The sequence below is a fragment of the Rhodococcus sp. 5G237 genome (assembly GCF_053764735.1).
Map to the genome: position 1 here is coordinate 572,116 of NZ_JBSNCD010000001.1, position 56,031 is coordinate 628,146.

At 68.7% G+C, this 56,031-nt stretch carries 54 protein-coding genes and 1 pseudogene (1 of these 55 only partly in view); 33 read left to right on the forward strand and 22 right to left on the reverse strand.

Going from position 1 to position 56,031, the window contains the following annotated elements; all coding sequences use genetic code 11:
• Window positions 1–17 precede the first annotated feature (17 nt).
• From ACWPOC_RS02695 to ACWPOC_RS02705, 3 genes are all read left to right on the forward strand, one after another.
• Complete coding sequence (locus ACWPOC_RS02695; RefSeq protein WP_120281032.1) at window positions 18–1,112, forward strand: acyltransferase family protein; 1,095 nt, start codon at window positions 18–20, stop codon at window positions 1,110–1,112.
• Between the two features lie 9 nt (window positions 1,113–1,121).
• Entirely contained in the window at window positions 1,122–1,790 is a 669-nt protein-coding gene (gene msrA, locus ACWPOC_RS02700) for a peptide-methionine (S)-S-oxide reductase MsrA (protein ID WP_006553397.1), read from the forward strand.
• Window positions 1,791–1,946: 156 nt separating this feature from the next.
• Window positions 1,947–2,537 carry an Rv1733c family protein gene (locus ACWPOC_RS02705; RefSeq protein WP_225623686.1) on the forward strand — a complete coding sequence of 197 codons (591 nt, stop codon included), beginning with the start codon at window positions 1,947–1,949 and terminating at the stop codon, window positions 2,535–2,537.
• Between the two features lie 15 nt (window positions 2,538–2,552).
• On the opposite strand, the gene ACWPOC_RS02710 is transcribed toward ACWPOC_RS02705, so the two are convergent.
• On the reverse strand, window positions 2,553–3,488 hold the full coding sequence (locus ACWPOC_RS02710; protein ID WP_455407957.1) for an LLM class F420-dependent oxidoreductase: 936 nt from the start codon (window positions 3,486–3,488) through the stop codon (window positions 2,553–2,555).
• Between the two features lie 258 nt (window positions 3,489–3,746).
• Between ACWPOC_RS02710 and ACWPOC_RS02715 the strand changes: the two genes are divergently transcribed.
• The 4 genes from ACWPOC_RS02715 to ACWPOC_RS02730 all read left to right on the forward strand — a co-directional run bounded on the left by ACWPOC_RS02715 (window position 3,747) and on the right by ACWPOC_RS02730 (window position 6,881).
• Complete coding sequence (locus ACWPOC_RS02715) at window positions 3,747–4,073, forward strand: rhodanese-like domain-containing protein (protein ID WP_059382076.1); 327 nt, start codon at window positions 3,747–3,749, stop codon at window positions 4,071–4,073.
• Window positions 4,073–5,131 (forward strand): DUF4328 domain-containing protein, encoded by a 1,059-nt coding sequence (locus ACWPOC_RS02720; protein ID WP_455407958.1) that lies wholly within the window; start codon window positions 4,073–4,075, stop codon window positions 5,129–5,131. The genes ACWPOC_RS02715 and ACWPOC_RS02720 overlap by 1 nt, the downstream gene beginning before the upstream one ends.
• The gene (locus tag ACWPOC_RS02725; RefSeq protein ID WP_016694581.1) at window positions 5,128–5,901 is read left to right on the forward strand and encodes a glycerophosphodiester phosphodiesterase; all 774 of its coding nucleotides are present in this window, start codon (window positions 5,128–5,130) and stop codon (window positions 5,899–5,901) included. The genes ACWPOC_RS02720 and ACWPOC_RS02725 overlap by 4 nt, the downstream gene beginning before the upstream one ends.
• 62 nt (window positions 5,902–5,963) lie before the next feature.
• Window positions 5,964–6,881, forward strand: coding sequence for a DUF5926 family protein (locus tag ACWPOC_RS02730; RefSeq protein ID WP_159417034.1), 918 nt, complete (start codon window positions 5,964–5,966; stop codon window positions 6,879–6,881).
• A gap of 84 nt (window positions 6,882–6,965) precedes the next feature.
• On the opposite strand, the gene ACWPOC_RS02735 is transcribed toward ACWPOC_RS02730, so the two are convergent.
• The 3 genes from ACWPOC_RS02735 to ACWPOC_RS02745 form a co-directional block, all read right to left on the reverse strand.
• Complete coding sequence (locus ACWPOC_RS02735) at window positions 6,966–7,511, reverse strand: ferritin (RefSeq protein ID WP_230789963.1); 546 nt, start codon at window positions 7,509–7,511, stop codon at window positions 6,966–6,968.
• Between the two features lie 140 nt (window positions 7,512–7,651).
• Entirely contained in the window at window positions 7,652–8,872 is a 1,221-nt protein-coding gene (locus tag ACWPOC_RS02740) for an LCP family protein (protein ID WP_455407959.1), read from the reverse strand.
• Between the two features lie 223 nt (window positions 8,873–9,095).
• Window positions 9,096–9,902 (reverse strand): CPBP family intramembrane glutamic endopeptidase, encoded by an 807-nt coding sequence (locus ACWPOC_RS02745; RefSeq protein WP_159417033.1) that lies wholly within the window; start codon window positions 9,900–9,902, stop codon window positions 9,096–9,098.
• Window positions 9,903–10,098: 196 nt separating this feature from the next.
• On the opposite strand from ACWPOC_RS02745, the gene ACWPOC_RS02750 reads away from it, so the two are divergent.
• A complete protein-coding gene (locus ACWPOC_RS02750; protein ID WP_033097859.1) occupies window positions 10,099–11,400 on the forward strand; it encodes an MFS transporter in 1,302 nt (433 codons plus the stop codon).
• Between the two features lie 61 nt (window positions 11,401–11,461).
• Here the strand turns inward: ACWPOC_RS02750 and ACWPOC_RS02755 are convergent, their stop codons facing one another.
• On the reverse strand, window positions 11,462–12,229 hold the full coding sequence (locus ACWPOC_RS02755; protein ID WP_159417031.1) for a DUF2470 domain-containing protein: 768 nt from the start codon (window positions 12,227–12,229) through the stop codon (window positions 11,462–11,464).
• Between the two features lie 108 nt (window positions 12,230–12,337).
• Here ACWPOC_RS02755 and ACWPOC_RS02760 point away from each other — a divergent pair, with 108 nt between their 5' ends.
• From ACWPOC_RS02760 to ACWPOC_RS02775, 4 genes are all read left to right on the forward strand, one after another.
• Window positions 12,338–13,000, forward strand: coding sequence for a hypothetical protein (locus ACWPOC_RS02760; protein WP_455408013.1), 663 nt, complete (start codon window positions 12,338–12,340; stop codon window positions 12,998–13,000).
• Between the two features lie 74 nt (window positions 13,001–13,074).
• On the forward strand, window positions 13,075–14,001 hold the full coding sequence (gene pheA, locus ACWPOC_RS02765; protein WP_159417030.1) for a prephenate dehydratase: 927 nt from the start codon (window positions 13,075–13,077) through the stop codon (window positions 13,999–14,001).
• 2 nt (window positions 14,002–14,003) lie between these two features.
• Window positions 14,004–14,666, forward strand: a complete 663-nt coding sequence (locus ACWPOC_RS02770; protein WP_455407960.1) for a histidine phosphatase family protein — start codon at window positions 14,004–14,006, stop codon at window positions 14,664–14,666.
• Window positions 14,667–14,758: 92 nt separating this feature from the next.
• Complete coding sequence (locus ACWPOC_RS02775) at window positions 14,759–15,394, forward strand: TetR/AcrR family transcriptional regulator (RefSeq protein WP_006553412.1); 636 nt, start codon at window positions 14,759–14,761, stop codon at window positions 15,392–15,394.
• Window positions 15,395–15,434: 40 nt separating this feature from the next.
• On the opposite strand, the gene ACWPOC_RS02780 is transcribed toward ACWPOC_RS02775, so the two are convergent.
• Complete coding sequence (locus ACWPOC_RS02780) at window positions 15,435–16,010, reverse strand: dihydrofolate reductase family protein (protein ID WP_455407961.1); 576 nt, start codon at window positions 16,008–16,010, stop codon at window positions 15,435–15,437.
• Between the two features lie 70 nt (window positions 16,011–16,080).
• Here ACWPOC_RS02780 and ACWPOC_RS02785 point away from each other — a divergent pair, with 70 nt between their 5' ends.
• The gene (locus ACWPOC_RS02785; RefSeq protein ID WP_455407962.1) at window positions 16,081–16,656 is read left to right on the forward strand and encodes a TetR/AcrR family transcriptional regulator; all 576 of its coding nucleotides are present in this window, start codon (window positions 16,081–16,083) and stop codon (window positions 16,654–16,656) included.
• 61 nt (window positions 16,657–16,717) lie between these two features.
• Here ACWPOC_RS02785 and ACWPOC_RS02790 read toward each other — a convergent pair whose 3' ends face one another.
• The gene (locus tag ACWPOC_RS02790) at window positions 16,718–17,497 is read right to left on the reverse strand and encodes an enoyl-CoA hydratase (protein WP_455407963.1); all 780 of its coding nucleotides are present in this window, start codon (window positions 17,495–17,497) and stop codon (window positions 16,718–16,720) included.
• Between the two features lie 10 nt (window positions 17,498–17,507).
• Window positions 17,508–18,485, reverse strand: a complete 978-nt coding sequence (locus tag ACWPOC_RS02795; RefSeq protein ID WP_455407964.1) for an NADPH:quinone oxidoreductase family protein — start codon at window positions 18,483–18,485, stop codon at window positions 17,508–17,510.
• A 172-nt stretch (window positions 18,486–18,657) separates the two neighbouring features.
• Between ACWPOC_RS02795 and ACWPOC_RS02800 the strand changes: the two genes are divergently transcribed.
• From ACWPOC_RS02800 to ACWPOC_RS02840, 9 genes are all read left to right on the forward strand, one after another.
• Window positions 18,658–19,851: a thiolase family protein gene (locus tag ACWPOC_RS02800; RefSeq protein ID WP_455407965.1), complete on the forward strand. Its 1,194-nt coding sequence runs from the start codon at window positions 18,658–18,660 to the stop codon at window positions 19,849–19,851.
• A gap of 54 nt (window positions 19,852–19,905) precedes the next feature.
• Window positions 19,906–20,667: a 3-hydroxyacyl-CoA dehydrogenase gene (locus ACWPOC_RS02805; RefSeq protein ID WP_016691832.1), complete on the forward strand. Its 762-nt coding sequence runs from the start codon at window positions 19,906–19,908 to the stop codon at window positions 20,665–20,667.
• Window positions 20,668–20,698: 31 nt separating this feature from the next.
• Entirely contained in the window at window positions 20,699–21,349 is a 651-nt protein-coding gene (locus tag ACWPOC_RS02810) for a TetR/AcrR family transcriptional regulator (RefSeq protein WP_159417023.1), read from the forward strand.
• A 38-nt stretch (window positions 21,350–21,387) separates the two neighbouring features.
• On the forward strand, window positions 21,388–22,371 hold the full coding sequence (locus ACWPOC_RS02815) for an NAD(P)H-dependent flavin oxidoreductase (protein WP_455407966.1): 984 nt from the start codon (window positions 21,388–21,390) through the stop codon (window positions 22,369–22,371).
• A 17-nt stretch (window positions 22,372–22,388) separates the two neighbouring features.
• A complete protein-coding gene (locus tag ACWPOC_RS02820) occupies window positions 22,389–23,546 on the forward strand; it encodes an acyl-CoA dehydrogenase family protein (RefSeq protein WP_120281050.1) in 1,158 nt (385 codons plus the stop codon).
• Between the two features lie 23 nt (window positions 23,547–23,569).
• A complete protein-coding gene (locus ACWPOC_RS02825; RefSeq protein ID WP_120281051.1) occupies window positions 23,570–24,328 on the forward strand; it encodes an SDR family NAD(P)-dependent oxidoreductase in 759 nt (252 codons plus the stop codon).
• A gap of 19 nt (window positions 24,329–24,347) precedes the next feature.
• Complete coding sequence (locus ACWPOC_RS02830; protein ID WP_254072916.1) at window positions 24,348–24,776, forward strand: NUDIX hydrolase; 429 nt, start codon at window positions 24,348–24,350, stop codon at window positions 24,774–24,776.
• An 87-nt stretch (window positions 24,777–24,863) separates the two neighbouring features.
• Window positions 24,864–25,151 carry a putative quinol monooxygenase gene (locus ACWPOC_RS02835; RefSeq protein ID WP_059382096.1) on the forward strand — a complete coding sequence of 96 codons (288 nt, stop codon included), beginning with the start codon at window positions 24,864–24,866 and terminating at the stop codon, window positions 25,149–25,151.
• 122 nt (window positions 25,152–25,273) lie between these two features.
• On the forward strand, window positions 25,274–25,435 hold the full coding sequence (locus ACWPOC_RS02840) for a hypothetical protein (RefSeq protein ID WP_016933301.1): 162 nt from the start codon (window positions 25,274–25,276) through the stop codon (window positions 25,433–25,435).
• A 27-nt stretch (window positions 25,436–25,462) separates the two neighbouring features.
• Here the strand turns inward: ACWPOC_RS02840 and ACWPOC_RS02845 are convergent, their stop codons facing one another.
• Entirely contained in the window at window positions 25,463–25,801 is a 339-nt protein-coding gene (locus ACWPOC_RS02845; protein ID WP_033097890.1) for a metallopeptidase family protein, read from the reverse strand.
• A gap of 13 nt (window positions 25,802–25,814) precedes the next feature.
• The gene (locus ACWPOC_RS02850) at window positions 25,815–26,873 is read right to left on the reverse strand and encodes a septum formation family protein (RefSeq protein WP_106201619.1); all 1,059 of its coding nucleotides are present in this window, start codon (window positions 26,871–26,873) and stop codon (window positions 25,815–25,817) included.
• Window positions 26,874–26,909: 36 nt separating this feature from the next.
• Between ACWPOC_RS02850 and ACWPOC_RS02855 the strand changes: the two genes are divergently transcribed.
• The 3 genes from ACWPOC_RS02855 to wecB all read left to right on the forward strand — a co-directional run bounded on the left by ACWPOC_RS02855 (window position 26,910) and on the right by wecB (window position 29,883).
• Window positions 26,910–27,302 carry an ankyrin repeat domain-containing protein gene (locus ACWPOC_RS02855; RefSeq protein WP_060652296.1) on the forward strand — a complete coding sequence of 131 codons (393 nt, stop codon included), beginning with the start codon at window positions 26,910–26,912 and terminating at the stop codon, window positions 27,300–27,302.
• A gap of 11 nt (window positions 27,303–27,313) precedes the next feature.
• On the forward strand, window positions 27,314–28,576 hold the full coding sequence (gene serS, locus ACWPOC_RS02860) for a serine--tRNA ligase (RefSeq protein ID WP_120281052.1): 1,263 nt from the start codon (window positions 27,314–27,316) through the stop codon (window positions 28,574–28,576).
• Between the two features lie 149 nt (window positions 28,577–28,725).
• Window positions 28,726–29,883 carry a non-hydrolyzing UDP-N-acetylglucosamine 2-epimerase gene (gene wecB, locus ACWPOC_RS02865; RefSeq protein WP_120281053.1) on the forward strand — a complete coding sequence of 386 codons (1,158 nt, stop codon included), beginning with the start codon at window positions 28,726–28,728 and terminating at the stop codon, window positions 29,881–29,883.
• Between the two features lie 95 nt (window positions 29,884–29,978).
• Here the strand turns inward: wecB and wecC are convergent, their stop codons facing one another.
• From wecC to ACWPOC_RS02880, 3 genes are read right to left on the reverse strand one after another with little or no spacing between them, the layout of a single operon-like run.
• A complete protein-coding gene (gene wecC, locus ACWPOC_RS02870) occupies window positions 29,979–31,235 on the reverse strand; it encodes a UDP-N-acetyl-D-mannosamine dehydrogenase (protein WP_120281054.1) in 1,257 nt (418 codons plus the stop codon).
• Window positions 31,228–32,043 (reverse strand): WecB/TagA/CpsF family glycosyltransferase, encoded by an 816-nt coding sequence (locus ACWPOC_RS02875; protein ID WP_120281055.1) that lies wholly within the window; start codon window positions 32,041–32,043, stop codon window positions 31,228–31,230. The genes wecC and ACWPOC_RS02875 overlap by 8 nt, the downstream gene beginning before the upstream one ends.
• Complete coding sequence (locus tag ACWPOC_RS02880) at window positions 32,040–33,260, reverse strand: hypothetical protein (protein ID WP_159417005.1); 1,221 nt, start codon at window positions 33,258–33,260, stop codon at window positions 32,040–32,042. Before ACWPOC_RS02880 ends, ACWPOC_RS02875 begins: the two co-directional genes overlap by 4 nt.
• A 319-nt stretch (window positions 33,261–33,579) precedes the next feature.
• On the opposite strand from ACWPOC_RS02880, the gene ACWPOC_RS02885 reads away from it, so the two are divergent.
• Window positions 33,580–34,224 (forward strand): PIG-L family deacetylase, encoded by a 645-nt coding sequence (locus tag ACWPOC_RS02885; protein ID WP_120283843.1) that lies wholly within the window; start codon window positions 33,580–33,582, stop codon window positions 34,222–34,224.
• Between the two features lie 4 nt (window positions 34,225–34,228).
• Here ACWPOC_RS02885 and ACWPOC_RS02890 read toward each other — a convergent pair whose 3' ends face one another.
• The 3 genes from ACWPOC_RS02890 to ACWPOC_RS02900 are packed head-to-tail and all read right to left on the reverse strand — an operon-like array spanning window position 34,229 to window position 38,048.
• Window positions 34,229–34,828: a dTDP-4-dehydrorhamnose 3,5-epimerase gene (locus ACWPOC_RS02890; protein ID WP_120281057.1), complete on the reverse strand. Its 600-nt coding sequence runs from the start codon at window positions 34,826–34,828 to the stop codon at window positions 34,229–34,231.
• Window positions 34,829–34,866: 38 nt separating this feature from the next.
• Window positions 34,867–35,871 (reverse strand): glycosyltransferase family A protein, encoded by a 1,005-nt coding sequence (locus ACWPOC_RS02895; protein WP_120281058.1) that lies wholly within the window; start codon window positions 35,869–35,871, stop codon window positions 34,867–34,869.
• Window positions 35,872–35,912: 41 nt separating this feature from the next.
• Window positions 35,913–38,048 carry a heparinase II/III domain-containing protein gene (locus tag ACWPOC_RS02900; protein WP_455407967.1) on the reverse strand — a complete coding sequence of 712 codons (2,136 nt, stop codon included), beginning with the start codon at window positions 38,046–38,048 and terminating at the stop codon, window positions 35,913–35,915.
• A 167-nt stretch (window positions 38,049–38,215) separates the two neighbouring features.
• Here ACWPOC_RS02900 and ACWPOC_RS02905 point away from each other — a divergent pair, with 167 nt between their 5' ends.
• Together ACWPOC_RS02905 and ACWPOC_RS02910 are read left to right on the forward strand one after the other, a co-directional pair.
• Window positions 38,216–39,595, forward strand: coding sequence for a phenylacetate--CoA ligase family protein (locus ACWPOC_RS02905; RefSeq protein ID WP_455407968.1), 1,380 nt, complete (start codon window positions 38,216–38,218; stop codon window positions 39,593–39,595).
• Window positions 39,596–39,687: 92 nt separating this feature from the next.
• A complete protein-coding gene (locus ACWPOC_RS02910) occupies window positions 39,688–41,010 on the forward strand; it encodes a putative glycoside hydrolase (protein ID WP_455407969.1) in 1,323 nt (440 codons plus the stop codon).
• On the opposite strand, the gene ACWPOC_RS02915 is transcribed toward ACWPOC_RS02910, so the two are convergent.
• Genes ACWPOC_RS02915 through ACWPOC_RS02930 form a run of 4 tightly spaced genes read right to left on the reverse strand, consistent with a single transcriptional unit; the run spans window position 40,988 to window position 47,449 of the window.
• On the reverse strand, window positions 40,988–43,375 hold the full coding sequence (locus ACWPOC_RS02915; RefSeq protein ID WP_455407970.1) for a glycosyltransferase: 2,388 nt from the start codon (window positions 43,373–43,375) through the stop codon (window positions 40,988–40,990). The genes ACWPOC_RS02910 and ACWPOC_RS02915 overlap by 23 nt on opposite strands.
• The gene (locus ACWPOC_RS02920; RefSeq protein ID WP_455407971.1) at window positions 43,354–44,439 is read right to left on the reverse strand and encodes a glycosyltransferase family 4 protein; all 1,086 of its coding nucleotides are present in this window, start codon (window positions 44,437–44,439) and stop codon (window positions 43,354–43,356) included. Before ACWPOC_RS02920 ends, ACWPOC_RS02915 begins: the two co-directional genes overlap by 22 nt.
• Window positions 44,436–45,941 carry an O-antigen ligase family protein gene (locus ACWPOC_RS02925; RefSeq protein WP_455407972.1) on the reverse strand — a complete coding sequence of 502 codons (1,506 nt, stop codon included), beginning with the start codon at window positions 45,939–45,941 and terminating at the stop codon, window positions 44,436–44,438. Before ACWPOC_RS02925 ends, ACWPOC_RS02920 begins: the two co-directional genes overlap by 4 nt.
• A complete protein-coding gene (locus ACWPOC_RS02930; protein WP_455407973.1) occupies window positions 45,938–47,449 on the reverse strand; it encodes a hypothetical protein in 1,512 nt (503 codons plus the stop codon). The genes ACWPOC_RS02925 and ACWPOC_RS02930 overlap by 4 nt, the downstream gene beginning before the upstream one ends.
• A 208-nt stretch (window positions 47,450–47,657) precedes the next feature.
• On the opposite strand from ACWPOC_RS02930, the gene ACWPOC_RS02935 reads away from it, so the two are divergent.
• From ACWPOC_RS02935 to ACWPOC_RS02950, 4 genes are read left to right on the forward strand one after another with little or no spacing between them, the layout of a single operon-like run.
• Entirely contained in the window at window positions 47,658–49,049 is a 1,392-nt protein-coding gene (locus ACWPOC_RS02935) for a polysaccharide pyruvyl transferase family protein (protein WP_455407974.1), read from the forward strand.
• 47 nt (window positions 49,050–49,096) lie between these two features.
• A complete protein-coding gene (locus tag ACWPOC_RS02940; protein ID WP_120281063.1) occupies window positions 49,097–50,665 on the forward strand; it encodes an oligosaccharide flippase family protein in 1,569 nt (522 codons plus the stop codon).
• Window positions 50,652–51,932 (forward strand): GNAT family N-acetyltransferase, encoded by a 1,281-nt coding sequence (locus ACWPOC_RS02945; protein ID WP_183070626.1) that lies wholly within the window; start codon window positions 50,652–50,654, stop codon window positions 51,930–51,932. Before ACWPOC_RS02940 ends, ACWPOC_RS02945 begins: the two co-directional genes overlap by 14 nt.
• A gap of 2 nt (window positions 51,933–51,934) precedes the next feature.
• Window positions 51,935–53,281, forward strand: coding sequence for a glutamate-1-semialdehyde 2,1-aminomutase (locus tag ACWPOC_RS02950; protein ID WP_159416998.1), 1,347 nt, complete (start codon window positions 51,935–51,937; stop codon window positions 53,279–53,281).
• A 19-nt stretch (window positions 53,282–53,300) separates the two neighbouring features.
• Here the strand turns inward: ACWPOC_RS02950 and ACWPOC_RS02955 are convergent, their stop codons facing one another.
• A complete protein-coding gene (locus ACWPOC_RS02955) occupies window positions 53,301–53,801 on the reverse strand; it encodes a PaaI family thioesterase (protein ID WP_006553428.1) in 501 nt (166 codons plus the stop codon).
• A gap of 92 nt (window positions 53,802–53,893) precedes the next feature.
• On the opposite strand from ACWPOC_RS02955, the gene ACWPOC_RS02960 reads away from it, so the two are divergent.
• Complete coding sequence (locus ACWPOC_RS02960) at window positions 53,894–55,093, forward strand: MFS transporter (protein ID WP_455407975.1); 1,200 nt, start codon at window positions 53,894–53,896, stop codon at window positions 55,091–55,093.
• A gap of 29 nt (window positions 55,094–55,122) precedes the next feature.
• Here ACWPOC_RS02960 and ACWPOC_RS02965 read toward each other — a convergent pair.
• Window positions 55,123–56,031, reverse strand: a pseudogene (locus tag ACWPOC_RS02965) (enterochelin esterase domain-containing protein) (its annotated part continues 171 nt past the right edge of the window); the annotation flags it as partial.

Here is a 56,031-nt window from a genome sequence, read left to right on the forward strand (position 1 = left end):
GGGCCGATGCACCGCGTGTGGATCTGCCGGGCGTCGATGTCGTCCGGTTCGTCGCGGTCGCGGCCGTGCTCTACTCCCACATCGCCTTCTACCTGATCGACGACCTCGGGACGGGCTGGTGGGGCATCGACCTCACCTACGAGGTGCTCGTCAAGGGCGCCGGTCTCAACCAGCACCTGTCGTCCGTCGGGGTGACGGCGTTCATGATGCTCACGGGCATGCTCGTCACCCGGTCCGCGATCCGCCAGGACCGACGGAAGTTCCTCATCGCCCGGGCCGCGCGGCTCCTGCCGGCCTTCTGGGTGGCGATCCTCGCCGCGGTCGTGCTCGTGTGGCTCGGCATCAACGGCACCTTCAGCGGCCACACCACGGTGTCGGTCTCCGAGGCGTTCCTGTCCTTCTTCCTCGGTGCGTTCTTCCTGAAACCGCAGGTGATCGTGCTCGGCGTGGTGTGGACGCTCGCCGCACAGATCTCGTTCTACCTGTGGTGCGTGGCGGGACGGTCGCTGCTGCGGACGGCGCCGGTGGCGGTGCCGATGCTCGGCGCCGTGCTGTGCATGCTGGTGCTCCTCTACAACCTGTACGTGCCCGAGCCGTACACGGTGCCGTTCCTGTCGAAGATCGCGTCGACGCTGCCGACCCTGTTCCTCGGGCAGATCGTGTACTTCGGCTGGGCCGGCCTGATCTCGCTGCGCGCCCTGCTGGCGGCGATGTTCGCGCAGATCGCGGTGATCGTGATGGCCACGGACATCAACGTCTACTGGTCGGGCAGCCGCTATCTGTGGACGGTGACGGTGGTCTTCGCGGCGGTCGTGCTGGTCGCGCGGTACGACGGGCGCCTCGCGCGCTCGACCGTCGTCTCCTGGGTCGCGACCCGCAGCTACTGCATCTACCTGACCCACACCCTCGTGATGTACCGGATCTACGAGAACACCGTGGGCCTCGTCGGCACGACCGCGGCGATCGTGTTGCTGCTGATCGGCTGCGGTCTCGTCGCCGAGGTGCTGTACCGCAGCGTCGAGGTACCGGCTGCGCACTGGATCAAGAGCCGCTGGCTCGCGCCGAAGCAGGTCGCTTCCGACGAACGGACTGCCGCTCCGACCCGCGCGTAGCATCGGGTCATGTCCTGGTTCGACGAGATCCTCGCCCGTGCAGGTTCGAAGTCGCAGATGGTGACGCGCGAGGACGCGCTCCCCGGTCGCGCCGAACCGCTGCCCGTCCCCGAGACCCACTACGTCAACGGCAACCGCATCGTTCCCCCCTTCCCCGAGGGCCTGCAGGCCGCAGTCGTCGGCATGGGTTGCTTCTGGGGCGCCGAGAAGGAGTTCTGGCAGCTCGACGGCGTCTACTCGACCGCGGTCGGCTATTCCGGCGGCTACACGCCCAACCCCACCTACGAGGAGGTGTGTTCCGGCCGGACCGGGCATACCGAGGTGGTGCTCGTCGTCTTCGATCCCAAGGTGATCGGCTACGAACACATCCTGCAGCAGTTCTGGGAGAACCACGACCCCACCCAGGGCATGCGGCAGGGCAACGATCACGGCACCCAGTACCGCTCGGCGATCTACACCCACGACGAGACACAGATCGAGGTCGCCGAGGCCACGGCCGAAGCGTTCGGCAAGCGACTGGCCGACGCCGGATACGGGCAGATCACCACGGAGATCGCCCCGCTCACGCAGTTCTACTATGCGGAGGACTATCACCAGCAGTACCTCGCGAAGAACCCCAACGGCTACTGCCCCGTCCACGCCACAGGCGTGAGTTGCCCGGTGGGCCTCGGCGCCTGAGAGAGCGTCGGGCCTCAGGGGCCGACGGTGTCGCGCACCACATCTCCGCTCGCAGCGCGAGTGTGAGATGCGTTGGCGTTCCTTGAACTTCCCCGAAAGCGGACGCATCCTGGAAAAAGGGATCATTCCAGAGGGGGAAAGGGACGGCTTGCCGACATGACGACCAGAGCGGGGTATCTGCGGCGCACACGGCGAAGTCTGCGCAGGCGGGACCCGCTCGTGCGTCGCACCGACAAGCTCGAGGCGCGCTGCTTCACCCTCATGATCGCCGTGATGGCGCTCCTGATCCCCGTCGCGGTGTGGGTGTCCGCCACCATGTGGAGCTCCCAGCTCGAACTCTCCGAGAAGCAGAACGCCGAACGCGTCAGCGTCACGGCCGTCCTCGACGCCGACGCCCTGAGCGACTCCGCCGGATGGGGCGAGACCGTGAAGATCTCCTCGGCCCCCGCGACCTGGGGTTGGGGCGACGAGACGCGTCACGCTCTCGTCCAGGTCGACAGTCTCGCGACCGCGGGCAGCGAGGTGCCGGTCTGGGTCGACGCGAGCACCGGCGAATACACGCAGGCCCCGCTGACCAGTTCCGCCGCGAAGTTCACCGCCGTGCTGTCCGGGGTGTCGCTGTGGACGTTCTCGTCCGCCGCCGCGACCGGCCTGTTCGCCCTCGCGCACTGGCGTCTCGAGGTGCGGCGCAGCCGCGAGTGGAGCCGGGACATCGAAGCGTTCCTCGGCTCCACCAGCAGCCACTGACCCACTGGAGGCGCGTCAGAGATCCGCGACGGCGGGCATGACCTCGTTCGCCACCAGTTCGAGGTGCTCGAGATCGGCGAGATCGAGGACCTGCAGGTAGATGCGCTGCGTCCCGGCCTCGGCGAAGGTGCGGATCTTCTCGATCAACTCCTGCGGGGTACCCGCGAGTCCGTTCTCCCGCAGTTCGTCGACCTCACGGCCGATCCGTGCCGCGCGACGCGCGATCTCGTCCTCGTCCCGGCCGCAGCACAGCACGAGTGCGTTCGAGTAGGTCAGTTCCTCGGGGTCGCGTCCGGCATCCCGGCAGGCCGAGCGCACACGCTCGAACAGGACCTTCGTCTCGTCGAGCGACTTGAACGGCACGTTGAACTCGTCGGCGTAGCGCGCCGCCAGTGCCGGCGTGCGCTTCTTGCCCGCGCCGCCCATGACGATCGGCGGGTGGGGACGCTGGTACGGCTTCGGCAGCGCCGGGGAGTTCTCGATCCGCACGTGCTCGCCCTCGTACGAGAACGTCTCGCCCTCAGGGGTGTCCCACAGGCCGGTGATGACCGCGAGGGACTCCTCGAAGCGGTCGAACCGCTCCTTCAGCGTGGGGAAGGGGATGCCGTAGGCGAGGTGCTCCTCCTCGAACCAGCCGGCTCCGAAGCCGAAGTCGACGCGTCCGCCACTCATGGTGTCGACCTGCGCGACGGAGATCGCGAGCGGGCCGGGGTACCGGAAGGTCGCCGAGGTGACGAGCGTGCCGAGGCGGATCGTCGACGTGTCGCGGGCGAGACCGGCCAGGGTGATCCATGCGTCCGTCGGTCCGGGCAGGCCCTCGGCGTTCATGGCCAGATAGTGGTCGGAGCGGAAGAACGCGCCGTAGCCGAGTCGTTCCGCGGTCTGCGCGACGGCGAGGAGGTCGTCGTAGGTGGCGCCCTGCTGGGGTTCGGTGAAGATGCGTAATTCCATGACTCGATCATTTCAGCGCCGGAACCCGCACGGGGTATCGGCGGGCGCCTGTCCACTGTGAGATGTCTCGAGTGTGATTCCCCATGCGTGGATAGACCTGTTGATGAACCTGTGGAAACTGTGGATAACTCCAGCGGATGGGGTTGATGGGGAGTGTTGTGGAGGACCCACCGGCCCCACCTGCGCAACAAGATCGGTACGACCACACCCACATCCGTTCATGCCGCGTGCCACTATTGAGACGTGAGCTTTTCCGACGTGCCCACCGTGTCGGTCGACCTGGTACCCGAACTCGGCGACGAGGTCGTCCTCCTCGACGTCCGCGAGGACGACGAATGGGAACTCGGACACGCCCCCGGCGCGCTGCACATTCCGCTCGCCGACGTGCCCGCCCGCATCGAGGAACTCGACCCCGACGCCGAGATCTACGTGATCTGCAGGCAGGGCGGCCGCTCTCTCGGAGCGGTCGAGTACCTGGCCCGCATCGGGTACGACACCTTCCAGGTCGCCGGCGGCATGGTGGCGTGGCAGAAGCACGGACTCCCGCTCGTCTCCGAGCGCGACGAACCGGCAAAGATCTATTGATGTCGGCCTATCAGATCTGTGTGCGCTGTGAGAATCGCTGGCCGGTGACCTATCAGCCGCGGCAGTGGTGCCCGGCCTGCCGCGGTGTGCTGCTCTCACCCGTCGCCCCCGACGGGTCGGTTCCTCCGTCGCGCCGCAACTTCCGCTGGGTCGCGCGGCCGGCGGGTGGCCCTCCGACGACCGAACCGGCGTCGCCTCCGCGTGGGCGTCCGTCGGCCGAGACCCCGTCCTATCGCGAGATGCCCCGCTGGGGACTGCTCGATCCTCTCCCGGACGAGGACGTCGAACCGGATCGCGCCGAGACCGCCGCCGACCTCGCACCGACGCTGCTCGTCGGCACCGCCGTCGTCTTCGGTCTCGCGGCGGTCGCCGAGGCCGTCCGGTACGGAGTGTTGCTGTACAACCGCACCCGTCTCGTCGACCCGCTCGTGCTCGCGGTGTCGGATGCCGCGGTGTGGGCGACCCAGGTGGTCGGGCCGGTCGTGGCGCTGGCCGCGGCGGTCGCATCCGGGTTGCGGTTGATCGACCTGCGCCGGCGCATCTACGCCGAGCGTGGTCTCGTCGAGTCGCGGTCGTCGCTGTCCATCCTCGCCGGGCTGGTCGTTCCGGGCCTCAACCTCGCGATGCCCGGTGTCTTCCTCACCGAGATCGCCGACCGCGACCCGCGGTTGCTCCGCGCGATCCGCACCTGGTGGGTGCTGTGGGTGGTCAACGGCGTGCTCATGGTGGCGCTGCTCGCGTGGCGCCAGCGCGACACCCTGCAGGCCCGCGCCGACGGTGTCCTGCTCACCGCCGTCCTCGCGGCGCTCGGGGCGGTCGTCGCGCTGTCGACCCTGCACGTCCTGCGTCTGTTCGACGACGCCGATCTGTGGGGACGGCCGCTGCGTCGTCGCCGCTTCACTCATGCGACCGGTCCGGCCTCGTCGCCGATCGCGCCCATCGTCCCCGCCGCCGTGCGCGAACGGGAAGAGGCCCGCGAGGACCAGGACGACGCTCCGGAGGAGCCGGCCGGCGAACGAGCGGACGACGAGGAGCGCGCCGAGGCGGTGGCGCCGTGACCCGCAGCGCGCATCCCCGGGTCGTCGCGCATCGCGGTGCGTCCGCCGCGCTCCCGGAACACACGATCGGTGCCTACGAACTCGCGTTGAAGGAAGGCGCCGACGGCGTCGAATGCGACGTGCGGCTCACCCGCGACGGTCACCTCGTGTGCGTGCACGACCGCACGATCGACCGGACGTCGAACGGCACCGGTGTCGTCAGCGAGATGACCCTCGACGAGCTCGCGCAGTACGACTACGGACGTCCCGGCGAGCCCGCCGACCTGCTCACGCTGCGGCAACTGCTCGAACTCGTCATGGACTTCACGAGCGTCCCGGTGAAGGTCTTCGTCGAGACCAAACATCCCGTCCGCTACGGCGGTCTCGTGGAGAGCAAACTGCTCGCCGAACTGGCCCGCTTCGGTCTCGCGACCCCGGCCTCCGCCGATTTCTCCCGGGTGGTGGTGATGTCGTTCGCGGCGGGGGCCGTCTGGCGCATCCGCCGGGCCGCGCCGCTGCTGCCCACCGTGCTGCTGGGGGAGACCTCGCGCTACCTGCGCGGCAGTGCCGCGACCACCGTCGGCGCGACCGCTGTCGGCCCGTCGATCGCGACGCTGCGCGAGCACCGCGATCTCGTCGACCGGGCCGCGCTGTCGGGCCGGGCCACCTACTGCTGGACCGTCGACGACCCCGCCGACGTCGAGCTGTGCCGTGAGCTGGGCGTCGAGTGGGTCGCCACCAACCATCCCGGGCGCACCAAGCTGCAGCTCGACGCCGCCTTCGATCGGTGAGCACCCCCACCTCGTCCCGCGACCTCGACATCGCGACACGGGTCGCCGTGTAGTTTGACGCCGTGGCCAAGAAGAGCAAGAGAAACAGCGGACCCAAGCCCGGCAGCAACCGCGCCGCGAAGCTCGAGCAGCGCCGGCTCGAGCGGGAAGCAGCGGCCGCCGCGACGTCCCGGCCCTTCGAAGGACTCGCCTTCGAATGCGATCTCGTGGCACTGCGCGAGTTCGTGCCGTCGGCCCTCGCGGAGCTGCCCGCGGCCGAGGACGGCCGTCGCGTCGTGGGTGCGACCATCCTTCCCGGTGGGGTCGCGGCCCTGGTCCGCGAGGAGAACGGTGCGCCGGTCGCGTACGTCGGCCTGCAGCTCGCCGCCGGCTTCGGACCGGACCCGGCGGGTGAACTGGCCGCGGCCCTGCACTGGGCGCACACGGCCGAGCCGGGCTCGTCGCTGCAGGTCGCGAGCGTCGACGACGACACCCCGCCGCTGGCCGAGCTGATCGACCCGGCAGCCGTGCCGGCGATCACCGTCCACAACGACTTCGACTGGTGGATCCCGGCGGGTGTCGAACCGAGCGCCGAGATCGCGCACACCGTCAAGCACGCGAACGAAGCCGTGCTGCCGTCGGCGCGTCTCGAGGGCGACGGTCTCCGCGGCGCGTGGTGGGTCGATCCGGGCGAGAAGGCGCACTTGCGCTGGGTGCGCCCCGAGGACGAGGACGCGCTGATGGCGGCGTTGTCGCGCGTGCACGCGGCGGGCGGTCTGCACCTCGGTGAGGGATCGCGGTTTGCCGGTTCGTTCCGCACCCACGGCCTGCTGGTGCCGGTCTTCGACCTCGACCGCGAGAAGCACCCCGACGAGTGGGTCGCCCCGACGATCGAGTTCGGGCAGCGTCTCGACGAGGCCCTGGCCGTGGACGAGCCGCTCACCGCCGCCGAGCGCCGGTCGCGCGACGGCCTGCGCAGCCGGCAGGTCACCCTGCGCTGACCTGCTCACGACAGCACGAAGGCCACCTCCTGCGGGAGGTGGCCTTCGTCGTTCCGGGTGGGCTGTCCCCGGATGGAGGAACGATCAGATGGCGCCGCCGGCGGCGAGCGGGGCGTTGCCGCGCGGCTCGCGCACCTTCGAGTTGAGCTCGCGGGCCACGAAGTCCTCGAGGTTGAAGAGGTTGGATCCGGCACGGTCGGCCACGGTCAACAGGGTCGTCATCGTCGCGACCTCCTCGACCTGCTCCTGCAGGAACCACTGCATGAACTGCTCGCCGAGGTAGTCGCCCTCGTCGCGCGCGGTGCGGGCGAGCTCGACGATCTGGTCGGTGACCTTCTTCTCCTGGGCGAGGGCCAGCGCGATCGGCTCGCGAGCATCCTCGAACATCGACTGCACCGCGTCGACGCCGGTGAGGTCGACGGCCATGTCGCGGTCCAGGAAGTACTGGACGATCATCATGGCGTGGTTGCGCTCCTCGACGGCCTGCGCGTAGAAGTGCTTCGCCAGCTGCGGGAGATCGGTGTTGTCGTAGAAGACCGCGATGGCGATGTACTGATGCGACGCCGTGAACTCGTAACGGATCTGGTCGTGCAGCAGCGTGTGGAACTTGGTCTTGGTCATGTCGCCCATCGTCGTCATGATCACGACGTTAGTGCAGGTCAACGCGTTTTTCATCCAAGTGTTGGCTACCCTTCCACAAGGCAGCATCGGCTACCCTACGGAAAATTCGGACAGCCTTCCCCAAGATCGACGACGATTCGCGGCGTCCGTCAGGGGGCCGGAGCGAGCAGTTCCGGCGGGATCGGGTCGCCCTCCGAGATGGCTCCGAAGAACGGCACGGCGCGCTCACGATCCCACAGCAGGACGTTGCCGATGCCGTAGACGTCGTCGAATCCGCCCACCGGAACCGTCGTGGTGACCGTCTCGCCGCGCATCGCCCACGCGAGTCGCGCGAGGTTCCACAGATGGTCGCCGTCGTCGACCCGCAGCGACCCGGCCGCACCCGACATCAGCGACCACGCCCGGAACGGGTTCAGGAAGGTGCCGGGGCTCGTGGCCTTGCTCAGCAGCGCCGACAGGAACAGGCGCTGGTTGTTCATCCGGTTCAGGTCGGCGAGCGGGGTGGCGCGCGTACGCACGAAGCCCAGGGCCTGCGCCCCGTCGAGCTCCTGGCATCCCGGTTCGAGCCTGAGCCCGGCGAGCGGGTCGTCGATCGGATAGGGCACGCAGATGTCGACCCCGCCGACCGCGTCGACGATCGACGCGAACCCGCCGAAGCCGATCTCGGCGTAGTGGTCGATGTGCACGCCCGTGGCGCCCTCGACCGTCTGCACGAGCAGCTGCGGCCCACCCAGCGCGAACGACGCGTTGAGCTTGTCCTGGCCGAAGCCCGGGACGCTCACGTAGGAGTCGCGGGGCAGGGAGACCATCGTCGTGGCGCCGCCACCGGGCGGGATGTGGACGAGGAGCACCGTGTCGGTGCGGTCGGCGCCGACCTCCCCGCCGGTCGCGAGTTCCTGTTCCTGCTCGGGGGTGAGTCCCACCCGGCTGTCGGAACCGACGAGCAGCCAGTTCGTGCCGGGGGTGTCGCCGACACGGCCGTCGTAGTCGGCGAGTGCATCGACGCGCGCGAGTTTGCCGTCGAGGTAGACCATGCTCGCGCCCATCGCGACGACGAGCACGACCAGGACGATCGCGAGTCGCCGCAGAATGCGCCGGGCACCCAACGGGCGGCGCGGTGCGGGTCGGGAGGGCGGTGCCGCAGGGCGTCGCGGGGGTGCGGGCGGTGGGGTGTTCCCGCGCGGAGGACGCCGGTTCGGGGCGGGTTCGGCGAACCGTTCGGGTCGCTGCGTCGGCGCCCAGTCGCGTCGTTGCTGCTGCGGAGGCGGTTGCTGCCGGTCCTGCCGCGGAGCCTGCGCGGGTCGGTAGTTCGGCGCGGGCGCTTGCGACCACGCCTGCGGTGACTGCGGCCGTCCGTCGCGCCTCAGCACCTGGGTGCCCTCGGGGGACGGTGGGGGACCGCCGCGGCGCCGCGGAGGCGGTCCGGCGGGTCGCTGTGGGGGTACTCCTGCCTGCTGGTTCGGCGGTACCCCGCGCTGCTGGTTCGGCAGTACTGCCCGCCGGGGAGGAGGGCCCTGCGGGGGAGGTCCCTGCGGAGGCCGCGGCCGGTTCCGAGGGTCGCGAGGGTCGCCGTTCACCCGGACAACTCTACGTTCAGGGCAGCCAGGACACGTGGCCCCTCAGTGCTTGGTAGCCGACGAAGGCGACGGTGTCGATGAGTGCGTGGGCGATCACGAGCGGCCACAACCGGCCGGTGCGCTGCCAGTAGCGTCCGAAGACCAGGCCCATGACGACGTTGCCGAACCCGCCGCCGATGCCCTGGTAGAGGTGGTAGCTGCCGCGCAGCAGGGCGGAGGCGAGCAACGACGAATTCTCCGACCAGCCGAGCTGCCGCAGGCGAGTGAGGAGATAGGCGACGACCAGGATCTCCTCCGCGCCGGAGTTGGCGATCGCCCACAGCACCTCGGTGGGCAGTCGCCACCAATAGTCCTCGAGCAGGCTCGGCGCGACCGTCAGATTCAGGCCGGCGGCGCGCGCCACCAGGTACAACGCCAGGCCGGGGAGCCCGATCAGCGCGGCCAGCCCCACACCGGGCAGCAGGTCCCGGCGCAGACGGGGCCGGGCGAGACCCGCGAGTCGCGGTCCGACGCCGCTGCGCCAGAGCAGGTACAGACCGAGGGCGCCCCAGGCGAGCAGACGCACGATGCCGAGGAGCTGACGGGCGAGATCGATGAACCCCTGCGACGAGCGCGGCGTGTTGAGGGCGACGGTCTGATCCGACAGTGGTTCCGGTGCCAGCGCCGCCTCGGCCAGCGACAGGATCGACGAGATCCCGCTCAGGCCGAAGGTGACGAGCAGGACGATGGTGATCTCGATCCACAGCGCGCGGCGCTCGGTGGGGTCGAGGGGCGGCTCGGGGTTGCGGGAGGCGGGCCGCAGCCAGTCGCGGAGGGTCGTCACCGGAGCGATTGTGCCGGACCCCGCGTGGCCGGTCCTTTCGCTGCGGGGAGGCGATCCCACCGGCTCGCGGTGATGTGTCCAATTTGACAGCAGTCCTTGTGACCCATCACACTTCACAACGCCCGACCGATCGATCGCTCGGGTGCGGATAGGGGCCCTGTGGGCCGAGGGGAATCTGCGACCCGGAAGTAGGGACATGAACATCGAAACACCTGAGAAGAATTCTGTTGCAACAACTTCGGTGACTCTCGCATCGAAGAAGAAGTCTCTTCTCGCCAGCTCCGTGGGCAACATCCTCGAGTGGTACGAGTGGAGCGCCTACGCGGTGTTCGCTCCGTTCATCGCCGCAGCGATGTTCAACAGCGACAATCCGGTCTCGGCACTGCTGTCCACACTCGCGGTCTTCGCCGTCGGATTCCTGATGCGACCGCTCGGTGGCATCGTGTTCGGCCGCATCGCCGACAAACGCGGCCGCAAGTTCGTGCTCGTCACGACCATGCTCATGATGGCCGGTGGCAGCCTCGTCATCGGGCTCATGCCCACCTACTCGTCGATCGGCGTGTGGGCGTCGGTGCTCCTGCTGCTCGCCCGTGTGGTGCAGGGCTTCGCGCACGGTGGCGAGTCGGCGACCGCCTACTCGTACGTCAGCGAGATCGCGCCGCCGCATCGCCGCGGCATGTGGGGCAGCGTCGCCTTCGTCGCGATCTTCGGCGGTTCCGTGCTCGCGTACACGATCGGCGGAGCGGTCACCTCGACACTCTCCGAGAGCGCCGTGGGTGAGTGGGGATGGCGCGTGCCGTTCCTCCTCGGCTTCTTCCTGGCGTTGTTCGCCCTCTACCTGCGACGCAGCATGGAGGAGAGCGAGGTCTTCGACCAGCAGGAGACCCGGGTCGACGAACCGCGCATCCCGCGCAAGGTGGTCGTGCGGGCGATCCTGCTGATGATCGGCATGACCTCGGGTGTCACGGCGGCGCACTACACGTGGACCTCGTACGTCTCGACGTACGCGATCACGCAGAAGGGCATGGACGCCGACACCGCCTACTGGATGCTCGTCATCGCTCAGGTCATCGCGCTGGTGTCGCTGCCCTTCTGGGGTCTGCTCTCCGACCGGATCGGCCGGCGCCCGATGCTCGGCGGCTTCGCGGTCCTCATGTTCGCGCTGCAGATCCCGCTGACGTCGATGATCACGTCGGCCGGGTGGACGCTGCTCGTGTCGACCACCCTCGCCCTGCTCATCGTGTCGATCCCGGGCGCGATCCTGTCGTGCACCCTCTCGGAGAGCTTCCCGACCCGCCTGCGTACTCAGGCCATCGGCTTCGCGTACTCCTTCTCGGTGGCGGTCTTCGGTGGCACCGCGCCCTACCTGAACCAGCTGCTCACCGGCTGGGACATCGGCTGGGTCTTCGGGGTCTACATCATGGTGCTGTGCGTAGCGACCGGCATCGCCGCCCTGATCATGAAGGAAACGAAGGGTATCGACCTGCAGAAGGTCTGATCGATACAGCTCTGCAGAAGGTCCGACCCTTCCAGTTCCGAATCCTGCCGCCGCGTACCGCTCAGGTGCGCGGCGGCAGTCCGTTGCGGAAGGGGCAGCCGACGAGCAGGCGCAGCGCGCGGCTCAGGGCGGCGGGATCGTCGACCGGTTCGTGGAAGGGGATCCGCACGTCGTGGTCGTCGCCTTCGGACTCGACGCGCAGGCGCAGTCCGTAACGGTCGAGACCGAGGGGGCGGATCCGTCCGCCGCGGTGCGCGGGCGGGATGCGTCGCGCGATCTGCCGCACGATGTCGGCGTGGTCCTCTTCGAGGTGCTGGAGCCACCCGGTCTCGAGAGCGGCGAACGGGTCGGGGGCGGCGTCGAGGACCTCGGTGACGTCGACGGCCTCGGCCCCGGTGGTGTCGGCGGCGACGACGGAGTCGAGCGTCAGGCACAGCAGTTCGGAGCGGTGTCCGACGTCGAGGAGTTCGGGGTGCGGAAGGATCTCCGCGATCTCGGCGGCGAGCCGGCGCGGATGCTCCACGGGACGCAGGGTGCCGCTGAGCCAGATGAGCGAACGGACCGGATTGCGCAGGGCGATCGGGGAGTGGTCGGTGAGCTCGAGCATGGCGGGGATGCCTGCGCTGCCGGCCTGCCAGGCGAGTGCGACGGGGAGGCTGTCCTCGGCGACGACCACCGCGACCTGCCCGTCGTCGAGGAGGTGATGAACCGAGGTGGGGAGCGGGTCGCAGCCGTCGATCGCGAGCTGCGTCGTGTCGGCGCGGATGAGGGCGGTGCGTACGCGTTCGGCCGTGGTCGGCGCGGGGATGACGGATGTGGTGGTCTGCATGCCAACCCTCCTTGTCGATGTAGGTGAGGCAAACCTAAGTCATTGTGATCGCGGTCGCAAGTGGTCCGTCGGTAGCCTGGATCGGTGCCGATCCCACTTCCCCTCGGAATGCCGCCGTCCCGCGACGAGCCCCGCGGACTGCTCGACGCGCTGCTCACGCACCGGCACGACAGCCTCACCGACGCCCTCGACACGGCCGGCCGCATGCTCGCCCCACCGGTCGTCCCGGCCGCTGCCGTCACCGGATCACCGACCCGCGAGCTCGTCGTCGAACTCGACGCCTCGGCCGAACTGCCCTCGCCCGCCGGGTGGCGTCCGGTCCGGTACCAGGTCGACTGCGCGGCCGAGGAACTCGAGGACGTTCTCGCGATCACCGCGCCGGCGCCCCTGGTCGTCTATCCGCACGTGCCCGACGCCGTGCTCGCCGACGCCGCCCGCGCTCTCACCGAGGCCGGCCACATCCCCGGCCTGACCGCAGGTCGCGGGGCCGACGCCGTCGCCGACTTCCTCTCCGTCCTCGCCCACGCCGACACCGGCTACGCCGCCCGTGCGACCGGCACCGACGAGGTCGTCGCCCTGCTCGCCGCCACCGTCGCGGCGCTGAGCGGTTTCGACGTCCGCGAAGCCCTCGCGACTCCCGACGTGGCGCGGCTCCGGCGGCTCGTGCCGGAGGCCGCCGCGGCCGTGCGGAAGATCCTGCTGGTCGTCGAGGTCGACGACACCGACGCCGTCGTCCGGGAGCTCGAAGCGCTCGACCTCACCACCGGCTGACACGGAGCCACCGCTCGGGTGTGGTTCACGCAGAGTCCGCCTTCCGGTCACGACCGATGCGTAACCTCGTACACGTGCCACGTATCGCCTATTTCGGACCGTCGGGAACGTTCACCGAGATGGCCCTCGACCGCTTCGAGAGCCTCGGTGCACTCGACGTGCTCGGCGACGAGTCCGCCGACGTCGAGCGCGTCTCGGCCGCCAGCCCGCCCGCTGCCCTGCAGCTCCTGCGCGACGGGAAGGTCGACGGTGCCGTCGTCCCCATCGAGAGCTCGGTCGAGGGTTCGGTGCCACCCACCATGGATGCCCTCGCTCTCGGGCCGCGCCTGCAGATCGTGTCCGAGGTCGAGCTCGACATCGCGTTCACGGTGGTCACCCGTGAAGGGATCACCCGCGATCGGGTCCGCACGATCGGCGCCTATCCAGTAGCCGCAGCGCAGGTGCGTCGCTGGATCGAGGACCACCTGCCCGACGCCGAGGTCGTGACCGCGGCCTCGAACGCGGGAGCCGCCGAGGACGTCGCGTCCGGCAAGGTCGACGCAGCGGTGTCCACCGCGCTCGCCGGACAGCGGCTCGGCCTGTCCGTGCTCGCCGACAAGGTCGCCGATTTCGAGGGCGCCCGCACCCGCTTCGTGCTCATCACGCCGCCGCGTCCGGTGCCGAAACGCACCGGTGTCGACCGCACCTCGGTCGTGCTGCAGCTCCCCAACGAGCCCGGCTCGCTGGTGCGCGCTATCACCGAGTTCTCCACGCGCGGAATCGATCTGTCGCGCATCGAGTCCCGGCCGACACGCAGGGAATACGGCACCTACTTCTTCCACTTGGACTGTGTGGGTCACATCGACGACGCGCTGGTCGCCGAGGCGCTGCAGGGACTGCACCGCTTCGCGCAGGTGCGCTTCCTCGGATCGTGGCCCGCTGTGTCCGAACACGGTGTCCCCCCCGTGTCGGACGACGAGGATGCGCGGTGGCTCGACCGACTGCGGCGCGGAGAGGACTGAGGGTGAGCGGCAGATTGATCCTGGCCCGGCACGGCCAGACGGTGGCGAACGTCGCCCGGAGGCTCGACACGAAACTCCCGGGTGCGGAGCTCACCGAGCTCGGCGTCGAACAGGCCCGCACGCTCGGGAAGAATCTCGTCGAGCGCGGGCCGTCGCTGCTCGTCGCGTCGCAGGCACTCCGTGCTCGGCAGACGGCCGAGCACGCGGCACCGGCGGTGTCGCTCGAGACGGTCGTCCACGAGGGCGTGCACGAGGTGCAGGTCGGCGAGCTCGAGGACCGCAGCGACGAGGAGTCGCACAAGCTGTTCATGAAGGTCTACGAGGAGTGGCACAACGGCGACCTGCGGGCGCGGGTCCCGGGCGGTGAGTCGGCGCTCGACGTGCTCGACCGGTATCTGCCCGTCCTCGAGTCGCTGCGCAGCGACTATCTCGACGCCGGTTCGGGCGACGTCGTGGTCGTCAGTCACGGCGCCGCCATTCGACTCGTCGCCGCCTATCTGGGGAAGGTGCCGTCCGGCTTCGCCATCACCAACCACCTGGCCAACACCGAGACGGTCGAACTGGTGCCGGTGGCCGGCGGTGGCTGGGAGTGCGCGCGCTGGGGAACCTTCTTCGCGCCCTTCCACGACACCGCGCGCGGTGGTGCCGACGACCCGATGGGGTGATACCGCCCACCTTCCGATCCTTCGAGCGCAAAACATACGGGTATCCTCGGGGCGTCCGTATGAAGTAGCGATCGGTAGGTAGGTGCGGTTTCATGGGTGCTTCGAGCGACGGGGCCGACACCCTCACCAACGGTGAGGCGATCCCGGACTGGCGCATCCTCGAACCGATGCAGCTCAGTCCCATCCTCACCGCTGCCCTCGACGCCTTCTACGAGACCGGCTTCCACGGCACCTCGGTGCGGGAGATCGCGCGCCGCGTCGGCGTCACCGTCCCGGCGCTCTACTACCACCACGAGAACAAGGAAGGGCTGCTCATCGCCCTTCTCGAGCTCTCGACCAGCGACGTGCTCTCCCGAGCCCACGCCGCCGCCGAGGACGCCGACGGCGACCCGGTGCGCAGGCTGTCCAACGTCATCGAGGCGATCGTGCTGCGCATGACCCTGCGGGCCCGCCTCGCCGCGCTCGAAGGCGAGGCCCGCTACCTGAGCCCCGAGAACCGCCAGCGGTACCGCGCGGTGCGCAAGGGCGTCGAGCAGCTGGTGCGTCAGATCGTCGAGGAGGGTGTCGCCGCGGGCGTGTTCGACGTGGACGATCCCGCCGAGACCACGCGTGCCCTGCTCGGCATGTGCCAGTCGATCCCGCGCTGGTACCACGCGGAGGGCACGCTCAGCCCCGAGGCCGTCGCGCAGAAGTACGTCGGTATCGCCCTCAAGACCGTCGGGGTCTGACGGCCGGATCCGGTGTCGATCGAAGTTCGGCGGTCGAAGTTCAGCGTCGGTCGAACCAGGTGACCTGCGTGCCGTTACTGAACTCCTCGCGCGCGGTGACGTCGAATCGCGTGGGGGCGAAGTTGCCCGACAGTGCCGGGATACCGTCGCCCGCGATCACCGGATAGCTCTTGAAGATCAGCCGGTCGATCTCGTCGACCAGTTGCCCTGCGATGTTGCCGCCACCGCAGAGCCAGATGTCGAGCCCCTCTTCCGCCTTCAGCTTGCGGACCAGCTCGACCGGGTCGGTGTCGACGATCCGAACCTGCGGATCGTCTACCGGCGCGAGAGTGCGGGACACGACGTACTGCTGCATGTGGCTGTACGGGCTCGTGAGTCCCAGCGAGAGACCGGGTTCGTAGGCGCCGCGCCCCATGATCACCGTGTCCCATTCCTTGTTCGGCGTGTCGACCGGCATGCCGACCTGTTCGCGGAGCGCGGTGGGAACGGCTTCGGGATATCTCGCGCTCATCGCCGCAGCCATGTCGTCGCAGATCGGATAGAAGTCGTACTCCCCGTTCGGGCCGGCGATGTAGCCGTCGAGGGTCACTGCCACGTAGTAGACGAGCTTTCGCATCTCCGACCACCATTCGTAGTACTATGATTGAAGTGGTTTGAACGTAGTACTACACATGGAGTGGTGTCAAGTGGTTCGCACGAATCCGGAACGGCGACAGGCCTTGTTGGATGCCTCGATCGAGGTGCTGGCGCGCGACGGCGCGCGCGGGCTCACCTTCCGCGCGGTGGACAAGGAGGCCGGGGTCCCGACGGGGACGGCGTCGAACTACTTCGCCAACCGCGACGACCTGCTCGTGCAGGTGGGTCACCGCTACTACGAGCGGCTCCTGCCCGCCGACGAGGTCATGGCGCAGTCGCAGGCGCCACAGACCCGCGAATCCATGATCGAGCTGATGACGGAGGTCGTCGACCGGCTCGTCCGGTTCCGCGCCGGCTATCTCGCGCTCCTCGAACTACGCCTCGAAGCCACCCGGCGGCCCGAACTGCAGGCCCTGCTCACCGAGCGGGTGCGCGCCGACCTGGATTTCAACATCGCCAACTACCGGCACTCCGGCCTGCCGGGCGGTGAGGACGCCGTCGTGCTGCTCTATCTCGCGTTGAACTGGCTGGTGCTCGACCGGCTCACCCTCCCCGGGATCGTCGACGAGGACCGTGTCGCCGAACTGGTGCGGGCGGCCATCGAACGCGTGATCCCCGACTCCTGAAACGACTTCGGTGGATCCGCCCCCGCTCAGCGGGGCCGGATCCACCGAAATGGTCGACGGCTCAGCGACGGAAGTTCGCGGTGCGCTTCTCCTGGAAGGCCGTCACACCCTCGGTGAAGTCGGCGCTGCCGAGCAGGACGAGCTGCCCTTCGCGCTCGCGGGCGAAGGCATGGTCGAGTTCGGTGAGCGTCGCATCGTTGATCGCATTCTTCGTCGATGCGAAGGCGGTCGACGGACCGTCGGCGAGTCGCTGCACGAGAGTCTCGACCGCACCGTCGAATTCGTCGTCCGCGTAGACGTCCGCGATGAGCCCGGAGGCCATTGCTTCACCGGCCGGAAGTCGCTCGGCGAGCAGGGCCATCTTCAGCGCCCGTGCACGACCGATCGACGCGGCGACGAGCGCGGACGCCCCGCCGTCCGGCATCAGACCGACCCGGGTGAAAGCCAGCAGGAAGTATCCCGACTCCTTCGCGACGGTGAGATCGCATGCCAGAGCGAGGGATACGCCGACACCCGCGGCCGCGCCGTTGACCGCTCCGACGACCGGCCGGGGGAACGCCCGGATCGCGGCAACCGCGCGGTTGGCGGCGTCGATCGTGTCGGCGGAGGGCGGAGCGCTCAGGTCACGACCGGAAAGGTCGGCGCCGGAACAGAACGCGCGACCCACGCCGGTCAGCACCGCGACCCGGACGGAGGCATCGTCGGCGTACTTCTCGAAGGCATCGGCGATCGCGTCGAGCGTCTCGGTCTTCACGGCGTTCATCCGCGAGGGGCGGTTGAGGGTGACGCGCAGGACGCCGTCGTCGACGGTCGTGTCGACACCGGGCAGGTCGTCGGTCATGGCTGTTCTCCTAGGGTCGGGACGTCAGGTCGAGCGCGACCTTGCCGGTCGCGGAACGGTTCTCGAGCGAACGCAGTGCTGCCGGAGCCTCGTCGAGGGGATGGAGGGTGGGCTCGGGGACGACGAGCGTCCCGTCGCGCAGCAGCGGTTCGAGTGCGGCCCACTGCCGCGCCGGGTAGCCGGGGTCGGTGCGGAGGTACTCACCCCACCCCGCGCCGACGACCGAGATGTTCTTCAGCAGAAGGCGATTGACCTTCACGGTGGGGATGCTGCCGCCGGTGAATCCGAGAACGACGGCACGTCCACCCGGCGCGAGACTGCGCAGGCTGTCGGTGAAGCGGTCGCCGCCCACGGGGTCGAGCACGATGTCCACCCCGCGCCCCCCGGTCAGTTCGAGGACGCGATCCTTGAAGCCGTCGGCGAGGACGGTGTGGGTCGCGCGGTTGGCCTTGGCCACCGCGGCCTTCTCCTCGGTGCTCACCACCGCGATCGTCTCGAGGCCGAGTGCCGCCGCGACCTGCAGTGACGCCACCCCGAGACCGCCCGCCGCACCGTGGACGAGGACGGTCTCACCCGCCCGGTACCGGGCGCGCTCGTCGAGCGCGAAGTGTGCAGTGAAGTAGTTCATGAGCATCCCGGCGCCCGCGGTCAGGGACACGCTGTCGGGCAGTGGGAAGACCAGTTCGCGCGGCAGTGCGACGGTCTGCTGCCACGATCCGTCGATGGACAGCACGGCGACGCGCTGTCCGGCGGTGAGGCCGCTGCCCTCGGGTGCACTGCGGACGATGCCTGCCCCTTCGGCGCCGAGCACGCACGGCAGCGGCCGGACCATCTGGTAGCCGCCGGTCGTCTGCAGCAGGTCGGGAAAGGACACGCCGGCGGCGTGCAGGTCGACGAGGACGAGCGCATCGCCCGCCTCGGGTTCGGGAATGTCGGTCACGCGGACGGCGTCGGGGCCGGCGTGTTCGGTCAATTGCGCTGCGCGCACGGGCGTCTCCTCGACTCGGGTCGTGATCCATCACTATCAGAGTCGCTTAGCGTGCGCTAGCTCTCAGAGACCATTGACCGAGCGTTAAGTCCGTGGTAGAGCTTTTAGCGATCGATAAGTACGCCGCTGGGAACGTCTCCGGCCCGCACGCTGCACTTTCGAAAGGATCGTCATGACCAACGCTGTCATCGTCGACGTCGTCCGTACCGCTGTCGGTAAGGGCAAGCCGGGTGGTGCCCTGTCCGGCACCCACCCCGTCGAACTCCTCGCTCACGTGCTGCGCTCGCTCGTCGAGCGCAACGGCATCGACCCCGCGCAGGTCGACGACGTGATCGGCGGCTGCGTCGCCCAGGTCGGCGAGCAGTCCCTCAACATCTCGCGTACCGCGCTCCTCGCCGCCGGCTTCCCCGAGTCGGTGCCCGCGACCACCATCGACCGCCAGTGCGGCTCGAGCCAGCAGGCCGCGCACTTCGCCGCCCAGGGCGTCATCGCCGGCGCCTACGACATGGTCATCGCGTGCGGTGTCGAGTCGATGAGCCGCATCCCGATGGGCACCGCCACCCTCGGCAAGGACACCCACGGTCCGAGCGTGCGCGCCCGCTACCCCGAGGGCCTGGTCAACCAGGGCATCTCGGCCGAGCTCATCGCCGCGAAGTGGAAGTTCGACCGCGACGCCCTCGACGCCTACTCCGCGCAGTCGCACCAGCGTGCCGCCGCCGCCTACGAGGCCGGCTACTTCGACAAGGAGATCGTCCCGATCAGCGTCGAGAACGCCGCGGGCGAGCAGGTGCAGCACACCGTCGACGAGACGCTGCGGGCCTCCACCACCGCCGAGGGTCTCGCCGGTCTGAAGCCGTCCTTCTACACCGAGGAGTACGCGGCCCGGTTCCCCGAGGCGCAGTGGGTCATCACCCCCGGTAACTCCTCGCCGCTGACCGACGGTGCGTCGGCCGCGCTCATCATGAGCGAGGAGATGGCGAACAAGCTGGGCCTGGCCCCGCGTGCGCGTTTCCACTCGTTCTCCGTCGCCGGCGACGACCCGGTCTTCATGCTCACCGCCCCGATCCCGGCCACGCAGAAGGTCCTCGCCCGCGCCGGTCTGGGCATCGACGACATCGACGCCTACGAGGTCAACGAGGCGTTCGCGCCCGTGCCGCTCGCCTGGGCGCACGAACTCGGTGCCGACCCGGCCAAGCTCAACCCGTGGGGCGGCGCGATCGCGCTCGGCCACGCACTCGGCTCCTCGGGCACCCGCCTGCTGTCGACCCTCGTCAACCACCTCGAGGCCACCGGCGGTCGCTACGGCCTGCAGACGATGTGCGAGGGCGCGGGCATGGCCAACGCCACCGTCATCGAACGCCTCTGACGTCTCGAAGTCTCGAACATCTCCGAACCGCAACCACTCTCGAAAGGGTAATCAATGATCGTCAACGACAGCGTCGCCGTCGTCACCGGTGGTGCCTCCGGCCTCGGTCTCGCCACCGTCAAGGCCCTGCTGAACGACGGCGCGCAGATCGTCATCATCGATCTGCCGTCGTCCAACGGTGAGACCATCGCCAAGGAGCTCGGCGACCGCGTCCGCTTCGTCGCCGCCGACGTCACCGACGAGGCCGCCGTCACCGAGGCCCTCGACGTGGCCGAGTCGCTCGGACCCGTGCGTGTCGCGGTGAACTGCGCCGGCATCGGCAACGCGATCAAGACCGTCAGCAAGAAGGGTGCCTTCCCGCTCGACGCGTTCAAGAAGGTCGTCGACGTCAACCTGTTCGGCACGTTCAACGTCATCCGTCTCGCCGCCGAGCGCATCGCGAAGACCGAGCCGATCGACGGCGAGCGCGGCGTCATCATCAACACCGCCTCCGTCGCCGCCTTCGACGGCCAGATCGGCCAGGCCGCCTACTCGGCGTCCAAGGGCGGTGTCGTCGGCATGACCCTGCCGATCGCCCGCGACCTCGCGTCGCTGCTCATCCGCGTCGTCACCATCGCACCGGGCCTGTTCAAGACCCCGCTGCTCGGCTCGCTGCCGGAGGAGGCCCAGGCCTCGCTCGGCGCGCAGGTGCCGCACCCGGCCCGCCTCGGCGATCCGTCCGAGTACGGTGCCCTCGCCGCGCACATCGTCTCGAACCCGATGCTCAACGGCGAGGTCATCCGCCTCGACGGCGCGATCCGCATGGCCCCGCGCTGACCCGAGCACCGACTGTGAGAGGAGGGGGTCGATGACCCCGGCATACGAGGCCGAGGAATCCGACACGCCCCACGCGGACGTGCAGTCCGCCGACTGGCGCGAGTTCCAGCCTCTGGGGCTCGACCCCATCCTCGAACACGCCCTGGAAGCGTTCAGCGAGAACGGTTTCCACGGCACCACCGTCCGCGACCTGGCCCGCCGGGTCGGCGTGACGGTGCCCGCGCTGTACTACCACTACGAGAACAAGGAAGCCGTTCTCGTCACGCTGCTCGACGCCGCCGTCCTCGACCTCATCGGCCGTGTCTCGGCCGCGGTCGCGGACGGCGGCGACGACCCGGTCGCCCGCTTCGTCAACGCCGTCGAGGCGATCGTGCTGAACATGACCCACCGCGCACAGCGTTCGGGCCTGGATTCCGAAGTGCGCCACATCTCCCCGGAGAACCGCCGGACCTACGCCGCGACCCGCAAGCGTCTCGAGCTGATGATGCTCGACCTGGTGCGCGAGGGCGTCGACCAGCGGGTGTTCGACGTCGACGACGTCGAGGAGGCCGTGCGCGCTCTCCTCGGGATGTTCCAGTCCATCGTCCGCTGGTACCAGCTCGGTGGTCCCCTCACTCCCGCTCAGGTTGCCCAGCGGTACATCGTGATCGCACTGCGGGTCGTGGGCCACCCGGCCGCCTGAGAGTCTTTCGAACCACCTCCACGCAAGGAGTCCATGCCGTGCTGACCACCGCCTTCACCGAAACCTTCGGCGTCCGCCATCCCATCGTGCAGGGAGGGATGCAGTGGGTCGGCCGCGCCGAACTCGTCGCTGCGGTCGCCAATGCCGGCGCGCTCGGAATGATCACCGCTCTGACGCAACCGACCCCCGAGGATCTCGCGAAGGAGATCGAGCGCACCCGCGAGCTCACCGACCAGCCGTTCGGCGTCAACCTCACGATCCTGCCGGCGATCAACCCGCCGCCCTACGAGGAGTACCGCCAGGTCATCATCGACTCCGGTGTGAAGATCGTGGAGACGGCCGGATCGAATCCCGCGCCGCACCTGCCCGACTTCCACGCCGCCGGAATCAAGGTGCTGCACAAGTGCACCAGCGTCCGGCACGCCGTCAAGGCGCAGGACATCGGTGTCGACGGCATCAGCATCGACGGCTTCGAATGCGCCGGCCACCCCGGTGAGGACGACGTCCCCGGCCTCGTGCTCATCGCCGCCGCCGCAGAGAAGATCACCATCCCGATGATCGCGTCCGGCGGCTTCGGCGACGGTCGCGGTCTCGTCGCCGCCCTGGCTCTCGGCGCCGATGGCATCAACATGGGTACCCGGTTCATGTGCACCGAGGAATCTCCGATCCACCAGAACATCAAGGAAGCGATCGTCGCGGCGAACGAGACCGACACCGAACTGATCTTCCGTCCGCTGCGCAACACTGCCCGCGTGGCGAGCAACACCGTCAGCCGTGAGGTCGTCGAAATCCTCGACCGCGGTGGACAGTTCGAGGACGTGCGTGAACTCGTCGCCGGTGCCCGCGGCCGTCTGGTCTACGAGAACGGTGATCCCGAGGCGGGAATCTGGACCGTCGGCACGGTGCAGGGCATCATCCACGACAATCCCCCCGCGGGCGAACTCGTCGAGCGCATCGTCGCCGACGCCGAAAGCCTCATCGCAGAGCGACTCACCGGCATGATGTCGCGCGTGAACGCCTGACCCTTTAGGAGAACCCCTTGAAGCGCACCCATTTCGACGACGATCACGAGGCGTACCGGGAGACCGTTCGCGAGTTCCTCGCCCGCGAGATCGAACCGAACTACGAGAAGTGGGAAGACGAACGGCTCGTCGACCGCTCGGCATGGATCGCCGCCGGTAAGTCCGGCATCGTCGGTCTGGGAGCGCCGGAGGAATTCGGTGGCTCGGGCGTGACCGACTACCGGTTCCGTCACGTCGTGCAGGAGGAGATCGCACGCACCGGAACGACCTCGTTCGGCGCCGGACTCGCACTGCAGGACGACATCACGATCCCGTACATCGTGCACCTCGGCACGGAGGAGCAGAAGGCCCGCTGGCTGCCGAAGATGGCCACCGGTGAGCGTATCGGCGCGATCGCGATGACCGAGCCCGGAGCCGGATCCGACCTGCAGGGCGTGAAGACCACCGCCGTACGCGACGGTGACGAGTGGGTGATCAACGGCCAGAAGACGTTCATCACCAACGGAATCCACTCCGATCTCGTCATCGTGGTGTGCCGCACCGACCCGAACGCGGGGTCGAAAGGTTTCTCGCTCATCGTCGTCGAGCGCGACACCCCCGGTTTCAGCAGAGGCCGCAAGCTCCACAAGGTCGGTCTCGCCGCGCAGGACACCGCCGAACTCGTCTTCGAGGACGCCCGTGTCCCCGCCGAGAACCTGCTCGGCACCGAGGGTCGCGGCTTCGTGCACCTGATGGAGAACCTGCCCCTCGAACGTATCGGTATCGCCGTCAGCGCGATCACCTCGGCGCGGGCCGCCTACGAGTGGACCGTGCAGTACGTCTTCGAGCGCAAGGCATTCGGCAAGCCCATCGGCGACCTGCAGAACACCCGCTTCGCGCTCGCCGAGATGCTCACCGAGATCGAGATCACCGAGTCGCACGTCGACCGGTGCGTACTCGCCCTCAACGCCGGGGAGCTCACACCGGTGGATGCGTCGAAGGCCAAGTGGTGGGCGACCGAACTGCAGAAGCGTGTCGTCGACCGCTGCGTGCAGCTGCACGGCGGGTACGGCTACATGATGGAGTACCCGATCGGGCGCGCCTACGTCGATGCACGCATCCAGACGATCTACGGTGGCACCACGGAGATCATGAAGGAGATCATCGGCCGCGACATCGCCGCCGGGTACGCGTAATCGTTTCAGGGAAGAGGGATTCGATGTTCGACCTCACAGGTAAGCGCGCTCTCGTCACGGGTGGTTCCGCGGGGATCGGTCTCGGCATGGCCCGGGGGCTCGCCCGTGCCGGCGCCGACGTCACCCTGTGGGGTCGGAGCGAGGACAAGCTCGCGAAGGCCGCGGCCGACATCGGGAGGTTCGCCGGCCGCGTGGCCACCCGCGCGGTCGACGTCTCCGACGAGCAGGCCGTGACCGACGGTGTCGCGGCGCTCGTCGACGACTTCGGTGGGCTCGACATCGTGGTGGTCAACGCCGGCATCGGGTCGTCGCTGCAGAAGTTCCACGAGTCGACGACCGAGCGGTACCGCGCCGTCATGGCGACGAACGTCGACGGCGCGTTCTTCACGATGCGGGAGACCTCGCGTGTGCTCGTCGAGCAGGGCACCGGGGGTTCGATGATCGTCACGTCGAGCCTCGGTGCACTGCAGGGCGCCGGACGCAACCAGCCGTACGCGGCGAGCAAGGCCGCGGTGCTCGCGCTCGCGAACGGCTGTGCCGTCGAGTTCGCGCGTCACCGGATCCGGGTCAACAGCGTGCTGCCGGGCTGGATCGCCACCGACATGACCGGTCCGCTGCAGGAGTCCGACGTCTTCAACTCGAACGTCATCGGCCGCGTGCCGCTCGGCCGGTGGGGTACCCCGGAGGATTTCGAAGGCATCGCCGTCTATCTCGCGAGCGATGCGTCGTCCTTCCAGACGGGCAGCACGACGCTCATCGACGGTGGTTACAGCATGTTCTGACCGGTCCTAGGATGGTCCGGTGAACCAGCATCCCGCGATTCGTGACCGTGTGATCAGAGTGAGCGCCGTCGTTCTCCGCAACGCCGCCGGTGAGGTGCTCACCGTGCGGAAGCGGAACACGTCGCGGTTCATGCTGCCCGGAGGCAAGCCGGATCCGGGGGAGACCCCGGCCGAGACCGCCGTGCGCGAGTGCGCCGAGGAACTGGGCGCCGAACTGGATCTGTCGTCGTTGCGTCTCGTCGGGGTCTTCGACGCCGAGGCCGCCAACGAGCCCGGTTACCGGCTCGAAGGAACCGTCTACGAACACCCGCTCGTGGAGGTCGCCGGTGCCGCCGCGGAGATCGCGGAGACGCGCTGGCTCGACCCGGCCGTCCTTCCGCTCCCCGGCGATCTCGCGCCGCTGCTCGAGCACCACGTCCTTCCCGCTCTCGCGTCGGCCTCCCGATAATCCTGTTTTCACAGAGGTATTGCGCAGTTCTCATCCATGGGGAAATGTGGTGAGGGCAGTCACATCGCACATCACGGAAGGTCTCCCATGGCGCTCACCGCTCTGCTCGAACTCGAATTCAAGGCCGACTCCCTCGACGACGCGAAGAAGGTCATGACCCGCGTGCTCGACGAGACGCGACAGTTCGACGGATGCGACGGCATCGAGATCCTCGTGGATCAGAAGAACGAGGCCCGCTGGGTGGTCGTGGAGAAGTGGCGCTCGGCCGAGCACGACGCCGCCTACCGCAAGTTCCGCGCCGGCGAGGGCGCCATCACCGACCTCGGACCCCTCCTGGCGGGAGCACCGAAGCTCGAGCACTTCACCACCCTCTGAGTCCCCACCGGAGCGCGGGCGGAGTCGGTCGTCACCCGGCGGAACGCGGACGGTAGGGTGACCCCCGGGGCGGACGTGTGCCGTTTGCCTCGAAGTGACATCGACTGTGGAGGTAACCGGGCATGTTGGAACTCTTCGGCGTCATCGTCGTGTGGCTCACCGTGGCCGTCGTCGCTGTCGGAACCGTCATCATGTTCGTCGTTTCGACGCTCAGCCCGCACTTCGGTCAGCGCAAGGCCAAGGGACCCCGCCTCGACAAGGCGACCGCGGCCCGCAACAAGTAGCACCCGGTACCGATCGCGAAGAGCGCCTCAGCCCCAGCCCAGCTGGTGGAGGCGCTCTTCGTCGATTCCGAAATAGTGCGCGATCTCGTGGACGACGGTGACGAGTACCTCGTGCACGACGTCGTCGTCGCTCTCGCAGATGTCGAGGATCGCGTCGCGGTAGATCGTGATCGTGTCCGGTAGCGATCCCGCGTAGTGGCTGTCGCGCTCGGTCAGCGCGACGCCCTGATACAGACCCAGCAGGTCGGGTTCTTCCTCGTGGCGCGGCTCGACGAGGACCACGACGTTGTCGATCGCCCGCGCGAGTTCGCGGGGGATCTCGTCGAGCGCTTCCGAGACGAGCTCCTCGAAGTGCTCGTCCTCCATGTGTACCGGCACGTCACGACCCCGGCAGGGGAACGGCGCCCGGCAACGGCGTCGGCAGCGACCGGCCTTCCGGCACGGGCGGCGGCGGCACGGGCGGCTGGCCGTCGATGAGGATGTCGCCCTTGGCGCTGCCGGTGATCGACGAGAAGCCGCCACCCTCGACCTGCTTGCCGATCGAACAGTTCACCTTGCGGCTGCCGGCGAGCCAGCTGTCGTAGTCGAGGTTGTCCCAGAACAGCGTGAGGGTCTTGTTGCGCAGGGCCTCGGGGTCGCCGAGGTACTCGTTGACCAGGCGCGTGCAGGTCTCCTCGAGATAGCCGTCCTGGTCCTCGATGCTCGGCAGCCCGCCGGGGAACTGCCCACCGAGGTCGACGACCGCGACGACCTCGAAGGCGTGCGGCTTGGAACACTCCACCGGGTCGGCAGGCACACCGTTGTTGATGCCGATGCAGACACCGACGTCCCAGGCCCGCGACTGGTCCTGATCGGCGACCCGGCCCTTGATGGGCAGCAGGTTGCCGGTGGTCGACGAGAACTGCAGACCGCACCGCAGCGTGCGTTCGCCGGCCGCCCAGCCCGCCTCGCCGGGGTTGATGAGGCCGATGCTGAACTTGCCGTGCGGGTCGAACCGGCCGTCGAGATAGTCCATCGCGGCGGGTGCGCACTGCTCGTCGCGCAGCTCGGTGAAACGCGTGACCGACGGGAAGCGTGATCCCGGTCCCCATTCGGTGCCGGGATACAGGCTCAGGTCGATGTCGGCGACCACCTCGAACAGATGCGTCTCGGCGCAGTCGACCTTCGTGAGGTCGCTCGCGTCGAGAGCACTCCAGGTCAGGCAATCGCCGGCGGTGGCGGTACCGAACGCTTCCCCCGCGACCGCGCCGGTCGTGCTGATGCCGGCGCCGGCGCTGTCGTCCCCGCCGTCGGCGCCCTGGAACCCCGCGACGACGAACGTCGCGATCGCCGCCAGGACGGCACCGGCCGCGACGAGCACGAGGGCGCGTCGGGTCAACCGCGCCGAGGGCGGGCGCCGGTCGGGCTTGGGCTTGTTGTCTTCGGCCATCACTTCCATCATGCCTGTTCGAGTGGACGCAGGTAGTTTCGGCTCATGGCCGACGACCCGATCGATCCCGAGATTCTCGAGATCGCCAAGCAGACCTTCGACGCCGCCCGCCAGGGAGACGTCGAGACCCTCACCGCGTACGTCGATGCCGGGGTACCGGTGAACCTCACCAACGAGACCGGCGACACGCTGCTCATGCTGGCGTCCTACCACGGTCATGCCGACGCCGTACAGGCCCTGGTCGAGCGAGGAGCCGACGTGAACCGGCTCAACGACCGCGGCCAGTCGCCTCTCGCGGGCGCGGTCTTCAAGGGCGTCGAGGCAGTGGTGCGGGTGCTCGCCGAGGCCGGCGCCGACCCGCGTCACGGGCACCCCACCGCGGAGGACACAGCGAAGATGTTCGGGCGCGACGACTACCTGGAACTCTGGCAGCGGTAGGCTTCGATTCCGTGATCGACCTCAAGTTCCTCCGCGAGAATCCCGACGCCGTCCGCGAGTCGCAGCGTATGCGGGGGGAGGACCCGGGCCTCGTCGACGTGCTGCTCGAGGCCGACGCCTCCCGTCGCGCCGCGGTCCTCGCCGGCGACAACGCACGCGCCGAGCAGAAGGCCCTGGGCAAGAAGGTCGGCAAGGCGTCCCCCGAGGAGCGCCCCGCGCTGCTCGACGGTGCCAAGGAGCTGGCCGCGAAGGTCAAGGAACTCGAGGCCGAGCAGCACGCCGCGCAGGAGGCCTTCGATCGCGCGCACCTCGCGATCTCCAACGTCGTGCAGGACGGCGTGCCCGCCGGCGGTGAGGACGACTTCGTCACGCTCGAGACCGTCGGCGAGCTGCCCACCTTCGACTTCGAGCCGAAGGACCACCTCGCGCTCGGCGAATCGCTCGGGCTCATCGACATGGAGCGCGGCGCCAAGGTCTCCGGTGCCCGGTTCTACTTCCTCACCGGTTACGGCGCGCTGCTCCAGCTGGGTCTGCTGCAGCTCGCCGCCCAGAAGGCCACCGCGAACGGGTTCACGATGATGATCCCGCCCGTGCTCGTGCGTCCCGAGATCATGCAGGGCACCGGCTTCCTCGGCCGGCACGCCGACGAGGTGTACCGGCTCGAGGAGGACGACCTCTACCTGGTGGGCACCTCCGAGGTGCCGCTCGCGGGCTACCACTCGGGCGAGATCCTCGACCTGTCGAAGGGGCCGAAGCGCTATGCGGGCTGGTCGTCGTGCTTCCGTCGCGAGGCGGGCAGCTACGGCAAGGACACCCGCGGCATCATCCGCGTGCACCAGTTCGACAAGGTCGAGATGTTCGTCTACTGCCGGCCCGAGGAGGCCGCGGCGGAGCACGAGCGTCTGCTGGCCTGGGAGCGCGACATGCTCGCCGCCATCGACGTGCCGTACCGCGTCATCGACGTCGCGGCCGGCGATCTCGGGTCGTCGGCGTCCCGCAAGTTCGACTGCGAGGCCTGGGTGCCCACGCAGGAGCGCTACCGCGAACTCACGTCGACGTCGAACTGCACGACCTTCCAGGGGCGTCGCCTGAACGTCCGGTACCGCGACGAGAACGGCAAGCCGCAGACCGCCGCGACCCTCAACGGCACGCTCGCCACCACCCGCTGGCTCGTCGCGCTGCTCGAGAACCACCAGCAGGCCGACGGTTCGGTGAAGGTGCCCGAGGCTCTCGTCCCGTTCGTGGGACGCGAGGTGCTCGAACCCGCCGGCTGACCCGTACGGCACACAGCCTCGACGACGGCTCCCCACTGCGCCCGCGGTGGGGAGCCGTTTCCGTGTGCCCGTCCGAGCATAACGAACTGAAAGTTGGTTTTTAGGATTTAAACGGTCCTGAAGTACTGATTTCACGCTATTCTTGGGCGATGAAGAAGGTTTTGGTGGTCTACGGAACTCGTCCCGAGGCGATCAAGATGGCGCCGGTCGTCACCGCCCTGCAGAGATCGGAAGTACTCGAACCCGTTGTCGCAGTGACCGGCCAGCACCGCGAGATGCTGGACCAGGTCAACACCCTGTTCGGTATCGAACCGAGCCACGACCTCGACATCCTCACCCAACGGCAGGGGCTGGAGGCCATCACGGCCAAGGCCCTCGGCGGGGTGTCGGATGTGATAGCCCGGGAGGAACCCGGTGCGGTTCTCGTCCAAGGAGATACGACGACCTGCTTCGCCGCGGCCCTCGCGGCGTTCTACTGCAAGGTGCCGCTCGTGCACCTCGAGGCCGGACTCCGGACGGGGGATCGCTACAACCCCTTCCCCGAAGAACTCAACCGGCGCCTGACCTCGCAACTGGCGTCGCTGCACCTGGCACCCACCCCCACCTCCCGCGCCAATCTCCTGGCGGACGGGATCGATCCCGGCGACATCGTCGTCACCGGCAATACGGTGATCGACGCGCTCTACACGGTGACCTCGCAGCAACCCTCGCTCGACAACCCGGATCTCGCTCCGCTGCTGGGTCGTCCGATGGTTCTCGTCACGGCACATCGACGCGAGTCCTGGGGCGAGCCGATGGCGTGCTCGGCGCGGGCCATCGCCCGTCTGGCCCGCGCGTTCCCGCACATGACCTTCCTGCTGCCGGCACATCTCAATCCGATCGTGCGGGAGGTCCTCCTCCCGCCCCTCGCCGATCTGGACAACGTGGTCGTGACGAATCCGCTGTCCTACAGCGACTTCGCGCTCGCGATGGCGGCGTCGACGATCGTGCTGACCGACAGTGGTGGTGTGCAGGAAGAGGCACCGAGCCTCGGCAAGCCCGTCCTCGTGATGCGGGAGACCACCGAGCGGCCGGAAGCCGTCACGGCGGGAACCGTCCGGCTGGTGGGGACGGACGAGGAGCTCATCGTCGAATGGGTCACCCGGCTGCTCACCCAGCCCGCGGCCTACGACGAGATGGCCCGCGCGGTCAATCCGTACGGCGACGGGAGCGCCGCCCGGCGTTCGGTGGCGGCGATCGAGCACTTCTTCGGCCTCGGACCTCGCCCCTCGGAGTTCGCGCCCGTCGAGGCGGTCGGCTCCTACTGACAGGTCCGGATACCGCGTAGTCCGAAAGGAATACGGCCGGCAGGTGCGAGAACACCTACCGGCCGTATTTTCGCGGGTGCCGTATTCTCGTGGGTTCAGCGCCACACCCCGCGGGTGTCGTACACGACCTTGCCCGCCAGGAGGCTGCGCGACAGCGACCGGAACTGATCGTGGTCCACGAGCTCGACGACGATGTCCGCCGCGGCGATGGCGTCCCGGCACCGCGCGGTGCGCACGCTCTCGTATCCGAGGAGGGTGTCGGGAACCTCGTGCACGAACGGATCGGCGAGCAGGAGTTCGATGTCGGGCAGCGCCTTGGCGATGAGCTCGACGACGTGCAGGGCCGGACTCTCCCGGATGTCGTCGACGTTGGCCTTGAACGTCAACCCCAGACACGCGACCGTCGGATTCTTGAAACGCGAACAGGTTTCGATGACCTGCTGGGCCACGTAGTTCGGCTTGGAATCGTTGATCTCGCGTGCGGTACGGATCAACTTCGCCGAACCCGGCGACGCGCCGACGATGAACCACGGATCGACCGCGATGCAGTGCCCGCCGACACCGGGGCCGGGAGAGAGGATGTTCACCCGGGGATGGCGATTCGCCAGCCGGATGACCTCCCAGACGTCCAGTTCGAGTTCGTCCGAGACGTACGACAACTCGTTGGCGAAGGCGATGTTGATGTCGCGGTAGGCGTTCTCGACCAGTTTCGCCATCTCGGCGCTCGCGGCGTCGGTCAGGCAGATCTCACCCTGGCAGAAGACGCGGTAGATCGAGGCGGCGCGCTCGGCGCACAGCGGCGTGATCCCACCGACCACGCGGTCGTTCGTGATCATCTCGATCATGATGCGGCCCGGGAGCACCCGTTCGGGGCAGTGGGCGACGTGGATGTCCGGCAGACCCTCGTCGGCGTGGGGGAGATGGAGATCGGGTCGCAGTTCGGACAACCACCGGCTGACGCTCTCGGTGGTACCGGGCGGTGAGGTGGATTCGAGCACCACGATCTCCCCGCCGCGCAACTGGGGGGCGATCTGCTCGGTCGCCCGCCGCACGTACGACAGGTCGGCGGTGTGATCGGCGTTGAACGGTGTCGGCACGGCGATGATGTACGCGTCGGCGAGGGGAACCGTGTCGGTCGCGCTCAACGTCCCCATGGCCACGGCGCCGGCGAGGCTCACCGCGAGATCGGGTTCGGCGAACGGCACCTCGCCCCGCGAGACGGCCGACACGATACGGGGATCGATGTCCACGCCGATGACGTCGATGTCGCGGGTCGCGAGGACGACGGCCGTCGGCAGGCCGATGTAGCCGAGTCCTACGACGGCGACGGTGCCGCTGAATGTGTCAGCCATGATGCTTCCTCGGGGTCGGGAGTTTCTCGGGACGCGGATAGGGCGGGGTGGTGCGGAAACGCTCGCGGGCGAGCAGGATCAGGAACGCGGTGTTGGTCGTGAGATAGCGCCGCCACATCCGGCGCGGTTCCTGCAGGAGGCGGTAGGCCCACTCCATGCCGGCGCGCTGCCACCGCTCGGGTGCGCGCTTGGTGATCCCGGCGAGGACGTCGAACGAGCCACCCACACCGTGACGTATCGGGACGTCCAGCACGTCCTCCCAGCGCCGCAGGAAGTTCTCCTTGCGAGGAGAGGGCATGCCGAGGAACAGCATGTCCGCGCGGGACTCGCGGATGGCCCGGGCGATCGACTCCTCCTCGGATTCGTCGAAGTAGCCGTGGTGGGCACCGGCCATGCGGAGGCCGGGATACTTCGTGGTGAGGACGTCGACGAGGGCGTCGAGCACCGACTGCTCCGCGCCGAGCAGATAGACGGAGCGGTGTTCGGTGTCGGCCGTCGCGAGCAGCGAGGTGAACAGGTCGATTCCGGCGACGCGTTCGGGCAGCGGATACCCGAGGAGATTGCCCGCCCACACGACCGCCTGACCGTCGGCGAGGAGTATGTCGCACTCGAGCAGGGATTCGCGCAGGGCCGCGTCCTTGCGGAGGCGAACGGTCTTCGCGGCGTTGACGACTCCGACGGTCATCGGTTCTCGACGCTCGAGGGCGTCGCGGCACCGTGCCACGGCCTCGTCCATCGTGACGGCGTCGAGCGGCATCCCGAACAGGGTCGCTGACGTGCGGGTGCCGGTGGTGGGGTCGGCGGTCATCGGGTTCCTCCGAATTCGTTGCGCTGCAGCCACGCGTAGAGCATCCAGCCGAGTTCGTACGGGCGGCATTCGTAGTCCACGACTCCGGCGGGAAGGAGCCGATCGAGTCCCGGCAGTTCCGAACCCGGACGCAGGGCGGTGGCCGCGGCAGCCAGCGATCTCGCGGCCTTGCGCGGTTCACGCCGACCGACCTTGCGCCAGACGACGTCCTGGGACTCGCAGACGAGATCTGCCAGCGCCTCGGGATGGCTCTGCAGCCAGTCGATCCCGAGTTCGATTGCGGCGGTGTGGTCGTCGCCGCCGGCTGTGGCGAGATCGAACAGCACCATCGGCGCCATCGCGTGCTGGTGGACACTGTAGACGGGGAAGCGCTCGACCACGCTGTGCCCACGCGAGTCGTAGTGCCACCACCACTGACCGGCCTCGCCCTGCAGCGCGCAGATCCGGGTGGCGCACGCGTTCGCCGCGGCGAGCGCGACGTCGTCGTCCGTCGCCGCGGCCGTCCGGGCGAGTGCCTGGAGGGGATAGACCTGGTCGGCGAAGGACCCGATGTGCCGGCGCAGTCTGCTGCCCGTGCCCACGGGAATCATGTGGGGGAAGAGACCACCGGGACCCTGCGCGGCGAGGATCCGTCGCTTCAGCGTCTGCACGAGACCACCGGAATCGAATTGTGTGCGCGCGGCGAGTGCGGCAGTGAGGGCCCAGGACGCGTCGACCGTCGCCAGGGGGCTGCCGCTCTCGCACCGGCCCCGGAGTTCTTCGTAGAGCGCGGAATCGACCGAGCCGGTGATCTCGGCGCAGGCCCACACCGCGAGCGCGAGGGCGCCGGTGTCACGGTGGCCGAGGGCCCGGATCCCCGTCCGACGGGCGAGCTCGGCGGCCGTGTCCCCGTGGAGCACACTGCGCTGCACGTGTTCGGGCAGCAGGTGCAGTCCGAGGGCGGCGATCGAGGTGTAGCGCGTGCTCCGCCCCTCGAGCCGGAGTTCGGTACCGAACGATGTCCTCGTGCCGCGTGCGGTCTGGGGGAAGCCGTCCCCGTCGTACATCCGGGTGAGCCCGCGTACGGCGAGATCGGTCAACTGGATGACGCGTACGGCCGTCTCCGGTCGGGTGCCGCTCCGGGGCGGTACGTGGTCGCTACCGCTCTGCGGCGGTACAGGGTCGCTGCCGCTCTGCGGGGGTGCGTGATCTTTGTGCAGTCCTGCCGCAATCTTCATGGGGACTCCTTCGCGGGACGAATGCCGTGTCCGTGGAGTGGATGAAAGTCTGTGAATGGCGGAAATAACTGATGCAAGGATAGCTACTGAGCTAGAAAAAGTCCTAGAGTTTGTTTAAGCCTTGTTGGCGGACTTCGGATGTGTTTTAGTGGGAACCACGATCGAAATTTCGGACCCATCGACATTCCTCTGCGGGGTCTGCCGTCAGCCTGGGCTCCGTCGCCGAAGACAAGGTGTTGATCATGAAAGTGCTTCTGTCTCCCGTCGTTTGCGCACCCGGCCGCAGCACCGAGGGGGTGTGGGAGTCGTGATCGAACTGATGCCGCGCAACGTCCGCGAGGTCGCGCTGTTCGGCGCCCACTGCGACGACATCGCCATGGGGGTCGGCGGAACACTGCTGACCCTGTCGGCGGCGTGCCCGAACCTGCGCGTGCGTGCCTTCGTCCTCTCCGGCGGCGACACCCCGCGCGAGATCGAGGAGAACCACGCGCTGCGGGCCCTGTGTCCCGGAGCGGACGTGATGGTCCGCGTGCTGGACATCCCGGACGGGCGTGCCCCGGGGTACTGGGAGGGGATCAAGATCGCACTCCAGTCCTTCCGCTACCACACCGAACCCGACGTGGTGTTCACTCCGCAGCGCGCCGACGCGCATCAGGACCATCGGTTGCTCGCCGAGATGGTGCCGACGGTCTTCCGCGACCACCTGGTCCTCGGCTACGAGATCCTCAAGTGGGAGGCGGACACGCCGGCCACCTCCGTGTACCACCCGCTCACCAGGGATGTCGCGGCGGAGAAGGCGCGTGTGCTGCTCAAGCACTATCCGTCGCAGACCGATCACGACTGGTTCGACGAGGAGTCGTTCCTGGGCCTGTCCCGTCTCCGCGGGGTGCAGTGCCGGTACCCGCACGCCGAGGCGTTCGTCCTGGAGAAGGCGGTCGTCCGATTCGGCGGGCAGGGCGCCTGAGCATTCACCACAACACGTCGGCCGGGTTCTCCGAGGAGGGGAGCCCGGCCAACAGGTCCTTCCAGCTGCCGGCAGCGGCGTCACGTGCGCTGATCGTCGTCACCGGCAGTGGCCAGACGATGCCGAGATCCGCGTCGTCGTGTGCCACCGCGAGATCCTCACGCGGATCGTGCGGCCGGTCGATGCGGTAACAGACGTCGGTGACGTCGGCCAGCGCCTGGAAACCGTGCAGGAATCCCGGCGGTACGAACAGGTGGGCGAACTCGACGTCGTCGAGCAGGAATGCCTGTGAGCGGCCGAAAGTGGGCGATCCGGGACGGATGTCGACCAGCACGTCGTGGATCGCTCCATGTGCACAGCGCACCAGTTTCGCCTCCCCGTCCCCGGAGCGACCGTGCATGCCGCGCACGACGCCCCGGACCGAGCGGGACTGCGAGTCCTGCACGAAATCGGATGCCCGGACGGCCGGCGCATCGGGACGGCTCCGGAGGTAGGCGTCGAATTCGGTCGCGTCGAACGTGCGGGTGAACAGGCCTCGCTCGTCATGGAACGGTTCGGGGCGGAGAACGAGAACACCGGCCAGGTCGGTGGTGTCGATACGCATCGCAGGTCTCCCTCGTGTCTACGGGATGGGAAGGTGCGTCAGACCGGCGCGTTCAGACGGACGGCCACCCGCCCGGCCGCGCTCGTCAGTCGTTGTTTCGCCGGGTACAACATCCGGACCGGGCCGGGAGCCACCGTGACGGACGCGAGCGCGACAGCGGCACGCAGGGAACGCCGGTGGGTGAAGGCGTCACGGGCCGCGATCCGGGCGGCGGGCAGATCGTTGCGGAGGAAGGCGGACCGGGCCCGACGCAGTGCCTGGTCGTAGCGGAGCCTGCGCACCGTCTCGTCCAGGGCCTCGTGTTCCTCGGGGGTCGTCGCCAACGCCGCGCCCGCCTGGAACGACCGGATCAGCTGCCGTTCGAAGGTCGAGACGGTGGCCTCGTCCCGCGAATCGGAGTCGCCGCGCAGGCGGTACCGGGCGAGCCGGTCGGGCAGCATCTGCACCTCGAAACGGTCGACGAGGCGGAGCCAGACGATCACCGATTCGTCGACGTCCTCGATGCCCGACGCGTAGGCGTTCACCGCGGACCACGCCTCACGGCGGATCGCCGCCGTGTAGTAGGGGACCTCGCCGCCGAGGACGTCGAGCAGTGAGAGGCGTCCGCGCCCCCGCCGGTTCCCGCCGGCCCCGATCGACCGCATGTACCCGGTGGGCAGCAGTCCCTCGGCATCGGTGAACAGGTGGGCGTCCACCGCCACGGCGTCGATCTCCGGCCGGGCGTCGAGCACGGCACCGACCCGCGTGCAGAAGCCCGGCATCAGGTGGTCGTCGCTGTCGAGGACGCACAGGTACCGTCCGCGCGCCGCCTTCGCCGCCGCAGCGATCCCGCCCGCGTAGCCGCGATTCTCCTGGCGCACCAGAATGATCCGCGGGTCGTTCAGATACCGCCCGACCACGCGGGCCATGTCGTCCGACATGCCGTTGTCGACGATCACGTGTTCCCAGTCGTCCCGTTTCTGCGCGAAGACGGATTCGATCGTCTCGGCGACGTAGTCCTCGGTGCGGTAGGCGGTGGTGAGGAAGCCGAAGGTCGGTTCCATGTTCGAACTCCTCGGAGAAACTGTGGGGATCTGGCGGGTGATCAGGAAACGGGGTCGGCGACGTCCTCGCGCCGCACGTGTCCGGGCGGGTCGCCGCTCGGCAGGACGGTGTGGAGGTGGGCGCCGTCCTCGTCGTGCCACCGGACGGTGATCGCGTCGTCGCGCAGGGCGACGGCGAGTCCCGACAACGCCGGTTCTCCGGCGCTGCCCGGCGTCAATGTCGTCACCAGCGCGACCGGAGTCTGCGCGTGCACGACACCGCCGACGAGCCATGCGGGGACGCGGGATTCGAGCCGGTGCGACCACCAGCCCAGATTCGTGTCGGTGTCGCCGCGGATCTCGCTGCGGATCGGTTCTCCGGAGGACGCGGCGTAGGCGAGCTGCAGGGTGGGTGCGTCCTCTCGGAGGGCGAGATGGCCGCACCCGGCGGGCCGGACGTCGAGGGAGGGGTGCAGTGGCCAGGCTGTGCGGAACTCGTGGTGGCCGGCACCGGTGAACAGGTCCACCACCACCGCGGTGACACGGTCGGGCGGTGCGATGAGCCACCTGCGGTGTACGACGGGTTCGTCGAGTCGGAGGTAGCCGTCGTGCTCGGCGTCCACGAAGCCGGCTGCGGTGTCCACGGAATGCGTGTGCACCCGTGCGTGCTGCCGCCAGAGGAAGGCGCCGCCGATGACGGATTGGTCGAGTCCGTCCACCGAGGCGGTCGGGTGGGCTTGCGTGCCCCGATGTGCGGACCGCCAGTCGGGATGGCCGTAGTAGCTCGTCACACCCGGATGTCCCACGAGTTCGTGGCCGTCGGCACTCAGGGTGACCGCGAGTGCGTCGGCGTGGCCGTGCGCCGCGATCGACAGGTACCCGAGGGGGCCGACGTCCATCGTGATCCGGCGTCGCCCGGATCGCAGCACCACGAGGCCGCCGTCGGGCGCGTGGAAGCTGCCGAAGGGTTCGCCACGAGGCGCGTCCTCGGTGGCTTTCGTAAGGGCGGCGAGCCATCCGGCGGCCGGCGGTCGAGTGCCGGCCCGTATCGCATCGGGTATGTCGAGGGCGGCCCCCACGAGACCGAGGTGATCGCGGACGGTGCGCACGGGCGACGCGTCGAGGCGCAGGGCGAACCCTTCGTCGTCGTCCCCGTAGCGCGGTGCCGGGTCGTGGTCTCCGACCACCGCCGCGAGATACCGCGCGCTGCGCGTGATCGCGTTCGTGAGCAGGACGGGCGCGTATCCGTCGCGTCGCCGGAGCATCTCGGCGACGAGGAGCAGCAACTCGGTGGTGAACATCTGATAGCCCACGGCCTGTTCGGCACCGCTGCCGTCGGGCAGGATCTGCCGGTCGGCCTCCGCGCACAACGCGGTGACGGCATCACGCTCCCATCGCGGAGAGGGTCGTAGATCGGGGAACAACAGCGCCACAGTGGCGAGGCCCGCGAGTTCACCGATGAGGTGATTGTTCGCCGAGCTGTACAACGAGCGTTCGGCCCAGCACCGGCGGGCGCTCTCCGCGAGCATGCACACGACGGCGCGGAAACGGGCGACGGTGAGACGCGGACTGTGCCGCAGCCCCTGCAGCGCGACGGCCACCGAGATCGCGCGGATGCCCGCCTCGAACGCTCCGCGCCAGGCGATGCCGCGTCCGGGGGGATTGGCGGCGATCCACGAGTCCAGCTGGTCGAACGCCTCGGCGGCGTAGCGATCGTCGCCGGTCAGGAGCCAGGCCTGCGCCAGCCACGGAAGGTGCTGCAGCCGGTTCAGTTCCCAGATCCACTTCGGGTCGCCGGCCGCGGTGCGGTGATCGATGCGGTGACCGGGCAGCGCCGGCCAGTCGATCCCGCCGATGGGGTCGTGATTCCAGTCGATCTCGGGCCCGAGTGCCGCCTCCTGATAGCCGAAGTAGGCGAAGCGGTGATCGAGAACCCGATCCGCGGCGACGAGCGTGGCGGTGGCGATCTCGGTTCCGGCGAGGGCGTCGGCCTGTTCGTGGCCGAGGAGCACGGGACGGCCCTCGGCTGCACGGAAACGGTCGAGGGTGCCACACCAGTCGAGGTCGGGTCCGACGAGCTGCGCGTCGGTGAACGATCGGGACGGAAGTCGTTGTCCGACCACGCGACGGACCCGCCATTCGATCTCGGCGGGTTCCATCGCGCGGAGCCGATGTGCGTACCAGGTGAGTCGTTGCACGGGACCTCCGTTACGAGGTGGTTGCACGGGACCTCCGTTACGAGGTGATCGACAGGGGATCGGCACGGTGCGAATCCCCACCGTAGCAAAATCAAAGTCTGTAGATTGCCGCTTAATCAGACTACAGGTATGTTTAGCGCGAGCGCATCCGAACCGAAGGTGGGCCCATGGCACCTCCGAAGAAACTCGTCGCCGTCCAGCACCGCGTGCGGCGTATGCATCCACTCGCCGCCCCGATGAGCCGTGAACTCCGCAGGATCGCCGCGGCGGGCCCCGACGAGATCCGCGCCTTCCAGGAAGGTCGGCTCCGTGCGATGACGCGATGGGCGGCCGTCGCCTCGCCGTTCTACCGGCAGTGGTTCCGCCGCGGGAAGGTGGACCCGCGTGAGATCCGCACCCTCGACGACCTGCGGCGCCTGCCCGTCCTCCGCCGCAACGACCTGACGGACCGTCCCGGGACGTTCCGGGCCTATCCCACGCGCGCGATGTGGGAGGCCCATTCGAGCGGAACGTCGGGCCGGGCCGTCACCGTCTACCGGACCCCGGGCTCGTCGGTCTACGAGATGCGGGTGCTCGAGCGGCAGTGGAGTTGGTTCGGCCTGCCGCGTGCCCCTCGCCGGGTGACGCTGGGCGGCAGCGACTTCGCGGCCGACCGTCCCGGAAACCCGACCGAGATCGTCCCCGGCGCACGACAGCTGCTGGTGTCGAGTTACCGGCTCACCCCCGACGATCTGCCCACGATCGTGTGGGACATCCGCAGGTTCGGTCCCGACGCGATCGACGGCTGGCCGTCGAGCATCTGTCTGCTCGCGGAACTGCTGTACGAGCAGGGGGAGCAACTCCCGGTCCGCGCCGTCCTCACGTCCTCCGAGACGATGCGGTCCGCCCAGCGCGCCCTGATCCGCGAGGTCTTCCGAGGCCCGATCGTCGATCACTACGGTCAGACGGAGCGCGTCGCGATGGCGGGCACGTGCGAGGCGGGCACGATGCATATCTTCCCCGACTACGGCATCGTCGAACTCGAACCCGTCCCCGGTGTCCCGGACAGATGGGAGATCATCGGAACACCCTTGCACAACTGGGGTTTCCCGATCTTCCGTTACCGGACGGGCGATCTGGTCGGACCGGCACCGGAAGGCCGGTGCGCGTGCGGTCGGGCATTCCCCACCCTCGGAGCGCTCGACGGTCGGGTCGAGGACGCGTTCACCGCCGCGGACGGCAGGCCGCTTCCGTTGCCGTCCACCGTGATCGACGACGTCACCGGTGTCCGCGAAGCGCAGATCGCGCAACTTGCTCCCGGGCGGTTCGAGATCCGGATGGTTCCGGGCGTGGGCTTCGACGCCGAGCGTGTCGAGCAACAGTACAGACGCAATGTCGAGCGGTTGTTCGGCCCGGGACAGGAACTCCGCGTGGTGACTCTGGATGCCGTGCCGCGCACCGCCTCCGGAAAACTCAAGACGGCCGTGGTGGAGGGTGGGGGAGACCGTGCCGTTCCGGCGGCCGTGGCCGAGGCCTTCGCCGGCTATCGCCTGGGTCCGGGAGAGTGAGGCGTCATCCCGTGTACAAGAGAACGGGACGCCGCCGCGGACCCGGAGGATCCCGGCACCGCTACCGATCCGGAGGATCGAAGGGCCGTACGGTGTCCCGCATCCTGCTCGTCGTGCTGGTGACGACGTCGTCGCTGTCCTGCGCGGCGCCCACCGCGCGCGACACCACCGCGGATGCGGCGTCGACAGCGATGTCCCTGCCGGGTATGCCCGCAACCGGTGAGCCGACCTTCCCGAGAACCGCCACCTACTATCTCGACCAGGATCGCCTCCCTCCGATGGAGGAGCTCGCCCGATACGATCTCGTGGTTCTCGATCACGAATGGGCGCATCGAGTTCCGGAGTCGTACTTCGACGGGCTCCGGTCACGGAATCCGCGTGTCCGTCTGCTCGCGTACATGAACCTCGTCGACCTTCCGGGAGCGTTGGGATCGCCGGGATACTGGGCCGATCGGTACGCCCTGTGGCAGTTCGACGGCCCGAACAACAGCGCCTTCCCGGAGGAATGGCTCGCCACCACGGCATCGGGAGAGCCGGTCAGCGAATGGCCCCGGACGACGATGACCAACCTCACCGACGTGGCGCCGCGGGTCGACGGCAGGATCTATGCCGAGTACGCCGCGGAGTGGGTCGCCGATCAGGTCTGGTCGACCGGGATCTGGGACGGTGTCCTCCTCGACGTCTGGGGGGATCGGATCTACTCGGCCGATGCGGACGCGTGGGACATCGACGGCGACGGTGTGGACGAACCGGATTCGCAGATCTACGGCCCCGACGGGCCGTGGGCGCGGGGACTCACCGTGGCGGAGCGGATCATGCGGGAGCGCATGCCCGACGCGATCATCGTCGCGAACGGCGATCGCAGCCCGGTCGACGGCCTGCTCGACGGGCGGGCCTGGGAGAGCTTCGCGGATCCGATGGTCGAGCGCGATCCGGGCATGGACCTCGACCGCTATCTCGAGACGAGTGCCGGAGGGGGACATCGATCACCGGGAGTGTGGATGACGATCGATCGCCTGGGAACGGGCCGGAGTGTGGCCGACACCTATCGACGAGCGCGCTTCTTTCTCACGGCCACGCTCCTCGGAGACGGTTACTGGGCGCCGATGCTCCTGCACTACGGCAGTACCGCCTACTACGACGAGATGGACGGGGCGGGACTCGGCCCCGGTTATCTGGGCCTGCCCGTCTCCGAGGCCGGCCTGCAGGGCGACGGGGGACGGACCGTGCTCCGCCGGGACTTCGAGAACGGGATCGTCCTGGTGAACAGCGGGGACAACGCCGAACACGTGTATCTCGAGCGCCCCTACCGTCACCTGCAGGGGACGCAGGACCCGAGTGTGAACGACGGCAGCGTCACCGACGAGGTGGTGCTCGAACCGCTGGACGGCCTCATCCTCCTGCGGACGGACTGACCCGGTCGAGCTGACCGTCGATTCGACCTACCCCTCGGTTCGACCTGCCCGTCAGTTCGGTGAGCAGGGCCTCGAACGACCGTGCGGTCCGGGAGATCCGGTACTCGCGTTCCGCGCGTTCGCGGCCGTTCGCGCCGAGGCGGCGCGCGAGTGACCGGTCGGCGGCCAGCACGCACAGTCGTTCCGCGAGTGCCGCGGCGTCTCCGACCGGGACGAGGAAGCCGTCGGTCCCGTCGGTGACCATGTCGGGCAGACAGCCGCATTCGGTGGCCACCACCGGAAGGCCGGCGGCCATGGCCTCGATGACGGTGATGGGTGCGCCTTCGTGGACGGACGACAGCGCCGACACGTCCAGTCCCGGCAGCAGTGCCCGGACGTCGCGGCGCACACCCGTGAACACGGTCCGGCCGGAGATACCGAGATCGACGGCGAGCGAGCGTAGTTCGGATTCTCTCTCGCCACCTCCGATGACCAGCAGTCGCAGTTCGGGACGGGTGTGTGCGGCGATTCGTACCGCTTCGAACAGCACCTGGTGTGCCTTCTGATGGCTCAGCCGCGCGACGATACCGACGGCGAAGGCGTCGGGGGACAGCCCGAGTGCCGTGCGTGCCCGGTCGCGGTCCTCCTCGGTGGGTGGATCGCCGAGGTCGATCCCGTTGGTGATGACCACTTCTCGTGTGCGCGACCACGGCCGGCGGGCGACTCCCTCCTCGCGGCGCAGATAGTCGCCCTGGCGCGGTCCCAGCAGCACGAGGGCGTCGGAGAGGAAGAGGGTGGACACGGCCCACCGGGGAAGGCACCGCTTGCCGATGCTCGTCAGATCCATGTCGTGTGCGGCAACGAGATTCGCGGGTGTCCGGGCGAGTCGCGCGGCCGGCCTGCCGAGTGCCAGGGCAGCGTGGTGGTGGTGTGTCACGAGCACGGCGTCGGTGCGGTCGGTACGCAGCATGCGCACGAGCCGCGTCAACCGGCGCGGGTCGTAACGGCCGGATCGGGGGACGACCTCCACCTCGAATCCCGCGCGCCGGTACTCCTCGGCGAGCGGGCCGGCTTCGCGCAGGCACACCAGACGGGGGCGCACGACCGACGGATCGAGGTGCCGGAACACCTCGAGCATGAGGACCTCGACGCCCCCGACGAACGTCTGGTCCAGCACGAGCGTGAGGCGGACAGGATCCGTCCGATCGGCTCGCTCCGCCGGCCGTGCGGGTCGCACGATTCCGGACCGTGCGGGTCGCACGATTCCGGACCGTGCGGCTTCCACGAGGGCGGTCTGGGCGCCCTCGACACTTCGGAGGAGTGTGAACTCCGATTCCACGCGTTCCCGCGCGGCCCGCCCCATCTTGCGGGCGAGTTCGGGATCGTCGAGCAGTTCGAGCATCCCGTCGGCGAGTGCTCGTTCGTCGCGGGCAGGCACGAGTCGGCCGGTGACCCCGTCGACCAGCATCTCGGGGACGCCGCCGACGGCCGTGCACACCGCGGGGCGGCCGGAGGCCATGGCTTCGAGCAGGGCCATGGGGAAGCACTCGATGCTGTACGACGACAGGACGACGAGATCCAGGGCGCGGAGGATGCGGGGGATGTCGCTGCGCGCACCGGTGAAGACGACGTTCGCGCGCAGACCGGCGGCGTCGGAGATCGCTTCGAGGTCCTCGCGGCACGGACCGTCGCCGATGACGAGGAAACGGACATCGGGTCGCAGGTCGACGACCCGCCGTGCGGCGCGGAGAAAACAGGCGTGGTCCTTCTCCGGACGCAGTGCCGCCACGATCCCGACGGTGGGAGCATCCGCGGGCACGCCGAGTTCGGGCAGCACGCTGCGATCGTCGGTGGTGTCGTACAGCGACGGATCGACCCCGTTGTACACGACGGTGATCTTCTCGGGTGGGTAGCCGAGATCGTCGGTCATGAATGCGCGCTGGGCTTCGGCCACACCGAAATAGGAGTCCGTGAGCGGATCGAGGCACCGGTCGATCAGTCGCCGGAGCCGGCCGCGGGGTTCGGGATCACCGCAGTGGTGGACCCACACCACGACGTGCGGAACCCGGGCGAGGAAGGCCGCAACCCGTCCCAGCGTCTCGGCGTTGTATCCCCGCGTGATCACGATGTCGGGACGGAACCGGCGCATCTCCCGCACCAGATCGACCAGGGCGCGCACCATCTGCCGCTTGGTCCTGCGCAGCGCCGTTGCGGGAATCGACGATTCGACCAGGTCGGAGAACAGCGCGCCGGGTTCTCCGATGCAGACGGCACACGAGGTGAAGCGCTGGGGGTCGAGTCGTGGGAGCAGGGTGGTGACGTGCCGTTCGGCGCCGCCCACACCGAGATCCGGCACGACATACATCAGTCGCAGCGGACGGGACATCTGCCGACCTCTCTGTAGAGGATGTCGAAACGCCGTGACACGACGTCGACGTCGAATTCCGTGCACACCCGGCGCCGGGCGCCGGCGCCGAGACGGGCCCGCTCCGCGTCGTCGGTGACGACCTTCCGGAGGGCGGCGGCGAGGGCGTCGGGATCATCGGGTGGGACGAGGATTCCCGAATCGGCGTCGACGAGATCAGGTATCCCGCCGACCGGACTGGCCACCACACACAATCCGGCCGCCATGGCTTCGAGGATCGCCATCGGTTGACCTTCGTTCCGGGACGGCAGCACGAGGATCCGGCTGTCCCGGAGCAGTCCGGAAACCTTCTCGGGTGCCGTCCATCCCGCGATGGTGACGGTGTCGTCGATACCGAGTTCGGCGACCTGCTGTGTGGCCGCGTCCACGGCACCGTCACCCGCGATCGTCAGATGCGCGCCGGAGACCGCTCCTTCGTGCGCGAGTCGCGCCCATGCCTCGAGCAGGACGAAGGTGCCCTTGCGTTCACCGACCTCGCCGAGGAAGAGCACGTTCACCGGTCGCCCGTCCGGCAGTTGGGAAACGGGCGTCCGGGGCCGGACGGCATTGGGCACGACGACGATCCGGGCGCGGGGCGCTATCTCCTGCAGGCGGCACGCCCACCTCTCCCCGAGTGCGATCACCGCGTCGGCCTCGGTGAGGGTCGCGCGGATGAGGGCCCGGGCGGGCTTGGGGCACAGGGAGTAGAAGCGGTGGAACTCGGCGCCGTGGACGTGGAGGATCACCGGGATGCGGGCGGCGCGGGCGATCCATGCCAGCGTGGCCTTCCGGACGAAGCTTCCGTACGAAGCGGTGTGGAGGTGTACGACGTCGGGTCGCCTCCGGATCACCGTGTAGGTGAACGAGACCAGCCCGACGGCGAAGGCGACGATCCGGAGGGGGATCGAACCGTTGCGATGGGTGCCGATGTGTTCGATGTGCCAGTCGCTCCACAGATCGGTTCCCTGCATCGTGCGGACGAACGAGGCGACACCGCCTCGGGTCGATGTGCTGGTGGAGACCCACAGCGCCCGTGGGGCATTCATGACGAGACCTCCTCCGGGGATCTCTCGGGATCCCGCTTCCGCGGGACGAACCGGTCGGACCATCCGATCGCCACACCGGCGATGAGCAGTGCCATCGCATTGGTGACATCGAAATTGCGGAGTTCGGCGGTGAACCCGGTGACGAGCAGGCACAGCACGGCGAGGACGGCCGCGATCGCGAGCGGTTGCCCGGTGAGCCGACCCGGTGGCAACCTGCGGTAGGCGCGGACGAGTTGGACGACGAGCAGCACGAGCACCGTGATCCACAACAGACCACCGACGATGCCGAGTTCGGCGAAGATCCCCAGTTCCGTGAAGTGGGCGTCGATACCGAATCCGCCCTCCCACGGGATGCTCGGTCCCCACGCCCGGTGGAAGAAGGTGTTGACGGAGACGAAACGCGCGACACCCCATCCGGTGAGCGGTTCCTCGCGGATCGCCCAGAAGGCCGTCGCCATAGCGTTGAGCCGGTCGTGGATCTCGCTCGTCGAACCCACCCCGCCGGCCTTCCGGTCGGCGCTGGTGAAGGTCGACCAGTTCATCGCGACCGCGACCACCATCGCCGTGGCCGTCAGGGCGAAGGCGCGGCGGAAGCCGCGGGCGCACAGCAGTCCGACGAGGACGACGATCCCGAACGCCAGCCACACCGCGCGTGTGTAGGTGAGGAAGACGCCGTAGGCGCAGGCCACGGCGATCACGGCGGCGAGGCGCCGGAGCCAGACGGGTTCGGATCTCTGCGAGGCCAGGACGACCGTGACGATGAATCCGAAGATGAGGATCGTCCCGTTGCCGACGGGCTGATTGGTGACACCCACCGCGCGGCCCGGCCAGTGCTCGTTCTCGAGCATGTAGCGCGGCCACACCAGAGCGGTCGGACCTTTGAGCTGGAAGATGCTCATCATCGCCGAGAACGCCGCGATGGCGGTGACGGTCCAGAGCATGCCCCGCACTGCACGCTCCCGGTCGAAACTCAGGCGTCCCATGACGAAGACGGCGAACGGGATGACCGTGCCGATGATGATGAAGCGGGACACCGAGGTGGGTTGACTCGTCAGGGGAACCACCGCGGGGAAGCGGTGCGAGGCGAACATCGACCAGAAGTTCCACAGGACGAACAGGCCCATGAAGATCTCGAGCATGCCCAGCTGCCGGATGCGATCGGGGCGCACGGTGATCCAGAGCCCGAACGACCCCAGCGCGACCGCGAAGAGGAAGACGAACAGATCGACGGGCAGCATGGGGATCTCGGGTGTGGGGAGCCGGAAGAACATTGCGACGATCAGCACGAGCACCGCGGTGGCCGGGTGGTAGACCGCCGCGGCGATGACGGCCAGTCCCACCGCCCCGGGCAGGATCAGCGCAAGCAGTTCGCCCGGGAGGACGAATGCGGCCAGGGCCGCGGCGACGAGCAGGCCCGCAGCCGTGGCGGCCGTGAGCGCCGCGCGTCCGCACCGGGCTCCTGACGATCGGATGCCCGGCCGGACGGCTCCTGCGGTGGTCATGGTGTTGCACCCGGCTTGCCGGACAGCAGTGTCGCGGCGACCCGGTCGGGATGGTGGCCGTTGGACGAGATCGCCGTCGTGTCGGGGCCGAGGCTGTCGATCCGTTCGTAACGCACCGTGGCGAGGGACTCGCCCCGCTTGTCGCGGCGGAAGAGACGGCGGATGAGCGAGCGTCCGGTGCGGGGGTCGACGAGGACCGCGCCGAGCAGTTCGGCGTCGGCGAGCAGTTCGACGGCCTCGCGGGTGGGACCGACCCGTCCCGAGCGCCGATCCAGGACGAGCACGGTGCGGTCGCTCACGACACACGCAGAGTGGGCGAAGGGGTCCTCGGTGAGCGGCGGGACCTCGACGATCACGAGGTCGGCATCGGCCCGGAGCCGTCGCAGGAGGTGGGTGAACCGTTCGCGGTTGAGCGGGGCGTCCGGGTCGTCGAGGAGATCCCGGACGAGTGCCGTGCGTACCGTGACGGCATCGTCGGCCGCGGTACGTTCCTGCACCGTGACGGTGTGCATGTCGGCGTGGAGCAGGACGACGCGCTCGCCCTCACCGGCCCAGAACTCGGCGATCGCCCGTGCCACCTGGCCGGTCGCCGGTGTCCGGGTGGGCGAGGCGACGGCCAGGGTCCCCGGCCGCGGTACCTGGCGATGTCCGGCGCGGGTCGCGAGGCGGACGAAGCCGAGATGCCGGGCGCGACCCTTGCGCCGGCTTCCCCCGCGAGGGATCTCGACGACCGGATTCACTCCCGTCCTCGTGTGCACGTCGTGGGAGGTGCCGAGGGTGGGGGAGAACAGGGCGGCGAGAACTGCGGCGACGGAGCCGAGGACGAGGCCGCCGAGGAGTCCGACCAGCACGTTGCGGGACATGCTCGGTTCGGACATCGCGATGCCGGCGTCGGGCTGCAGGATCTGGAGCTGGTTGGTCGAGTCGCCCTGCAACTGCTGGATCAGCGTCTCGAGCTCGATGATCCGCTGGGTGGTGTAGGCGGGATCCGCACCTTCGGTGAGCAGTCTGCGCCGCTCGTCCAGCTGGCTGCGGAGTGCATCGAGGGAGGCGTCCTTCTCGGCCCGCCGCACCGCGTCGACGTCCCACCGGAAGTTCGTGGCCAGGGCCAGGGCGGCGTCCTTGGCTCCCACATCGGTACCGGCCGTTGCCTCGACGAAGATCATCGAGCTCGCGGCGGCGGTGCGTGCCTCGAAGGTCGTGCCCGGCGGGAGGTCGGTCGAATCCTGAAGTCGCGCTTGGTAGGCGGGATCATTGAACAGATCGATGTAGCCCCGCACCATGACGGCGTCTTCCTCGGGGACACGTCCCGGCGAGGAGACGATCAGCACCGTCCGGCCGGTGTAGCTCGGCTCGGCGGTGTAGGTGCTCACGGCCGACGCGATCACGGCTCCGAGCGTGATGAGAAGGACGAGGGGCCAGAAGTGGCGGATGCGCTGAAGTTGGATCCCGACGGTCGTCGCCGTGTCGAGCGTATCGGCGTCGGTCGTGGTGTTCGTGTGTGTCATGGGGTACCCCAGGTCCTCGGGAGACGACGCTTCAAAACAATCTCAGAGTATCTTTTTACACGATAGAGCAGAGTTCTAGTTTGTTAAATCCCAAGTTTGGTGGATTATGGATTCGAACCGTACCCATGAGCCTGATTCTGAGTATGCTCCGCTACACCGCACCGCCGGGGACTCCCGGACCCTCTCTCATCGAGGATCGGATCATCGGATGATCGACAATCATTTCGGACTGCACTCGGACGAACCGGCCGCGCGACCGGTCCGCATTCTCATCGAGAGCAGCGAGTACTGGCTTCGCAACAACGGCGACCTGGCGATGCTCGAGGTCACGATCACGCGCCTGCGTCGCAGATGGCCCGACGCGCAGATCGGCGTGCTCACCGACGTCCCGCTCCTGCTCCGCGCCTACCACCCGACGGCGAAGGGGATCACCGTCCTCTCGACCGACCCCTGGGCCGAGCCGACGGTCGCCGAGGACTTCTTCGCCGCACTGGGACCGCACATCGTCGGCCCGATCGCCCTCGGCATGGTCCGCTTCCGGGTGTGGTTCCCGCAGAAGGCACGCGGACTGCGCCGGCGGCTCGAGCGGCTCGTCCGCACGCGTCTCCCGTCCGAACAGGCCGTGGAAGCGCCCATCTCCGCCAGTGAGGCGGCCGCTCGCCGGCCGGTGCACCCGGGCAGCGCGGCCGCCGTCGAGAAGGCCTCCCTCCTGCTCGTGCTCGGAGGCGGCTACATCACCGATTCCGATGCCGCCCAGGCCCACCGTGTCTTCACCCTCATCGAGCACGCCTGCGACCACGGTGTTCCCGTCACCATGGTCGGCCAGGGCCTCGGACCGCTCGACGACCCCCTCCTGCAGAAACGCGCGGCCGAGGTGATGCCGCGCGTCGACTTCGTCTCCCTGCGGGAGAACCTTCGCGGCCCGGCCATCCTCGAACGGGCCGGTGTGCCGGACGATCGAATCCTCGTCACCGGCGACGACGCGATCGAACTCGCCTACACCGAATGCGACACCGGCCCCGGAACCGACATCGGCGTGTGCCTGCGTCTCGCCGCCTACGCACCCGTCTCGGAGATCGCCCGCGACACCGTCCGCAGGGTCGTGCAGGCCGTGGCCACCGAGTACTCCTCGACGCTGGTGCCGCTGATCATCGCGGAATACCGCTCCCAGGACCGTCGTTCGACGCTGCCCATCGTGCGCGGAGCGGACTCGGTGGCCGAACCGCCACCCCGGTACACCTCACCCGGACAGCTCGTCGAACAGGTGTCGAGGTGCCGCGTCCTCGTGACCGGCGCCTACCACCTCGCGGTGTTCGCGCTCTCGCGGGGAATCCCCGTGGTCGCCCTGTCGTCGACCCGCTACTACGACGACAAGTTCCGCGGCCTCGAGGACATGTTCGGCGGTGGCCTCACCCTGCTGCACCTCGACGATCCCGCGCTCGGAACCAAACTCGCAGATGCGATGCGCACCTCCTGGCAACAGGCGGACGAGGTCCGCGGTCGTCTGCGTGCCCGTGCCCGGGAGCAGATCCGCCTGGGACACGTGGCCTTCGAACACGTCTTCGCGCTCGCCGAACGGGCGCGGGTCGAGAACCACTGAGACCACTGGGATCACCGAGCAGTGCAGGTCGGAAGGATGTCGCCGGAGTGAGCAGCACGACCCCCGAAGAGACGGACCCTGCGGGCCGGACGGTGGAGACCGGCCCCTCCGGGCGGTCGCTGATGTCCTCGATCGGACGGGTGGCCGGCGCGTCGACCGTCGCCTTGCTCTTCTGCGAACTGGTCTCGCTCGCTCAGACCGTCGCCCTCGCACGCCTGCTCACCCCGGCCGAGATCGGCATCTTCGTCGCAGGAACGGTTCTCACGACCTTCTTCGGCACATTCGTCGAAGGCGGACTGCGGTCGGGACTCATCCAGCGCGACACCGACGTCGCCGACGCGGCCGAGACCGTCTTCCGCGTGACCCTGCTGGCCGGGATCGTCATGAGCATCGGCGCGCTCGTGGCCGCACCCGTGATCGGGGCGATCTTCGACAACACCACCGCGGGGCTGGTCGCCGCCGCGACTTCCGGAGTACTGCTGGTCTATTCGGTCGCCAACGTGCCGGAAGCCATGCTGCAACGCGAGTTCAGCGTCAAGAGGCGGCTGATCGTCGGTCCCGCCGTCGCCGTCAGCTACGCAACGGTCGCGGTGTCGACGGCCGCTCTCGGCTGGGGTGTGTGGAGCATGGTGGCCGGCACCTACGTCTCGTACATCACCCTGGTGGTGTCGGTCTGGTCGATCACCAGCTGGCGGCCGGGTCGCGGTCGCGCCTCGTTCGCCCTCTGGCGCGAACTCGCCCGATACGGAGCACCTCTCGTGTTCGGAATGATCGGCTCGCGCGTACAGGCGGCGACGGAGGCGGTGGTGGTCGGCCGAGGACTCAGCGCCTCCGACCTCGGCTTCTTCCGGTACGGTCAGCGGATCGCCCGGATCCCGGCGATGGCGATCATCGAGATCGGCTCGGTCGCACTGTTTCCCGCCTTCTCACGGATCGCCAAGGACCCAGGCAGGCTCGTCTCGGCCTATCTGCGCGCCCTGCAATGGGCGACCATCGGTGCCGCCGCGTGTTCCGGGCTGATGATCGCCGCCGGCACACCCGCCGTCGTCGTCGTGCTGGGGGAGCCGTGGCGCGGAGCCGGACCGGTGGTCGTCGCCCTGGCCGGTCTCAGCCTCGGCAAGGCGTTCATCTGCGTGAGCGAGGAGATCATCAAAGGATGCGGCCGGACGGGCCTGCTGAACTGGTACACGCTCACCGAGGTCGGTGTGGGTCTGGTGCTCCTGCTCGTGTTCGTCGGATTCTTCGGCCTCGTCGGAGCAGCACTGTCCGTGTCGATCACGGCCATCGTCGTGGGGATCGTCGTCATGGCCCTCGCGAAGAGATGCATCCCGGTGTCGCTCTCGCAGCTCGCGGGCGCGATTCTTCCCCCGCTGCCCGCCGCGGCAGTCGCGACGGTAGTGCTCTGGTTGTTCGAACACCATCTCGCACAGAGCGATACGCACCCCACCCTCGTCGCCGTCGCCTTGCTGGCACTCGACGCACTCGTCTTCGCAGCCGCCTATCTTCTGGCGCTCGGCGTGTTCGCGAGATCCGCCACGACCGACCTGGTCGGCACGGTCGGCCGACTTGCCGCAACCGCCGTCAGGACGAGGAGGGATACCCGTGTCGATTCCTAGAACCCATCCCGAGAAACACGGCTCCGCCGAGCTCGCCGCGGTCGCGCGGTCCGGGGAGGTGGTCCGGCTCCGGCCCCCGCGGTTCTCGGACCATCGGGAGTGGCGCCGGATCCGGCTGCGCGACCGGGCCATCATCGAACCGTTCTGGGCGGCCAGTGAGCTGTCCTGGGAGGCGCGGCACACCCAGGAGGAATGGGTGCAGGAGTGCCTGCACCTGCGATCCTGCCGCCGATCGCGCGGTTTCGTGATCGAGGTCGACGGGCGTTTCGCCGGACAGGTCAACCTGTTCGGCATCGATCACGTGAGCCGCTCCGCGGAGCTGGGTATCTGGATGGACTCGGCGGTGGGTGGCCGGGTCATCGGGCACCTGGCGATATCGATTTTGATGGACCACGCGTTCACCGCCCTGGGGCTGTACCGGCTCACCGCGCCGATCTGTGTCGACAACCTCCCGGCCGCCCGCGGCGCGGACCGGCTCGGGTTCGTCCGGGAGGCGACGATGAAGAAGTCCTTCGCGGCAGGGGGCCGTCGCAAGGACCACATCCTGTTCGCCATGACGGCCGATCGGGTGCCCGGCGAGGGACTGACCGCGCAGTGGTCCGATCCCTCGGTTCCCCTCGTCCTGCCGGTGTGCTCCGTCGACCGGCGCATCTCGCCGAGAAGTCTCGCGACCGGCTGCCGCTTCGTGCTCGGTACCGCGAAACGGCTGGCCCCCGGACGAGCAGCGCTGCAAGCGGCACCTGCTCACGTCGGTGGGCTGATCCTGCGACCGGTCCACGCCCTGTCCGCTCCTCTGTTGCGACAACACCGCCGGGAGGAGGACGCCGTCCTGGAAGGGATGTGGCAACCGAGCTCACCGTGGGCGGGCTGGTCGGGGCACGCCTTCGGATACCGCGTGGAGAAGGACGGCCGGCACCTCGGCACGGTCGGTTTCGAACCGATCGATCTCGTCCGGCACGACGCCACACTGCGTGTGGACGCGACCGGCGACGACAGTCACCGGGCGCTCCTGCAGGCAGCGGGATGGCTGCTCGACCGGGCGTTCGGGGTGCTGAACATCGAGCGGGTACAGACCGGGGTCGATTCCTGCAACGCGGTGGCAGCCGGTTTCGCGAAGGCGCTCGGGCTCACCCTCGAAGGACGGATGCGAGGCATCACCACACACGACGACCGGCTGCGTGATCTCGACCTGTGGGCCAAGGTCGCGGACGGCAGCGCAGACAGCGAGACACACAGACTCGATCACGCAACCCCCGCGGGAGAATGACGATGACCGAATCCGTCGACCTATCAGCAAAATTCGACAGATCTGCCCACCTCCAGCGGCGCCTCCACGAACTCGTGCCCGGAGGTGCCCACACCTATGCCCGCGGCCCGGACCAGTATCCCGAACACATGACGCCGATCCTCACCCACGGGGACGGCGCACACGTGTGGGACGTCGACGAGAACCGCTACGTCGAATACGGGATGGGACTGCGGTCGGTGACGCTGGGACACGGCTACCGCCCGGTCGTCGAGGCCGTCACCGAAGCCGTACGGAGAGGGACGAATTTCAGCCGTCCCACCCTCCTCGAAGTCGAAGCGGCCGAGGACTTCCTGTCGCTCGTGCCCGGCGCCGACATGGTCAAGTTCGCCAAGAACGGATCCGACGCCACCACCGCGGCGGTCCGTCTCGCGCGCGCCGTCACCGGGCGCGATCACATCGCGGTCTGCGACCACCCCTTCTTCTCCGTCGACGACTGGTTCATCGGAACCACGCCGATGAGCGCGGGCATCCCGGAGAGTTCGCGATCGCTCACGTTGCGCTTCCGCTACAACGACCTCGCATCGCTCGACGCTGCCCTCACGTCGCATCCGGTGGCGTGCGTAGTCCTCGAAGCGGCCACTGCTACAACAGAACCCGCATCCGGATTCCTCGAGGGAGTGCGCCGGCTGTGCGATCGCCACGGTGCGCTCATGGTGCTCGACGAGATGATCACCGGGTTCCGCTGGTCGGAGCACGGGGCGCAGTCGGTCTACGACGTGCGGCCCGACCTGTCGTGCTGGGGCAAGGCGATGGGGAACGGATTCCCCATCTCCGCGCTCGCCGGTCGCCGCGAGTACATGGAACTCGGCGGACTCGGGACCGACGCCGAACGGGTCTTCCTGCTCTCGACCACCCACGGACCGGAAGCGGCGTCGCTCGCAGCCTTCCGTGCAGTGGTACGTGCGTACGGGACCGAGCGGCCGATCGAACGGATGGAGGCTGCCGGAACGCGTCTGGCCACCGCGGTGAACGCGCTCTCGGCGGAGATGGGACTCGACGAGTACGTCCGGGTCGAGGGCAGACCGTCCTGCCTGGTGTTCTCGACGCGAGGACCCGACGGGACGCCCTCGCAGGAGTACCGGACGCTGTTCCTCGCGGAACTGCTCGACCGCGGGGTCCTGGGCCAGTCGTTCGTCGTGTCGGCGGCCCACACCGACGACGACATCGACCTCACCGTCGCCGCGGTGGAAGCGGCGCTCGTGGTGTACCGGAAGGCGATCGACGCCGGGAGCGTCCGGGGTCTCCTGCGCGGACGGCCGGTGGCGCCTGCGCTCCGCCGCTTCGCTGCCCCGCGCCGACTGCCGTAGCGGTCGGTGCAGGAAACGGTCAGCGCAGGATCAGGCAGGTGGTCGAGCCCGTCGCGAGCAGGCGGCCCTCCGAGTCGCGGGCCTCACCGCGCGCCGTCGCCGTGCGCCGTCCGGTGTGCTCGCAGAAGCCCTGCACACGGATGACACCCTTCCCGGTCTGCACCGGGCGGACGTAGCGGACCTGCAGGTCGAGGGTCGTGTACCCGACCCCGGCCTCGAGGGTGCTCGACACGCAGAAGCCCATCGCGGTGTCGAAGAGGGTGGCGAGCACACCGCCGTGGATGCTGCCCACCGCGTTGGCGTGGAACTCCTGCGGCTCGAGGGTGACCTCGGCGAAACCCTCGCCGGCATCGGTGACGGTGAAACCGAGCGTGCGGGAGGTGGGGTGGTGCGGGATCGTCCCGTCCATCAGCCCGCGCAGGAAGTCGAGTCCGTGCATGTCGCGGTTGGCCGCCGACGTCGGTGCCGGGTCCTCCCACGTGTAGGTACGCTGCCGCTGCTGTTGCTCGTCCGTGCTCACGATGACCGACCGTATCCCACCTCCGGAGGGGTGACATGTGGAGCCGGGCGTGCCATTCTCGTTGCATGCGCCGTCGATGTTGATCCGACCCGATGACCTCGCTGTCCGCGCGGGTGGTCGCGTACGCGTCCGTCCGTGAGTTCGTGCCGCTCTACGGCCTGTACGCGTTGCTGTTCGAGGATCACGGTCTCGACACCCGCTCCATCTCGTCGCTGTTCGTCCTGTGGTCGGTGGTCGCCTTCGTCTCGGAGGTGCCGTCGGGCGCGTGGGCCGACACCGTCTCCCGTCGCGGTCTGCTGTTCGGCAGCGGAGCCCTGCTCACCGCCGCGTTCACGATGTGGCTGGTGTGGCCCGGTTACTGGGGGTTCGCGCTCGGCTTCGTCCTGTGGGGCATCAGCGAGTCGTTGAAATCCGGCACCTTCGAGGCCCTCGTCTACGACGAACTCGCCGCGCGCGGGTGCGAACACCGGTACGCGGCGATCATGGGATACGCCAACGCGGGTGAGATGACGTGTGTCTTCGTCGCGATCCTCACGGCGGCGCCGCTGTTCGAACTCGGCGGTTACGCCCTGGTGGGCTGGGTGTCGGTCGCGATCACCGTCGTCGACATCGCGCTCGTGGGAACGCTTCCCGCCGCACCGAAGGTGGAGGAGGCCGACGAGATCGCCGGCAGCGGCGACACCGTCCTCGTCCGCTACATGTCGTCGCTGCGGGCCGGCACGTCCGAGATCCGCACCGACCGGGCCGTGCGACGATCGGTCGTCCTCGCGGCCGCCCTGCTCGCCTGTCTCGCCTTCGACGAGTACTTCGTTCTCCTCGCACGCGAATCGGGAGCGGAGACCGGATTCGTGCCGGTGCTGGTCGCGCTGACGGCCGTCGGACAGGTGGTCGGTGCCGCGACCACCGGACGGACTGCGACGATGAGCGGCCGCACCATGGGTGCCGTCGTGATCGTCGGATCGGCACTGATCGCCGGTGGTGCACTCGCCGGAGGGATCGCCGGATTCACGGCGATCGGTGTGGGTTACGGCGCGCTGCACAACACAGCGATCGTCGCCGAGGCGCGCCTGCAGGACACGATGTCCGGTCGCGCCCGGGCGACCGTCTCGTCCGTCGTCGGCCTGACGAGCGAGGTGCTGTCGGTGGCGATCTTCGCTGCCTACGCGCTCGGCTCGCTGTGGTTGCCGATGGCGGTGCTGGTCGCGGTGACGGTGCTCCCGCTGGTCGGGCTGGGCGTGGTCGCGCCGAGACTGTTGCCCGCGGCGCGCTCGGCTCCATTCTCCGGCCCATGAGGGTCGGGGAGCAGTTCGGCCACGAGGGCGGGAAGTCGCTCTCGCCACTGAACCCAGTCGTGGCCACCGGCGAACCGCCCGGAACGGATGGGATGCCCGGCACGGCCGAGACGGCTCACAGCCGAGTCGATCTCGTCGAGCATCATCCATTCGAGTGAGCCGGCCTCGCAGAAGATGGGCACCCTGCCACCACGATCGGCCTCGGCGATCGTCGGAACGTCGCGCCCCCGATCGTCGTGCCACCACATCGACGGTGAGAGACACGCCGCACCGGCGACGATGTCCGGGCGTGTCAATGCGAAGAACATCGACGCGAGACCACCGTAGGAGCAACCGCCGACGATCACCTGCTCGTCGACGAGGGCGAGCAGTTCGTCCCGGAAGCGCGGGTTGGCGGTCAGATCGGAGGCACGGACGTTGCGTGCCGGACCGTCGGCACCGACGTGCTCGACGGCCACGACACGTGCCGGTGAGGCGGTGCCGTCGAAGGCGGCGAGCACTCCGTGGGCGAGGATCTCGTCGCCGTCGAACAGCAGTACCGTGCCCCGTCCCGGTATGGGCGGAAGATATGTGTGTACGCGGCGCGGGGTCCCGTCGAGCACGACGATCGAGGTGTGAAGATCTCCCGCAGGCGGCTCTCCCGTCCGGAAGCGTTGTGGTGGTGCATCGGGAGCTGCACCTTCGCGGGTCCCGGTTGCATTGCGACGGAACCGGATCCACCATTCGCGTTCGTTCTCTCCGTCCTCCGGTCCGTCGATCGGGCCGGCCGACGGAATGAAAGCGTAGGAACCGCGCCAAGCGCTGGGTACCCGGACCGAATGCGTCCACGACCGACCGTCCGGATCGCGCCGCATCGTGCTCTCGGCGATGCGGCTGCGGTCGGTCACGCAGTTGACGTCGAGAAACACCTCGGCGGTGAAGGGCGGCATCCGGTCTGC

Excerpts from the sequence above, each read along its gene's own strand:
- ACWPOC_RS02705 (WP_225623686.1), top strand. The coding sequence starts at position 1,947 with ATGACGACCAGAGCGGGGTATCTGCGGCGCACACGGCGAAGTCTGCGC.
- ACWPOC_RS02880 (WP_159417005.1), bottom strand. The coding sequence starts at position 33,260 with ATGAAGATTGCGGCAGGACTGCACAAAGATCACGCACCCCCGCAGAGC.
- ACWPOC_RS02775 (WP_006553412.1), top strand. The coding sequence starts at position 14,759 with ATGGGTGCTTCGAGCGACGGGGCCGACACCCTCACCAACGGTGAGGCG.
- ACWPOC_RS02875 (WP_120281055.1), bottom strand. The coding sequence starts at position 32,043 with ATGACCGCCGACCCCACCACCGGCACCCGCACGTCAGCGACCCTGTTC.
- ACWPOC_RS02915 (WP_455407970.1), bottom strand. The coding sequence starts at position 43,375 with ATGTCCCGTCCGCTGCGACTGATGTATGTCGTGCCGGATCTCGGTGTG.
- ACWPOC_RS02790 (WP_455407963.1), bottom strand. The coding sequence starts at position 17,497 with ATGACCGACGACCTGCCCGGTGTCGACACGACCGTCGACGACGGCGTC.
- ACWPOC_RS02925 (WP_455407972.1), bottom strand. The coding sequence starts at position 45,941 with ATGACCACCGCAGGAGCCGTCCGGCCGGGCATCCGATCGTCAGGAGCC.
- ACWPOC_RS02710 (WP_455407957.1), bottom strand. The coding sequence starts at position 3,488 with ATGGAATTACGCATCTTCACCGAACCCCAGCAGGGCGCCACCTACGAC.
- wecC (WP_120281054.1), bottom strand. The coding sequence starts at position 31,235 with ATGGCTGACACATTCAGCGGCACCGTCGCCGTCGTAGGACTCGGCTAC.
- ACWPOC_RS02735 (WP_230789963.1), bottom strand. The coding sequence starts at position 7,511 with ATGGGCGACATGACCAAGACCAAGTTCCACACGCTGCTGCACGACCAG.
- ACWPOC_RS02920 (WP_455407971.1), bottom strand. The coding sequence starts at position 44,439 with ATGAATGCCCCACGGGCGCTGTGGGTCTCCACCAGCACATCGACCCGA.
- ACWPOC_RS02935 (WP_455407974.1), top strand. The coding sequence starts at position 47,658 with ATGATCGACAATCATTTCGGACTGCACTCGGACGAACCGGCCGCGCGA.
- ACWPOC_RS02930 (WP_455407973.1), bottom strand. The coding sequence starts at position 47,449 with ATGACACACACGAACACCACGACCGACGCCGATACGCTCGACACGGCG.
- msrA (WP_006553397.1), top strand. The coding sequence starts at position 1,122 with ATGTCCTGGTTCGACGAGATCCTCGCCCGTGCAGGTTCGAAGTCGCAG.
- ACWPOC_RS02950 (WP_159416998.1), top strand. The coding sequence starts at position 51,935 with ATGACCGAATCCGTCGACCTATCAGCAAAATTCGACAGATCTGCCCAC.
- ACWPOC_RS02840 (WP_016933301.1), top strand. The coding sequence starts at position 25,274 with ATGTTGGAACTCTTCGGCGTCATCGTCGTGTGGCTCACCGTGGCCGTC.
- ACWPOC_RS02890 (WP_120281057.1), bottom strand. The coding sequence starts at position 34,828 with ATGCGTATCGACACCACCGACCTGGCCGGTGTTCTCGTTCTCCGCCCC.
- ACWPOC_RS02825 (WP_120281051.1), top strand. The coding sequence starts at position 23,570 with ATGTTCGACCTCACAGGTAAGCGCGCTCTCGTCACGGGTGGTTCCGCG.
- ACWPOC_RS02845 (WP_033097890.1), bottom strand. The coding sequence starts at position 25,801 with ATGGAGGACGAGCACTTCGAGGAGCTCGTCTCGGAAGCGCTCGACGAG.
- ACWPOC_RS02810 (WP_159417023.1), top strand. The coding sequence starts at position 20,699 with ATGACCCCGGCATACGAGGCCGAGGAATCCGACACGCCCCACGCGGAC.
- ACWPOC_RS02720 (WP_455407958.1), top strand. The coding sequence starts at position 4,073 with ATGTCGGCCTATCAGATCTGTGTGCGCTGTGAGAATCGCTGGCCGGTG.
- ACWPOC_RS02960 (WP_455407975.1), top strand. The coding sequence starts at position 53,894 with ATGACCTCGCTGTCCGCGCGGGTGGTCGCGTACGCGTCCGTCCGTGAG.
- ACWPOC_RS02805 (WP_016691832.1), top strand. The coding sequence starts at position 19,906 with ATGATCGTCAACGACAGCGTCGCCGTCGTCACCGGTGGTGCCTCCGGC.
- ACWPOC_RS02885 (WP_120283843.1), top strand. The coding sequence starts at position 33,580 with ATGCCGCGCAACGTCCGCGAGGTCGCGCTGTTCGGCGCCCACTGCGAC.
- ACWPOC_RS02850 (WP_106201619.1), bottom strand. The coding sequence starts at position 26,873 with ATGGAAGTGATGGCCGAAGACAACAAGCCCAAGCCCGACCGGCGCCCG.
- ACWPOC_RS02895 (WP_120281058.1), bottom strand. The coding sequence starts at position 35,871 with ATGGAACCGACCTTCGGCTTCCTCACCACCGCCTACCGCACCGAGGAC.
- ACWPOC_RS02755 (WP_159417031.1), bottom strand. The coding sequence starts at position 12,229 with ATGCAGACCACCACATCCGTCATCCCCGCGCCGACCACGGCCGAACGC.
- ACWPOC_RS02835 (WP_059382096.1), top strand. The coding sequence starts at position 24,864 with ATGGCGCTCACCGCTCTGCTCGAACTCGAATTCAAGGCCGACTCCCTC.
- wecB (WP_120281053.1), top strand. The coding sequence starts at position 28,726 with ATGAAGAAGGTTTTGGTGGTCTACGGAACTCGTCCCGAGGCGATCAAG.
- ACWPOC_RS02800 (WP_455407965.1), top strand. The coding sequence starts at position 18,658 with ATGACCAACGCTGTCATCGTCGACGTCGTCCGTACCGCTGTCGGTAAG.
- ACWPOC_RS02855 (WP_060652296.1), top strand. The coding sequence starts at position 26,910 with ATGGCCGACGACCCGATCGATCCCGAGATTCTCGAGATCGCCAAGCAG.
- ACWPOC_RS02905 (WP_455407968.1), top strand. The coding sequence starts at position 38,216 with ATGGCACCTCCGAAGAAACTCGTCGCCGTCCAGCACCGCGTGCGGCGT.
- ACWPOC_RS02780 (WP_455407961.1), bottom strand. The coding sequence starts at position 16,010 with ATGCGAAAGCTCGTCTACTACGTGGCAGTGACCCTCGACGGCTACATC.
- ACWPOC_RS02760 (WP_455408013.1), top strand. The coding sequence starts at position 12,338 with ATGCCGCCGTCCCGCGACGAGCCCCGCGGACTGCTCGACGCGCTGCTC.
- ACWPOC_RS02750 (WP_033097859.1), top strand. The coding sequence starts at position 10,099 with ATGAACATCGAAACACCTGAGAAGAATTCTGTTGCAACAACTTCGGTG.